The organism is Streptomyces sp. NPDC001594 (assembly GCF_042893675.1).
Lineage (GTDB): Bacteria > Actinomycetota > Actinomycetes > Streptomycetales > Streptomycetaceae > Streptomyces.
Map to the genome: position 1 here is coordinate 241447 of NZ_JBIAVB010000006.1, position 57671 is coordinate 299117.

45 protein-coding genes, 2 tRNA genes and 1 pseudogene (1 of these 48 running past the window's edge) are annotated in these 57671 nt (G+C 71.5%); 15 read left to right on the forward strand and 33 right to left on the reverse strand.

The window, feature by feature from the left end; all coding sequences use genetic code 11:
- The 13 genes and pseudogenes from ACFY0O_RS14970 to ACFY0O_RS15030 form a co-directional block, all read right to left on the reverse strand.
- A pseudogene (locus tag ACFY0O_RS14970) lies at nt 1-505 on the reverse strand (ribonuclease E/G); the annotation flags it as partial.
- 234 nt (nt 506-739) lie between these two features.
- On the reverse strand, nt 740-1519 hold the full coding sequence (locus tag ACFY0O_RS14975; protein WP_388947271.1) for a TIGR03936 family radical SAM-associated protein: 780 nt from the start codon (nt 1517-1519) through the stop codon (nt 740-742).
- A 224-nt stretch (nt 1520-1743) separates the two neighbouring features.
- Nucleotides 1744-2598, reverse strand: a complete 855-nt coding sequence (locus tag ACFY0O_RS14980; protein WP_388947036.1) for a hypothetical protein — start codon at nt 2596-2598, stop codon at nt 1744-1746.
- Between the two features lie 131 nt (nt 2599-2729).
- Nucleotides 2730-4652: a TIGR03960 family B12-binding radical SAM protein gene (locus ACFY0O_RS14985; protein WP_388947038.1), complete on the reverse strand. Its 1923-nt coding sequence runs from the start codon at nt 4650-4652 to the stop codon at nt 2730-2732.
- A 75-nt stretch (nt 4653-4727) separates the two neighbouring features.
- Nucleotides 4728-6317: a CHAD domain-containing protein gene (locus tag ACFY0O_RS14990; protein ID WP_388947040.1), complete on the reverse strand. Its 1590-nt coding sequence runs from the start codon at nt 6315-6317 to the stop codon at nt 4728-4730.
- Nucleotides 6318-6396: 79 nt separating this feature from the next.
- Complete coding sequence (gene rodA, locus ACFY0O_RS14995; RefSeq protein ID WP_388947042.1) at nt 6397-7596, reverse strand: rod shape-determining protein RodA; 1200 nt, start codon at nt 7594-7596, stop codon at nt 6397-6399.
- A gap of 6 nt (nt 7597-7602) precedes the next feature.
- Nucleotides 7603-9777, reverse strand: a complete 2175-nt coding sequence (gene mrdA / locus ACFY0O_RS15000; protein WP_388947043.1) for a penicillin-binding protein 2 — start codon at nt 9775-9777, stop codon at nt 7603-7605.
- Nucleotides 9778-9790: 13 nt separating this feature from the next.
- Nucleotides 9791-10504 carry a rod shape-determining protein MreD gene (gene mreD / locus ACFY0O_RS15005; RefSeq protein WP_388947044.1) on the reverse strand — a complete coding sequence of 238 codons (714 nt, stop codon included), beginning with the start codon at nt 10502-10504 and terminating at the stop codon, nt 9791-9793.
- 12 nt (nt 10505-10516) lie between these two features.
- Nucleotides 10517-11464, reverse strand: coding sequence for a rod shape-determining protein MreC (gene mreC / locus ACFY0O_RS15010; protein WP_358892925.1), 948 nt, complete (start codon nt 11462-11464; stop codon nt 10517-10519).
- 165 nt (nt 11465-11629) lie between these two features.
- Nucleotides 11630-12649 (reverse strand): rod shape-determining protein, encoded by a 1020-nt coding sequence (locus ACFY0O_RS15015; protein ID WP_008738981.1) that lies wholly within the window; start codon nt 12647-12649, stop codon nt 11630-11632.
- A gap of 306 nt (nt 12650-12955) precedes the next feature.
- Nucleotides 12956-13366, reverse strand: a complete 411-nt coding sequence (gene ndk / locus ACFY0O_RS15020) for a nucleoside-diphosphate kinase (protein ID WP_042812770.1) — start codon at nt 13364-13366, stop codon at nt 12956-12958.
- Between the two features lie 64 nt (nt 13367-13430).
- The gene (locus ACFY0O_RS15025) at nt 13431-13781 is read right to left on the reverse strand and encodes a DUF4233 domain-containing protein (RefSeq protein WP_042812769.1); all 351 of its coding nucleotides are present in this window, start codon (nt 13779-13781) and stop codon (nt 13431-13433) included.
- A 7-nt stretch (nt 13782-13788) separates the two neighbouring features.
- The gene (locus ACFY0O_RS15030) at nt 13789-15315 is read right to left on the reverse strand and encodes a bifunctional folylpolyglutamate synthase/dihydrofolate synthase (protein WP_388947046.1); all 1527 of its coding nucleotides are present in this window, start codon (nt 15313-15315) and stop codon (nt 13789-13791) included.
- 118 nt (nt 15316-15433) lie between these two features.
- Between ACFY0O_RS15030 and ACFY0O_RS15035 the strand changes: the two genes are divergently transcribed.
- Nucleotides 15434-16483, forward strand: a complete 1050-nt coding sequence (locus tag ACFY0O_RS15035) for a rod shape-determining protein (protein WP_388947048.1) — start codon at nt 15434-15436, stop codon at nt 16481-16483.
- 17 nt (nt 16484-16500) lie between these two features.
- Here the strand turns inward: ACFY0O_RS15035 and ACFY0O_RS15040 are convergent, their stop codons facing one another.
- Entirely contained in the window at nt 16501-17649 is a 1149-nt protein-coding gene (locus ACFY0O_RS15040; protein WP_388947049.1) for a sensor histidine kinase, read from the reverse strand.
- Between the two features lie 154 nt (nt 17650-17803).
- Nucleotides 17804-20425, reverse strand: a complete 2622-nt coding sequence (locus tag ACFY0O_RS15045; RefSeq protein WP_388947051.1) for a valine--tRNA ligase — start codon at nt 20423-20425, stop codon at nt 17804-17806.
- 98 nt (nt 20426-20523) lie between these two features.
- On the opposite strand from ACFY0O_RS15045, the gene ACFY0O_RS15050 reads away from it, so the two are divergent.
- Nucleotides 20524-21150 carry a hypothetical protein gene (locus ACFY0O_RS15050; RefSeq protein WP_388947053.1) on the forward strand — a complete coding sequence of 209 codons (627 nt, stop codon included), beginning with the start codon at nt 20524-20526 and terminating at the stop codon, nt 21148-21150.
- Nucleotides 21151-21242: 92 nt separating this feature from the next.
- Entirely contained in the window at nt 21243-22193 is a 951-nt protein-coding gene (locus ACFY0O_RS15055) for a hypothetical protein (RefSeq protein WP_388947055.1), read from the forward strand.
- Between the two features lie 72 nt (nt 22194-22265).
- Here ACFY0O_RS15055 and clpX read toward each other — a convergent pair whose 3' ends face one another.
- The 5 genes from clpX to ACFY0O_RS15080 all read right to left on the reverse strand — a co-directional run bounded on the left by clpX (nt 22266) and on the right by ACFY0O_RS15080 (nt 26985).
- The gene (gene clpX, locus ACFY0O_RS15060; protein ID WP_358892917.1) at nt 22266-23552 is read right to left on the reverse strand and encodes an ATP-dependent Clp protease ATP-binding subunit ClpX; all 1287 of its coding nucleotides are present in this window, start codon (nt 23550-23552) and stop codon (nt 22266-22268) included.
- 152 nt (nt 23553-23704) lie between these two features.
- The gene (locus ACFY0O_RS15065; RefSeq protein ID WP_358892916.1) at nt 23705-24373 is read right to left on the reverse strand and encodes an ATP-dependent Clp protease proteolytic subunit; all 669 of its coding nucleotides are present in this window, start codon (nt 24371-24373) and stop codon (nt 23705-23707) included.
- A gap of 81 nt (nt 24374-24454) precedes the next feature.
- On the reverse strand, nt 24455-25072 hold the full coding sequence (locus tag ACFY0O_RS15070; RefSeq protein WP_045947940.1) for an ATP-dependent Clp protease proteolytic subunit: 618 nt from the start codon (nt 25070-25072) through the stop codon (nt 24455-24457).
- A gap of 276 nt (nt 25073-25348) precedes the next feature.
- Nucleotides 25349-26743: a trigger factor gene (gene tig / locus ACFY0O_RS15075; protein WP_388947057.1), complete on the reverse strand. Its 1395-nt coding sequence runs from the start codon at nt 26741-26743 to the stop codon at nt 25349-25351.
- A gap of 165 nt (nt 26744-26908) precedes the next feature.
- Nucleotides 26909-26985 (reverse strand) — tRNA-Pro (locus tag ACFY0O_RS15080).
- A gap of 180 nt (nt 26986-27165) precedes the next feature.
- Here ACFY0O_RS15080 and ACFY0O_RS15085 point away from each other — a divergent pair.
- Nucleotides 27166-27236, forward strand: a tRNA-Gly gene (locus ACFY0O_RS15085).
- Nucleotides 27237-27328: 92 nt separating this feature from the next.
- On the opposite strand, the gene ACFY0O_RS15090 is transcribed toward ACFY0O_RS15085, so the two are convergent.
- The 4 genes from ACFY0O_RS15090 to ACFY0O_RS15105 all read right to left on the reverse strand — a co-directional run bounded on the left by ACFY0O_RS15090 (nt 27329) and on the right by ACFY0O_RS15105 (nt 31005).
- Nucleotides 27329-27523 (reverse strand): hypothetical protein, encoded by a 195-nt coding sequence (locus tag ACFY0O_RS15090; RefSeq protein WP_388947059.1) that lies wholly within the window; start codon nt 27521-27523, stop codon nt 27329-27331.
- Between the two features lie 188 nt (nt 27524-27711).
- Nucleotides 27712-28167 carry an HD domain-containing protein gene (locus ACFY0O_RS15095; RefSeq protein ID WP_388947060.1) on the reverse strand — a complete coding sequence of 152 codons (456 nt, stop codon included), beginning with the start codon at nt 28165-28167 and terminating at the stop codon, nt 27712-27714.
- Nucleotides 28164-29552 (reverse strand): pyridoxal phosphate-dependent decarboxylase family protein, encoded by a 1389-nt coding sequence (locus tag ACFY0O_RS15100; protein ID WP_388947062.1) that lies wholly within the window; start codon nt 29550-29552, stop codon nt 28164-28166. Before ACFY0O_RS15100 ends, ACFY0O_RS15095 begins: the two co-directional genes overlap by 4 nt.
- A gap of 307 nt (nt 29553-29859) precedes the next feature.
- Nucleotides 29860-31005, reverse strand: coding sequence for a PP2C family protein-serine/threonine phosphatase (locus ACFY0O_RS15105; RefSeq protein ID WP_388947064.1), 1146 nt, complete (start codon nt 31003-31005; stop codon nt 29860-29862).
- A gap of 117 nt (nt 31006-31122) precedes the next feature.
- Between ACFY0O_RS15105 and ACFY0O_RS15110 the strand changes: the two genes are divergently transcribed.
- Nucleotides 31123-32361, forward strand: coding sequence for a GNAT family N-acetyltransferase (locus tag ACFY0O_RS15110; RefSeq protein ID WP_388947065.1), 1239 nt, complete (start codon nt 31123-31125; stop codon nt 32359-32361).
- Nucleotides 32362-32373: 12 nt separating this feature from the next.
- On the opposite strand, the gene ACFY0O_RS15115 is transcribed toward ACFY0O_RS15110, so the two are convergent.
- The gene (locus ACFY0O_RS15115; RefSeq protein ID WP_388947067.1) at nt 32374-33180 is read right to left on the reverse strand and encodes an Fpg/Nei family DNA glycosylase; all 807 of its coding nucleotides are present in this window, start codon (nt 33178-33180) and stop codon (nt 32374-32376) included.
- 67 nt (nt 33181-33247) lie between these two features.
- Entirely contained in the window at nt 33248-33736 is a 489-nt protein-coding gene (locus ACFY0O_RS15120; protein WP_358896066.1) for a ribose-5-phosphate isomerase, read from the reverse strand.
- Nucleotides 33737-33955: 219 nt separating this feature from the next.
- Here ACFY0O_RS15120 and ACFY0O_RS15125 point away from each other — a divergent pair, with 219 nt between their 5' ends.
- Nucleotides 33956-35422 carry an amino acid permease gene (locus tag ACFY0O_RS15125; protein WP_388947069.1) on the forward strand — a complete coding sequence of 489 codons (1467 nt, stop codon included), beginning with the start codon at nt 33956-33958 and terminating at the stop codon, nt 35420-35422.
- A gap of 87 nt (nt 35423-35509) precedes the next feature.
- On the opposite strand, the gene ACFY0O_RS15130 is transcribed toward ACFY0O_RS15125, so the two are convergent.
- The gene (locus ACFY0O_RS15130; RefSeq protein ID WP_388947071.1) at nt 35510-36094 is read right to left on the reverse strand and encodes a biotin transporter BioY; all 585 of its coding nucleotides are present in this window, start codon (nt 36092-36094) and stop codon (nt 35510-35512) included.
- A gap of 286 nt (nt 36095-36380) precedes the next feature.
- Between ACFY0O_RS15130 and ACFY0O_RS15135 the strand changes: the two genes are divergently transcribed.
- From ACFY0O_RS15135 to ACFY0O_RS15145, 3 genes are all read left to right on the forward strand, one after another.
- Nucleotides 36381-37778 (forward strand): amino acid permease, encoded by a 1398-nt coding sequence (locus ACFY0O_RS15135; protein WP_388947073.1) that lies wholly within the window; start codon nt 36381-36383, stop codon nt 37776-37778.
- Between the two features lie 155 nt (nt 37779-37933).
- Nucleotides 37934-39334 (forward strand): amino acid permease, encoded by a 1401-nt coding sequence (locus tag ACFY0O_RS15140; RefSeq protein ID WP_388947075.1) that lies wholly within the window; start codon nt 37934-37936, stop codon nt 39332-39334.
- Between the two features lie 172 nt (nt 39335-39506).
- Entirely contained in the window at nt 39507-40163 is a 657-nt protein-coding gene (locus ACFY0O_RS15145; RefSeq protein ID WP_358896061.1) for a superoxide dismutase, read from the forward strand.
- Between the two features lie 121 nt (nt 40164-40284).
- On the opposite strand, the gene ACFY0O_RS15150 is transcribed toward ACFY0O_RS15145, so the two are convergent.
- Nucleotides 40285-40932, reverse strand: a complete 648-nt coding sequence (locus tag ACFY0O_RS15150; RefSeq protein ID WP_388947078.1) for a DsbA family protein — start codon at nt 40930-40932, stop codon at nt 40285-40287.
- Nucleotides 40933-41083: 151 nt separating this feature from the next.
- Between ACFY0O_RS15150 and pepN (ACFY0O_RS15155) the strand changes: the two genes are divergently transcribed.
- Together pepN (ACFY0O_RS15155) and ACFY0O_RS15160 are read left to right on the forward strand one after the other, a co-directional pair.
- Entirely contained in the window at nt 41084-43630 is a 2547-nt protein-coding gene (gene pepN / locus ACFY0O_RS15155) for an aminopeptidase N (RefSeq protein ID WP_388947080.1), read from the forward strand.
- Between the two features lie 168 nt (nt 43631-43798).
- Nucleotides 43799-44761, forward strand: a complete 963-nt coding sequence (locus ACFY0O_RS15160; RefSeq protein WP_388947082.1) for a hypothetical protein — start codon at nt 43799-43801, stop codon at nt 44759-44761.
- Here ACFY0O_RS15160 and ACFY0O_RS15165 read toward each other — a convergent pair.
- Both ACFY0O_RS15165 and ACFY0O_RS15170 read right to left on the reverse strand, forming a co-directional pair.
- The gene (locus tag ACFY0O_RS15165; protein ID WP_388947084.1) at nt 44737-45666 is read right to left on the reverse strand and encodes a pyridoxamine 5'-phosphate oxidase family protein; all 930 of its coding nucleotides are present in this window, start codon (nt 45664-45666) and stop codon (nt 44737-44739) included. The genes ACFY0O_RS15160 and ACFY0O_RS15165 overlap by 25 nt on opposite strands.
- 23 nt (nt 45667-45689) lie before the next feature.
- Nucleotides 45690-46148 carry a VOC family protein gene (locus ACFY0O_RS15170; protein ID WP_388947086.1) on the reverse strand — a complete coding sequence of 153 codons (459 nt, stop codon included), beginning with the start codon at nt 46146-46148 and terminating at the stop codon, nt 45690-45692.
- 132 nt (nt 46149-46280) lie between these two features.
- On the opposite strand from ACFY0O_RS15170, the gene ACFY0O_RS15175 reads away from it, so the two are divergent.
- Together ACFY0O_RS15175 and ACFY0O_RS15180 are read left to right on the forward strand one after the other, a co-directional pair.
- Nucleotides 46281-46850: a CGNR zinc finger domain-containing protein gene (locus ACFY0O_RS15175; protein WP_388947087.1), complete on the forward strand. Its 570-nt coding sequence runs from the start codon at nt 46281-46283 to the stop codon at nt 46848-46850.
- Between the two features lie 272 nt (nt 46851-47122).
- Entirely contained in the window at nt 47123-50455 is a 3333-nt protein-coding gene (locus ACFY0O_RS15180; protein ID WP_388947089.1) for a S8 family serine peptidase, read from the forward strand.
- Between the two features lie 80 nt (nt 50456-50535).
- Here ACFY0O_RS15180 and ACFY0O_RS15185 read toward each other — a convergent pair whose 3' ends face one another.
- Entirely contained in the window at nt 50536-52017 is a 1482-nt protein-coding gene (locus ACFY0O_RS15185; protein WP_388947091.1) for a M28 family metallopeptidase, read from the reverse strand.
- Nucleotides 52018-52279: 262 nt separating this feature from the next.
- Here ACFY0O_RS15185 and ACFY0O_RS15190 point away from each other — a divergent pair, with 262 nt between their 5' ends.
- Both ACFY0O_RS15190 and pepN (ACFY0O_RS15195) read left to right on the forward strand, forming a co-directional pair.
- On the forward strand, nt 52280-53308 hold the full coding sequence (locus ACFY0O_RS15190; RefSeq protein ID WP_358896052.1) for an aspartate-semialdehyde dehydrogenase: 1029 nt from the start codon (nt 52280-52282) through the stop codon (nt 53306-53308).
- Between the two features lie 156 nt (nt 53309-53464).
- Nucleotides 53465-56053 carry an aminopeptidase N gene (pepN, locus tag ACFY0O_RS15195; RefSeq protein WP_388947093.1) on the forward strand — a complete coding sequence of 863 codons (2589 nt, stop codon included), beginning with the start codon at nt 53465-53467 and terminating at the stop codon, nt 56051-56053.
- A 102-nt stretch (nt 56054-56155) separates the two neighbouring features.
- Here pepN (ACFY0O_RS15195) and ACFY0O_RS15200 read toward each other — a convergent pair whose 3' ends face one another.
- Nucleotides 56156-57061, reverse strand: coding sequence for a LysR family transcriptional regulator (locus ACFY0O_RS15200; protein WP_388947095.1), 906 nt, complete (start codon nt 57059-57061; stop codon nt 56156-56158).
- A gap of 10 nt (nt 57062-57071) precedes the next feature.
- Nucleotides 57072-57671, reverse strand: partial view of a DMT family transporter gene (locus ACFY0O_RS15205; RefSeq protein ID WP_388947097.1) — the 3' portion only. The gene runs 345 nt beyond the window's last position; only the last 600 of its 945 coding nucleotides appear in the window; the start codon falls outside the window, past its right edge; its stop codon occupies nt 57072-57074.

Sequence of the window (57671 nt, forward strand, 5' to 3'; positions counted from 1 at the left end):
CGGGCTCGGCCTCCACGACCGGCTCGGCGGCACCGGCCGGAGCCGTCACGGCGCGGGTGGCACGACGACGGGCACGCGGGGCGGGAGCGGCCGGAGCCTCCTCCGCCACGACGGGCTCGGGAGCGGCCGCGGTCTCGGCGGCGGGCGCCTCGGGGGCGGTGACGGCACGGGTGGCGCGGCGGCGGGTGCGCGGCGCGGGAGCGGCCGGGGCCTCCTCGGCGGCGGTCTCCACGGGCGACTCGGCCGGCTCGGCGGCGAGGGCGGCCGGAGCGGCCACGGCGCGGGTGGCGCGGCGGCGGGCACGCGGGGCGGGAGCGGCCGGGGCCTCCTCCGCCACGGCGGGCTGGGGGGCGGCCTCGGTCTCGGCGGCGGGCGCCTCGGCGGCGGCACCGCCGGGGGGACCGGCCGGCCGGGAAGCCGCGCGGCGACGCCTGCGCGGGGGCAGGTTGTCGCTGGGGCTGCCGGTCTCGGCGGCGGGGGTGTTCTCGTTCTCGTTCTCGAGCATGCGGGCGGTTCTCCCGTCACGCTCCCGGGCGCCGCGGCTGACGTCCGGTCCGGCACGGCTCCGCGCGAAGTACGCGGAGCCGGCCTCCGGGGCGCGTTCGCCACACGGGAGCTGTAGTCCATGGCCGCCGGTTCCGTACGTCTTGTCCGTACGGCCTGGCGGAAGTCTTCAGGTCTGTGCGCTGCCCGACCCAGGTGGCTCCCGAGTTCCAGGGCGGCGCGACGACGACGATCCCTACGCGGCGGGACCTTCCGGCGCCTTCGCGTCGGCGTTCACGGCGGCCGTGGGTGGGGCGGCCGTGTCGGCCTCGCGGTCGGGCGCGAGCGGGTCGGTCACCGTGCCGGACTCCTCGTCGAAGAGCCCCTGCGCCAGCCTGGTCACCGCAGCGGGGACCGGCGGCGCCAGGTCGGCCACAGCGTGAAGACCGGACAGGACGTCGTCGGGTCGCACGGCAGGTGTCAAATGCCGAACAACCAGCCGCAGTATCGCACAGGCATTGTCCAGAGGCCTATCAACCTGGGCAGGAAGCGCCTCAAGGCTCACGACCGCGGCGCGGGTGTCGAAGGTGCGCATCCCGTTCTTGGTGCGGCGCTGCACCTCGACCGTCTCGGCGGCGAGGAACGCCTCCACCGCGCGCTGCGCGTCGGCGGGCTCGACGCCCTCCAGGCGCAGCTCCCAGATCGAGGCCGTCAGCCGGTCCGCGAGCCCGGAGGTGCGGGCCTCGACGGCGTCGACGATGTCGAGGCCGAGCGGCATCGACTCGTCGAGCAGCTCGCGCAGCGTCTCGGGGTCGCGGGGCGCGGCGAGGGCGATCTCCAGGTACTCCGCCTCGCTGCCGGTGCCGGTCGGAGCGGCGTTCGCGTACGAGACGCGGGGGTGCGGGGTGAAGCCGGCCGAGTACGCCATGGGTACCTCGGCGCGGCGCAGGGCGCGCTCGAAGGCGCGCTGGAAGTCTCGGTGGCTGGTGAACCGGAGGCGGCCACGCTTGGTGTAGCGCAGTCGGATGCGCTGCACCACCGGTGCGGGGGGCGGGCCTTCGGGCTGTCGCTTGCCCAGTGGTTCTTCTCCTTGTGCGGGGCGTCGCGCTCGCGCGCCGCCCTGAGGTCTGTCGACCCGTCCGGCTCAGCCCCGCCGGCGGGGGCGGGGAGGTCTCGGCAGCGGGTGCCGCGTCGGCGGCTGTCGTACTACCCAGAGTACGCGCCCGTGACCTCGCCGGTTCCCGGGCGGGCCTTCCCCGGCTACCGGGTCGGGGCGCCCGTGCCGAAGATCGCCCGCCGTACCTCGGCCCGGGCCTCCCCCATCGCGGTGCGCGCGGCCCGCCACACCTGGCGCAGGGCGTGTCCGACGGGGGTGGCCACGTGGCGGCGGACCCAGGCGAGCGGGCGGGCGACGCAGCCGCGCCACAGCCACCGCAGTCCGCGCCCGAGGGCCCGGGTGACCCGGCCGGCGAGGTGCCAGGCGGGCGCGAGGACCTCGCGGACGAGGAAGACCAGGGGCGGCACGATCCCGTGGACCGCCACCCAGGCCGTCCCGCGCCCGAGCGGCAGGACGGCGTAGCGCCACAGCCCCGTCCAGGGCCAGACGAACACCAGCAGGCAGACCCCCCGCACCAGCCACCGCACCCCGTGCCCGAGGGGGGTGAGCACCTGCCGGTAGAGCCAGGTCAGCGGCGGGGCGACGAGGTCCCGCAGCACCCATCCGAGGCCGGCGCCCACGGGTGCGAGCACGTACCGCCCGAACGCCAGCAGCGCCCAGGCGGCCGCCAGCCCGACGGGCCGCAGCAGGTACCGGTACACCGCGCTCCCGACGGGCACGGCGACGTACCGCCACAGGCCCACCCAGGGCCAGTAGAAGACCGTCAGCGCGAGCGGCCTGAGGAGGTACCGCCAGAGCCGCACGAGCCCCCACCCGAGGGCGTTGCCCAGCGGGGCGAGCACATGCCGTCCGGCCGCCCGCGCGCAGAACACGAGCAGGTCCCACACCATCCGCACGGGCAGCACCACCAGCACGGCCACGACCTTCACGGGCACCCTGACGGCCCCGGCCAGACACCCGTCCCCACCCTGCGCGGCCTGCGGCCTCTCGATCTCCATGCCGCTAAGGACAGCAGAACGCGTCGCTCCGTTGCGCGGGGCCCCGCAGATTCAGCCGATCGATCCCGGCCGGCCCTCGAACGAACATGCCCCCCACGTTTCCGGTGGGGGGCGTGTCGGGGCGGCTCAGGTCACTTCACGACCGACAGCGGCAGCAGCTTCTTGCCGGTGGGGCCGATCTGGATCTCCGTCTGCATCTGCGGGCACACGCCGCAGTCGAAGCACGGGGTCCAGCGGCAGTCCTCGACCTCGGTCTCGTCGAGGGCGTCCTGCCAGTCCTCCCACAGCCAGTCCTTGTCGAGGCCGGAGTCGAGGTGGTCCCAGGGGAGCACCTCCTCGTACGTGCGCTCGCGGGTGGTGTACCAGGCCACGTCCACGCCGTACGCCGGCAGGGTCTTCTCCGCCGCCTGCATCCAGCGGTCGTACGAGAAGTGCTCGCGCCAGCCGTCGAAGCGGCCGCCGTCCTCGTAGACCGCGCGGATCACGTCGCCGATGCGGCGGTCGCCGCGCGAGAGCAGGCCCTCGACGATGCCCGGCTTGCCGTCGTGGTAGCGGAAGCCGATGGAGCGGCCGTACTTCTTGTCACCGCGGATCTTGTCGCGGAGCTTCGCCAGGCGGGCGTCGGTCTCCTCGGCGGAGAGCTGCGGGGCCCACTGGAACGGGGTGTGCGGCTTCGGCACGAAACCGCCGATCGACACCGTGCAGCGGATGTCGTTCTGCCCCGAGACCTCGCGGCCCTTGGCGATGACGTTGATCGCCATGTCGGCGATCTGCAGGACGTCCTCGTCGGTCTCCGTCGGCAGGCCGCACATGAAGTACAGCTTCACCTGGCGCCAGCCGTTGCCGTAGGCGGTGGCGACCGTACGGATCAGGTCCTCTTCCGAGACCATCTTGTTGATGACCTTGCGCATGCGCTCGGAGCCGCCCTCGGGGGCGAAGGTCAGACCGGAGCGGCGCCCGTTGCGGGTCAGCTCGTTGGCGAGGTCCACGTTGAACGCGTCCACGCGGGTCGACGGCAGCGAGAGGCCGATCTTGTCGTCCGTGTAGCGGTCGGCGAGGCCCTTGGCGATGTCCGCGATCTCGGTGTGGTCCGCGGAGGAGAGGGAGAGCAGGCCGACCTCTTCGAAGCCGGTGGCCTTCAGGCCCTTCTCGACCATCTCGCCGATGCCGGTGATGCTTCGCTCCCGCACGGGGCGCGTGATCATGCCGGCCTGGCAGAAACGGCAGCCGCGGGTGCAGCCGCGGAAGATCTCGACGGACATCCGCTCGTGGACCGTCTCGGCGAGCGGGACCAGCGGCTGCTTGGGGTAGGGCCACTCGTCGAGGTCCATGACGGTGTGCTTGGAGACGCGCCACGGAACGCCGGAGCGGTTCGGCACGACCCGGCCGATGCGGCCGTCCTCCAGGTACTCCACGTCGTAGAAGCCCGGGATGTAGACGCTGCCCGTCTTCGCGAGGCGCAGGAGGACCTCCTCGCGGCCACCCGGACGGCCCTCGGCCTTCCAGGTGCGGATGATCTCGGTCATGTCGAGGACGGCCTGCTCGCCGTCGCCGATGATCGCCGCGTCGATGAACTCCGCGATCGGCTCGGGGTTGAAGGCCGCGTGCCCGCCCGCGAGGACGATGGGGTGGTCGACCGTGCGGTCCTTCGCCTCCAGCGGGATGCCCGCGAGGTCCAGGGCCGTGAGCATGTTCGTGTAGCCCAGCTCCGTGGAGAAGGACAGGCCGAACACGTCGAAGGCCGAGACCGGGCGGTGGCTGTCGACGGTGAACTGCGGCACCTGGTGCTCGCGCATCAGGGCTTCCAGGTCGGGCCACACCGAGTAGGTGCGCTCGGCCAGGACGCCCTCGCGCTCGTTCAGTACCTCGTAGAGGATCATGACGCCCTGGTTGGGCAGACCCACCTCGTACGCGTCCGGGTACATGAGCGCCCAGCGGACGTCACACGCGTCCCAGTCCTTGACGGTGGAGTTCAGTTCACCGCCGACGTACTGGATGGGCTTCTGCACATGCGGGAGCAGAGCTTCGAGCTGTGGGAAGACCGACTCGGACATCACGCGACTTTCGTGAAGCGGGCAGGGGGCGACTCTCAAGCGTACCTTGAGGCCCGCCCGCACTTCTCCACGTGATCATTTCAGGGCGGTCTTCGACCTCCGGCGGACGGCCTTGGCCCAGATGGCCGGAAGCCGGCGCTCCAGACGGGCGGACCGGCCTTCCTCGCGGCCGTGGAGCAGCCCCCAGGTGAACGCGGACTCCCCCGCGTCGGCGGCCTGGGAGCCGAGGCCGAGCAGGGCCTCGCGGGCCACGACCCCGTCCCGGTGGTCGCCGAGCAGGCTCTGCACCGACTTGGCGGCCTTGGCCAGCTTGCGGGCGGGCCTGCCCAGGGCGGGTGCGGCCGCCTCGGCGGCGTAGCGGGCGCGCTTGGCGGCCTTGCGGGCCTCGTGGAGGGCGCGGTCCCGCTCCTCGCCCGGGTCGAGGGCGAGGGCGGCGGCGACGCGGTCGGCGAGGCGGTCCCAGTCGTGGAGGACGGCCTTGGGCAGCTGCCGGGTCGCGGGGCGGGAGGCGGCGGGGCGCAGGGGCGGGTCGGCGAGGAGGGCGTCGACGGAGTCCAGGAGGGCCAGGTAGCGGTCGCTGTCGAGGGCGGCGACCGCGCGGCGGCGGGTGCGCTTGCGGCGCAGGGTGTTCCAGGCGCGCAGCCGGTCGCGGACGGGGCCCAGGCGCAGACCGGGCGGCAGTTCCCCGAGCCGGGCGCGCAGCAGTTCGAGGAGGACTTCGCGGTCGCGGTCGGCGCCGAGTTCGGCGCCGAGCCAGCGCAGTTCGTCGCGCACGGGGTCGGTGACGGCGCGGTCGAGGATCTTGCGGTGGGTGGCGAGGGTGCTGCGCAGCCGGCGGGTGGCGACGCGCATCTGGTGGACGGAGTCGGGCAGGTCGCGGCGGACGGCGGGGTCCTGGGCGACGAGGGCGTCGCGCTGCCGGCGCACGTACGCCAGGACGTGCGCGCCCGCCGTCCGGTCGGCGGGGTCGTGTCCGGGGCGGACGGGGGGCGGGGCGCCGGTGGCGGTGAGGGCGCGGGCGAGCTTGGAGGGGGCGTCGCTGACGCGCAGGCCGGCCTCGGCGAAGCGGTCCGTGACGGCGTCGAGGAGGGCGGGGTCGGCGCCGTCGGCGAGTTCCACCTCGACCTCGGTCCAGGCGGCGGCGGCCTTGCCGCGTTCGGCGCGGACGGTGTCGGTGCACAGCTGGGCGAGGAGGGTGCCGTCGGCGGCGAGGAGGTCGCGGGTGTGGCGTTCGGAGCTGAGGCGGACCTGGGGTTCGAGGTCGGAGCGGCGGGTGCGGGAGCGGGCGAGGGCGGCGAGGTCCGGGGGGAGGGTGTCGGAGAGCGGGGCGTGGACCTCGTCGCGGGTGCCGGGGGCGACGGGGAGTTTGAGGTGCCAGCCGGCGTCCTCACCGCCGGTGCGGCGGCGCAGGGTGAGGCCGTCGGCGGCGAGGGCCAGGCCGGGGGTGTCGTAGTAGACGGCGTCGAGGCGGGCGGTGCCCCGGTCGCGGACGGAGGCGATCCCGGCGGTCCCGGTCAGGTCCGGCAGCCGCGGCCGGGCGTCCCCGGCCCCGGCCTTCTTCCCGCCCTGCTTCGCCCGTTTGCCCTGGCCGCCGGTACCGCCGCCGCCCCCCTGGCCCCCGGTGAACTCGAATTTCCGCTCGATCTCGCGCTGGGTGTCCGCCATGGATCGAATCTAGTCCCGTTCCGGTGCGGCGGCAGGGCGCTGCGCACTGCGGCGTGAAGCGTCCGGCGCACCGCCCGGATCAGGCCGACATCGGGCGTTGCACCCTTATCGACTGGAGCAGCCCGACGGCCACCCAGACGGCGAACATCGAGGAGCCCCCGTAGGAGACGAAGGGCAGCGGCAGGCCGGCGACGGGCATGATGCCGAGGGTCATGCCGATGTTCTCGAAGGCCTGGAACGCGAACCAGGCGATGATCCCGGCGCAGACGATGGTCCCGTACAGCTCGGTGGTCTCGCGGGCGATCACGCAGGCCCGCCAGAGGATGACGCCGAGCAGGACCAGGATCAGTCCGGCGCCGACGAAGCCCAGCTCCTCGCCCGCGACGGTGAAGACGAAGTCGGTCTGCTGTTCGGGGACGAACTGGCCGGTGGTCTGGGAGCCCTTGAAGAGGCCGGAGCCGAGCGCGCCGCCGGAACCGATGGCGATGCGCGCCTGGTTGGTGTTGTAGCCGACGCCGGCGGGGTCGAGCTCGGGGTTGGCGAAGGCGGCGAAGCGGTTGATCTGGTACTCGTCGAGGACGCCGAGCTGCCAGATCAGGATGGCTCCGGCGGCGCCGGAGGCGAGCAGGCCGACGACCCAGCGGTTGGAGGCGCCGGAGGCGAGCAGGACGCCGAGCACGATGACGACCATGACCATGACGGAGCCGAGGTCGGGCATCAGCATGACGATGCCCATGGGGGCGGCGGCCAGGCACAGGGCCTTGACCACGGTGCGGTGGTCGGGGTGTTCGAGGTCGCCGGCGTCCACCCGGGCGGCGAGCAGCATGGCCATGCCCAGGATGATGGTGATCTTGACGAACTCGCCCGGCTGGAGGGAGAAGCCGCCGCCGATGACGATCCAGGCGTGGGCGCCGTTGATGGTCGAGCCGAGCGGGGTGAGCACGGCCAGGACGAGCACCAGGGAGATCCCGTAGAGGATCGGCACGGCTCCGCGCAGGGTGCGGTGGCCCAGCCAGATCGTGCCGATCATCAGCACGAGGCCGATGCCGGTGTTCATGGCGTGCCGGGTCAGGAAGTAGTACGGGTCGCCCTGGTTGAGGGTGGTGCGGTTGCGGGTGGCCGACCACACCAGCAGCGCGCCGAGGAAGGACAGGGCGAGCGCGGACAGCAGTATCGGCCAGTCGAGCCGGCGCAGGACGGAGTCCCGTGCGGTCAGCTTGGCCACGGCGCCGCGCTCCGGCGCGTACCGGGAGACGGAGAACTTGTTGGCGGTCTGCATCGGGCCTCAGTCCTGCTTGTGCGCGGGCGGGGCCGGCGGGCCGGCGAGGGCGGGCGGTACGTCCTCGGGGGACGGCGGCACGTACGGCCGGATCTGGGGGGCGTCGATGGAGCCGTCCGGCTGGATGGCGGGCAGGTTGGCCTCGGGCTTGGGGAGCAGGGCCTTGGAGAGGTCCTGCTTGCCGGACATGTCGAGGCCGTAGATGGCGTTGTAGATGTTGCGCACGGCGGGGCCGGAGGCGCCGGAGCCGGTGCCGCCCTGGGAGATGGTCATGACGATGGTGTAGTCGTCGGTGTAGGTGGCGAACCAGGAGGTGGTCTGCTTGCCGTAGACCTCGGCGGTGCCGGTCTTGGCGTGCATGGGGATCTGCTTCTGCGGCCAGCCGCCGAAGCGCCAGGCGGCGGTGCCGCGGGTGGCGACGCCCTCCAGTGCTTCGCTTATCTGCTGCCGGGTCTTCTCGTCCATGGGCAGCTTGCCGTGGGCCTGCGGCTTGATCTCCTCGACCTTCTTGCCGTCGGCGCTGATGACCGCCTTGCCGATGGTCGGGTTCCACAGGGTGCCGCCGTTGGAGATGGCGGCGTAGATGGTGGCCATCTGGATGGGGGTGACGAGGGTGTCGCCCTGGCCGATGGAGTAGTTGACGGCGTCACCGGCGCGCATGAGGTTGCCTTCGAGGCAGTTCTCGTAGGAGAGCAGCTCGACGTAGGTGCCGCCCTTCTTGCCGGTCTTGCACCACTGGTCCTTGTTGGCCTCCCAGAACCGCTGCTTCCAGGCGCGGTCGGGGACGCGGCCCTTCTCCTCGCCGGGGAGGTCGACGTGGGTCTCGGCGCCCAGGCCGAACTGGTGGGCGGTCTTGTAGAAGATCTCTGCCGGGTTCTTGACCGGGTGGAGGCCGCCGTCCTTGAGCCACTGCTGGTGGCCGAGGGCGTAGAAGACGGTGTCGCAGGAGACCTCGAGGGCCTGGCCGAGGGTGATGTTGCCGTGGCCCTGGGACTCGAAGTTCTTGAAGACCTGGCCGCCGATGGAGTACGAGCTGGGGCAGGGGTAGCTGCCGTCGAAGGGGTATCCGGCGTTGACGGCGGCGGTGGTGGGGATGACCTTGAAGATGGAGCCGGGGGCGGCCTGGCCCTGGATCGCCCGGTTCATCAGCGGGACGTTGGACTCCTTGGCGGTGAGCTTGGCGTAGTCCTTGGCGGAGATCCCGCCCACCCAGACGTTGGGGTCGTAGGTGGGGTTGGAGGCCATGGCGACGACCCGGCCGGTCTTGGATTCGAGGACGACGACGGCACCCGCGTCGGCCTTGTAGGGGACGCCGGTGTTGCGGTCGATCTGCTTGCGGGCCTCCACCATGGCGGCGTTGAGCTCGTACTCGGCGACGCCCTGGACGCGGGCGTCGATGCTGGTGACCAGGTTGGCGCCGGGGACGGCGGGGTCGTTCTCGGCCTGGCCGATGACGCGGCCGAGGTTGTCGACCTCGTAGCGGGTGACGCCGGACTTGCCGCGCAGCTGCTTGTCGTAGGTGCGTTCGATGCCGAAGCGGCCGACCTGGTCGGAGCGCAGGAACGGCGAGTTGGTGTTCTTGGCCTTGACGATCTCGTCGTCGGTGACCGGGGAGAGGTAGCCGAGGACCTGGCCGGTGTTGGCGCCGCCGGGGGCCGGGTAGCGGCGGACGGCGGTGGGCTCGGCGGTGATGCCGGGGAAGTCCTCGGGGCGTTCGCGGATCTGCAGGGCCTGCTGGGTGGTGGCTTCGAGGGTGACGGGGATCGGCTGGTAGGGGGATCCGTTCCAGCAGGGCTGGGGGGTCTTGGAGTCGCAGAGCCGGACCTTGTCCATGACGTCCTGCGGCTTCATGTCCAGCACCCCGGCGAGGCGGGTCAGTACGCCCTTGCCCTTGTCCTTTATCTTCATCAGCTCGGTGCGGCTGGCGGAGACGACGAGGCGGGTCTCGTTGTCGGCGAGCGGGATGCCCCGGGCGTCGAGGACGGAACCGCGCACGGCGGGCTGGACGACCTGCTGGACGTGGTTGTTCTTGGCCTCGTCGGCGTACTCCGCGCCGTTGCGGATCTGCAGGTACCACAGCCGCCCGAAGAGGGTGAGCAGCAGCGAGAAGACGAGCACCTGGAGGATGACGAGCCGGATCTGCACCCGGGGGGTGCGGCCGGTCTCCGGAATGTTGGTCACTGGTGCTCCCCCGTCACAGCTTCCTGACGCTCTTCACGCCCTTGACACCTTTGACGCCCTTGACGCCCTTTATGCGGCCGGCCCGGTTGGCGCGGCCGCGCGCGGTCATCATCCGCAGGCCGCCGCGCTGGCTGCCGATGCGCAGGCCGGTGCCGCCGGCCAGCCAGCCGGAGGCGACGTCCTTGCCCTGCGGGGGCCCTCCGTTGGCCTCGACGGCCATCGGGTCGTTCTCGGCCTTGCGGGCCAGGGCCATGATGAACGGCACCGTGAACGGGGCGAGCAGCAGGTCGTAGAGGGTCGCGGTGAACAGCAGTCCGACCAGGCCCACGTGGCGGGCGGCGGTGTCGCCGACGAGGGCGCCGACCCCCGCGTAGAGGAGGGTGGAGCCGATCGCGGCGGCCACGACGGTGAGCATCGGCCCCCAGGCGGAGCGGAAGCGGCCGTTGTCGGGGCGGACGAGGCCCACGAGGTAGCCGACGAGGCACAGGACGAGGGCGTACCGTCCGGCGGCGTGGTCGGCGGGCGGGGCGAGGTCGGTGAGCAGGCCGGCGGTGAAGCCGATGAGGGCTCCGCTGACGTGTCCGTAGACCAGGGCGAGGGCGACGACGGTCAGCAGGACCAGGTCGGGGACGGCTCCGGGCAGCTGGAGCCGGCCGAGGACGGTGACCTGGATGACGAGGGCGACGGAGACGAGCGAGCCCGCGAGCAGGATCCGGTTGATGCGCATGGCGGTCAGCTCCTACTCGTCGGCCGGCTTGCCGGAAACGCTGGCGGAGGGGGACGGGGCGACCGTGACGGTGACCGTCGGGGTGGGCTTGGGCGGCTCGGGCTTGGGCGGCAGGACGGAGTCGCGTGGGTCCTCGCGCGGGGGCATCACGACGACGCCGACGATGTCGAGCCGGGAGAAGCCGACGAAGGGGCGGACCCAGACGGTGCGGGTCAGGTCGCCGCGCGAGGGGTCGACCTTGACGACCTCGCCGATCGGGACCCCCGGGACGAAGGGCTTGTTGGCGCGGGAGCCGAAGGTGACGAGCCGGTCGCCGGGGTTGATCTTGGCGCGGCCGTTGAGCATCTGGACGGAGAGGGCGCGGTCGCCCTGGCCGGTGGCGAAGCCCAGTTCGCCGGTCTTCTCCAGTCGGGTGCCGACGGTGAAGCGGGGGTCGTTGGCGAGGACGACGGTGGCGGTGTCGGGGCCGACGGTGGCGACGCGTCCGACGAGTCCGTCCCCGTTGAGGACGGTCATGTCGCGTTCGATGCCGTCCTTGCTGCCGGCGTCGATGGTGACGGTCCAGGAGAAGCCCTGGGCCGCTCCTATCCCGATGACCTCGGCGCCCTTGATGCCGTACTGCCCGGCGCCGGCCCGCTTGAGCATCTCGTCCAGCTCGTGGGCGCGGCTGCGGGTCCGGTCGTCACTGCCCAGCTTGAGCTTCAGGGCGGTGTTCTCGCGCTCCAGGTCCGTGATCCGGTTGTGGCGCTTGTCGGAGTCGCGGACGGCCCCTATGGCGTTGGCGACCGGGTCCACGGCGGTCGCGACGCCCTCCTCGACGGGGCCGAAGACGGCCGCGGCGGCCCGCCGGGCGCCGTCGACCGGCGAAGCCTCTCCCGCTCTGATGTCCACCGTGATCAGCGCGAACGCGATGGCGATCAGCAGTACCAGGAGCAGCCGGCTCTCTCGTGTGTCCCTCACGTGCGGCGGCCGTGCCTTCCTCGTAGAAACTCGTGCGGCGGAACCGTTCCGGCGGGGCCGGGGCGGCACCGGACTGTGCCTGTATATCAACGATCCGCCGCACGGGCGCGGCAGCACCCGTACGGCGGATCCTTGTGTTCCGCATGCCCCGTTACGGGGGTTTGATCACCGCCGGGGCTGGGCGTCCAGGACCTGCTGGAGGGCCTCGAACTCCTCGACGCACTTGCCGGAGCCGAGGGCCACGGAGTCGAGGGGGTCCTCGGCGATGTGGATCGGCATGCCCGTCTCGCGGCGCAGCCGCTCGTCGAGGCCGCGCAGCAGGGCGCCGCCGCCGGTGAGCACGATGCCGCGGTCCATGATGTCGCCGGAGAGCTCCGGCGGGCACTTGTCGAGGGTGGTCTTGACGGCGTCGACGATGGCGTTGACGGGCTCCTCGATGGCCTTGCGCACCTCGGCCGCGGAGATGACCACGGTCTTGGGCAGGCCCGAGACCAGGTCGCGGCCGCGGATCTCGGTGTGCTCGTCCTTGTCGAGGTCGTACGCCGACCCGATGGTGATCTTGATCTGTTCGGCGGTGCGCTCGCCGAGGAGGAGCGAGTACTCCTTCTTGATGTGCTGGATGATCGCGTTGTCCAGCTCGTCGCCGGCCACCCGGATGGACTGCGCCGTGACGATTCCGCCGAGGGAGATGACGGCGACCTCGGTGGTGCCGCCGCCGATGTCCACGACCATGTTGCCGGTGGCCTCGTGGACGGGCAGGCCCGAGCCGATGGCGGCGGCCATGGGCTCCTCGATGATGTGCACCTGGCGGGCGCCGGCCTGCGTGGACGCCTCGATGACGGCGCGGCGCTCCACTCCGGTGATGCCGGAGGGCACGCAGACCACCACGCGCGGGCGCGCCAGGTAGCGACGCTTGTGGATCTTGAGGATGAAGTACCGGAGCATCCGCTCGGTGATCTCGAAGTCGGCGATCACGCCGTCCTTGAGGGGGCGTACGGCGACGATGTTGCCGGGCGTGCGCCCGATCATCTTCTTCGCCTCGGAGCCGACCGCCAGGATGCCGCCGGTGTTCGTGTTGATGGCGACCACGGACGGCTCGTTCAGAACGATTCCCCGGCCCCTCACGTACACCAGCGTGTTGGCGGTCCCGAGGTCGATCGCCATGTCACGGCCGATGAACGACATGTTGTTCCCCTTGTTCCCCATGAGGAGCGTCTGGCCTTCCAGTTGATAGCGGCTGCTGTCAGGTCGGCGAGGTGGGTGTGTGGGTGGAGGCCCCATCGTAGTGCCGCAGGTACGGACATCGCGCGACGGGACTCCGGCAATCCCGCCGGAACGGATACCCGCCCCCTTAGTGGTGACGTCGTGTCCTGTCCATGCGTTCCCGGACCGCGCCCGCAATACCGAAGGGCGACCGAAATTACTTCGGTCGCCCCAGGTCATGAGCGCTATTTGGCTGATGTCACGTCAGAAAGGAGTGGCCGCGACAAGTCAGAGAGCGGGGAAGAACAGCTTCAGCTCGCGCTCCGCGGACTCCTCGGAATCCGAGGCGTGGATCAGGTTCTCCCGGGTGATGGACCCGAAGTCGCCCCGGATGGAGCCGGGCGCCGCGGCGATCGGGTCGGTGGGTCCGGCCAACTGGCGGACACCCTCGATCACGCGTTCCCCTTCGACCACGAGGACGACGACCGGGCCGCTCGACATGAAGCCCATGAGGGGCTCGTAGAAGGGCTTGCCCTTGTGCTCGCCGTAGTGGGTCTCCAGGGTCTCCTGGTCCAGCGTGCGCAGCTCCAGCGCCGGGATGGTCCAGCCGGCCTTCCGCTCGATCCGGCCGATGATCTCGCCGATCAGGCCACGGCGGACGGCGTCCGGCTTGAGGATGACGAGCGTGCGCTGGGTCATGTTCCAACTCCTTGCGGCATACGGGTGCGGTAGGGCGAATCTACAGGGCCGGTACGGTGACCCGTCACGCAGCGTCAGCCTCGGCCTGGCGGGCGGCCCAGCTCGCCTTGATCGCGTCGATCCGCCGGCCGTAGTGCACCGAGCACCACCACAGGCCCGCGAAGACCGCGCCCAGGAAGAACATCATCGGGACCACGAAACCGCTCGCGATCAGGCCGATCTGCAGCGCCCAGCCGAGCTCCACCGCGCCCCGGCGCGAGAGCATCCCGCACAGCAGCACCGACAGCAGCATCGTCACGCCGCAGACCGTCCACACCTGGGCCTGGGTCAGGTCCGGGTTCTTCATGGCCACCAGGCCCGCGAAGCCGACGACGAAGAATTCACCGATCAGCGTGCTCGCGCAGAGCGTGCGCATCGATCCCTCAGCCCCTCTTGAACAGCAGGCGGGCCTCGCCCACCGTGATCACGGAACCGGTCACCAGGACCCCGGCCCCTCCGTATTCGGCCTCTTCCTCCGCCAGCGTGACGGCCGCCTCCAGGGCGTCGTCCAGCCGCGGCTCCACCTGCACCCGGTCGGGGCCGAAGACCTCGACGGCGATGGCGGCCAGCTCGTCCGCGCCCATGGCCCGGTGGCTGGTGTTCTCCGTGACCACGACCTCCGCGAAGATCGGCTCGAAGGCCTCGAAGACGCCCTTGACGTCCTTGCCCTCGCTCGCCGCCACCACACCGATCAGCCGGCTGAAGCCGAAGGCCTCGGTCACGGCCTCCGCGGTGACCTGCGCGCCCGCCGGGTTGTGCGCGGCGTCAAGGATCACCGTCGGGCTGCGGCGCACGACCTCCATGCGGCCCGGCGAGGTCACCGAGGCGAAGGCCTGCCGCACCGTGTCGGCGTCCAGCTCGCGCGCCTGCTGCCCGCCGACACCGAAGAAGGCCTCGACGGCGGCCAGCGCGACCGCCGCGTTGTGCGCCATGTGGGCGCCGTACAGCGGCAGGAAGATGTTGTCGTACTCGCCGCCCATCCCGCGCAGGGTGAGCATCTGGCCGCCGACCGCCACCTCGCGGGAGACCACGCCGAACTCCATGCCCTCGCGGGCCACGGTCGCGTCGACCTCGACGGCCCGCTTGAGCAGCACCTGCGCGGCGTCCACCGGCTGCTGCGCGAGGATCACGGTGGCGCCCTGCTTGATGACGCCGCCCTTCTCCCCCGCGATCTCGCCGGGCGTGGAGCCCAGCCGGTCGGTGTGGTCCAGGCTGATCGGGGTGATCACGGCGACCGAGGCGTCGATGACGTTGGTGGCGTCCCAGGTGCCGCCCATGCCGACCTCGATCACGGCCGCGTCCACGGGCGCGTCCGCGAAGGCCGCGTACGCCATGCCGGTGAGCACCTCGAAGAAGGACAGCCGGAAGTCCTCGGCGGCGTCGACCATCTCCACGTACGGCTTGATGTCGTGGTAGGTCTCGATGAACCGCTCGGCGCTGATCGGCGCCCCGTCCAGGCTGATCCGCTCCGTGACGGACTGGACGTGCGGGCTGGTGTAGCGGCCGGTGCGCAGCTCGAAGGCGTTCAGCAGGGCCTCGATCATGCGGGCCGTGCTGGTCTTGCCGTTCGTCCCGGTGACGTGGATGGTCGGGTAGGCGCGCTGGGGCTGGCCCAGGACGTCCATCAGCGCCTCGATGCGGCTGACGGACGGGTCCAGCTTGGTCTCGCCCCAGCGGGTGGAGAGCTCCTGCTCCACCTCCAGCAGCGCCTTGGCCACCTCGGGGTCCTCCGGGCGGGCGGGCACGGGGTCGCCCGTGGGCGGGCCGGCCTGGGCGCGCAGGGTGCGGCTCCCGGCCTCGATCACCGCCAGGTCGGGGTCTCGGTCGGCTTCTTCCGCCACTATCTGGTCGAACTCGTCGAACGTGCCGTCGCGGTCGCGGTCCTGGCCCTCGGGCTGCTGCTCACTCACAGCCCCCAGTCTACGGACGCGGGCCCCGGGGACTTTCGGCCCGGCCGTTTCGGGACCTTCGGCGGCGAAAGCGACCGGATCGTTATGCAAGCCTTGCGGACGGGAGATTGGGGAACAAATGCCGCAGGCCAGTACCGACAAGACCGCCTCCAGCCGGGACATAGGCATAGACCTGGGGACCGCGAACACCCTGGTCTACGCCCGCGGACACGGGATCGTGCTCAATGAGCCGTCCGTGGTCGCGGTCAAGGCGGGCACCACCACCGCGCTCGCCGTCGGAACGGAGGCCAAGGAGACCATCGGCCGCACCCCGGGCTCCATCACCGCGATCCGCCCCCTCAAGGACGGGGTGATCTGCGACTACGAGGCGGCCGAGGAGATGATCCGGCACTTCGTCCGCAAGGCGGTCCCGGGCCGGCGCCCCCGCACCCGGATGGTGATCTGCGTGCCGTCCGGGGTCACCCCGGTCGAACGGCGGGCCATCGTCCACGCCTCCACCCGGGCGGGCGCCCGCTCCGTCCACCTGATCGAGGAGCCGATGGCGGCCGCGATCGGCGCCGGCCTGCCGGTGGCCGAGGCGCGCGGCTCGATGGTCGTGGACATCGGCGGCGGCACCTCGGAGGTGGCCGTCATCTCCCTGGGCGGGATCGTCACCTCGCAGTCCCTGCGGATCGGCGGGGACCGGCTCGACGCCGCGATCGCGGACCACGTGCGCAAGGAGCACTCGCTGCTCATCGGCGAGCGCACCGCCGAGGACGTGAAGGTCGCCATCGGCTCGGCCTGGCCGGTGCCCGAGCGGCCGGAGCTGGAGACCCGCACCTTCACCGTGCGCGGGCGCGAGCGGGTCGGCGGCATGCCCAAGACCCTGGAGCTGACCGCGGCCGACGTACGGGCCGCGCTGGACGAGCCGGTCGAGGCGATCATCGCCGCCGTCCGCGCCACCCTGGAGGAGTGCCCGCCCGAGCTGTCCGGGGACGTCATGGAGCACGGCATCGTCCTCACCGGCGGCGGGGCGCTGCTGCCCGGGCTGGACCTGCGGATGGCCTCCGCGACCGGCATCCCGGTGTTCGTCGCCGACGCGCCCCTGGACTGCGTGGCCCTGGGGTCGGGGCGCTGCGTGGAGGACCTGGACACCCTGGGGTCGCTGCTGTCCCCCGCCAAGGCCTGACGGGTCCGCCGGAGGGGTCAGCCGCGCGGCAGGGTCGCGACGACCTCGTAGGTGTCCTCGCCCCGCCGGGCCGTCAGGTTCCCCCCGAGGCTGCGGACGCGCTCGGCCATGCTGGCGGTGCCCGAGCCGGCCGAGACCGGCGCCCGGCCCGGGGTGCGGGCCGGCAGGCCGTTGCTGACGGCGATCCTCAGGTGCGGGCCGTCCGCGCTGACCGACACCTCGATGGTCTCGCCCTGCGCGTGCTTGGCCGCGTTCGTCAGGCACTCCTGGACCACCCGGTAGACCGCCGCCTGCCGCAGCGGCGACAGCGCGTGCGCCTGGGGGTCGATCGTCAGCCGGACCGGCGAGCCGGCCCGGCCGCTCTCCTCCGCCAGCGCCGCCAGCCCCTCCACGCCCGGGGTCGCGGCCCGCTCGCCCCGCTGCACGATGATCTCGTTCAGCACCAGGTGGGCCCGGCGGGCGGTGTCGGACAGCTCCTCGAAGTCCTTCGCGTACGGGGTCTCCCGCGCCCGCATCGACAGCACCTCGGAGCGGACCGTCAGCAGGGTCAGCTCGCGCCCGACGAAGTCGTGGACGTCGCGGGCGACGGAGTTCCGTTCCTGCTGGACGGCGTGCAGGACGGCCGCCTCGGCCCGCCGGGCCTCCAGCTCGCGCACCAGGTCGTGCCGGTAGGCGGCGATGCCGACGGCGGAGGCGAGCACCCCGATGGGCACGACCAGGCTGAGGAAGGAGCTGAGGGTGGCCGCCTTGGGCTCGGGCCAGCCGGGCAGGCAGAACACGGCGAGCGCGAAGGCCACGTAGCCGGTGGTGGCCAGGACGGCGGCCCGCCGGCCCCGGTTGCGGCCGACGGAGTACAGGGCGAACTGGATCAGCGTCAGCTCGTGCAGCCAGCCGATGAACAGCAGGGCGGTGAGGTACGGCGCCCATGGCAGCCGGCGCCGCACCAGCAGGGTCGTACAGCCGGCCGTCAGCACCAGGGCCGCCTGCCAGCCGTTGAGGGAGTTGTCGGCGGCGGCCAGGCCCGGCAGGTCCAGGGCCATCAGGCCCAGGCAGCTCAGCGCCGCGAGGGCGTCCTGCGCCCGGGGCGAGGCGCCCCAGCTTTCGGCGAGCCGGCGCCCGGAGGCCACGGCCCGGCGGAGTACCGGGACGGAGGACTTCAGGTGCATGCCCCCATCATGCGTGGTCCGCGCCCGGGATCGGCTCAGCCATTCGGACATATCACGTGATGAACGGCACTCGTGGCAGGGCCGTACGTTCCCGCACGGGCAGACGAAAGGCCCCCACCGGCCGGTGGGGGCCCTTCGCTCACTCACTCGCCGGCTAGGCGGCGGGCAGGGCGTCCAGCTGGGCCTGGATCCGGGCGATGTCCGCCTCGGCCTTGGCCAGCCGGCCCTTGATCTTGTCCACGACGTTGTCGGGGGCCTTGGCCAGGAAGGCCTCGTTCCCGAGCTTCGCCTCGGCCTGCTGCTTCTCCTTCTCGGCGGCGCCGAGGTCCTTGGAGAGGCGCTTGCGCTCGGCGGCCACGTCGATCGTGCCGGACAGGTCGAGGGCGACCGTGGCACCGGCGACCGGCAGGGTGGCGGTGGCGCTGAAGCCCTCGCCCTCCGGCTGGAGGCGCAGCAGCTGACGGATGGCGCCCTCGTGCGCGGCGAGCGGCGTGCCGGCCAGGTCCAGGCGGGCCGGGACCTTCTGGCCCGGCTGCAGCCCCTGGTCGGCGCGGAACCGGCGGACCTCGGTGACGACGGCCTGGAGGTTCTCGATCTCCGCCTCGGCGGCCTCGTCGCGGAAGCCACTGTCCTTGGGCCAGTCGGCGACCACGAGGGACTCACCGCCGGTGAGGGTGGTCCACAGCGTCTCGGTGACGAACGGGACGACCGGGTGCAGCAGGCGCAGCATGGTGTCCAGCACCTCGCCGAGGACCCGGCCGGAGACCTGCGCGCCCTCGCCGCCCGCGAAGAAGGTCGTCTTCGACAGCTCGACGTACCAGTCGAAGACCTCGTCCCACGCGAAGTGGTACAGGGCCTCGCTCAGCTTCGAGAACTGGAAGTCCTCGTAGTACGCGTCCACCTGCGCGACGGTCTTGTTCAGGCGCGACAGGATCCAGCGGTCGGTCGCCGACATCTTCTCGACCGGCGGCAGCTCGCCCTCGATCGTCGCGCCGTTCATCAGCGCGAAGCGCGTGGCGTTCCAGATCTTGTTGGCGAAGTTGCGGGAGGCCTGGACCCAGTCTTCGCCGATCGGCACGTCGGTGCCCGGGTTGGCGCCCTTGGCCAGGGTGAAGCGGACGGCGTCGGAGCCGTACTTGTCCATCCAGTCCAGCGGGTCGACGACGTTGCCGAAGGACTTCGACATCTTCTTGCCGCGCTCGTCGCGGACCAGGCCGGTCAGGGCGATGGTCTTGAACGGGACCTCGCCGTCCATCGCGTACAGGCCGAACATCATCATCCGGGCGACCCAGAAGAAGATGATGTCGTGGCCGGTCAGCAGGACGTCGGTGGAGTAGAACTTCGCCAGGTCCGGGGTCTTCTCCGGCCAGCCCAGGGTGGAGAAGGGCCACAGGCCTGAGGAGAACCAGGTGTCCAGGACGTCGGTGTCCTGGGTCCAGCCCTCGCCCGTCGGCGGCTGCTCGTCGGGACCGACGCAGACGACCTCGCCGTCCGGGCCGTACCAGACGGGGATGCGGTGGCCCCACCACAGCTGGCGGGAGATGCACCAGTCGTTGAGGTTGTCGACCCAGTCGAAGTAGCGCCGCTCCATCTCCTGCGGGTGGATCTTGACCCGGCCGTCGCGGACCGCGTCACCGGCGTTCTTCGCGAGGGTCTCGACCTTGACCCACCACTGGAGGGACAGGCGGGGCTCGATGGTCGTGCTGCAGCGCGAGCAGTGCCCGACGGAGTGCAGGTAAGGACGCTTCTCGGCGACGATCCGGCCCTGCTCGCGCAGGGCGCCGACGACCGCGGACCGGGCCTCGAACCGGTCCAGGCCGAGGAAGGGGCCGTGGACGGTGATGACACCGTGCTCGTCCATGATCGTCATGTTCGGCAGGCCGTGGCGCTGGCCGATGGCGAAGTCGTTCGGGTCGTGCGCCGGGGTCACCTTGACGCAGCCCGTGCCGAACTCGGGGTCGACGTGCGCGTCCGCGACGACCGGGATCGAACGGTCGGTGAGCGGCAGCTTGATGAGCTTGCCGACCAGGTGCTTGTAGCGCTCGTCGTCCGGGTGGACGGCGATGGCCGTGTCACCGAGCATCGTCTCGGCGCGGGTGGTGGCGACGACGAGGGTGTCCTCGCCCTCCCCGTACGTGATGGAGACGAGCTCGCCGGCGTCCTCCTGGTACTCCACCTCGATGTCGGAGATGGCCGTGAGGCAGCGGGGGCACCAGTTGATGATGCGCTCGGCGCGGTAGATCAGCTCGTCGTCGTAGAGCTTCTTGAAGATGGTCTGGACGGCCTTGGACAGGCCCTCGTCCATGGTGAAGCGCTCGCGCGACCAGTCGACGCCGTCGCCGAGGCGGCGCATCTGGCCGAGGATCTTGCCGCCGTACTCTTCCTTCCACTGCCAGACGCGCTCGACGAACTCCTCGCGGCCCAGGTCGTGGCGGGACTTGCCCTCCTCGGCGAGCTGCTGCTCGACCTTGTTCTGGGTGGCGATGCCGGCGTGGTCCATGCCGGGCAGCCACAGCGACTCGTAGCCCTGCATCCGCTTGCGGCGGGTCAGGGCGTCCATGAGCGTGTGCTGGAAGGCGTGGCCCAGGTGGAGCGAGCCGGTGACGTTCGGCGGCGGGATGACAATGGTGTACGCGGGCTTCTCGCTCGCGGCGTCGGCCGTGAAGTAGCCACGCTCTACCCAGCGCTCGTAGAGCTTCCCCTCTACCTCGGCCGGCGCGTACTGGGTCGGCAGTTCGGAGTTGGGGGCACTGGGTGTCTGCGTGTTCTCGGTCACGGGGCACAGGATACGGCGGGTGCCGCCCGCGTCACGAATCGATACCGCAGGGCGGTCCCCCGTTGACCGCGGCCGGTCCGCGGACGTCTCATGCGCCCATGAACGAGAGCACCCCGGCCGCCTTCCCCTACCAGCCCGTATCCCCTGCGCAACGCAAGCGGAAGCGGACCCTCAGCACGGTCGGAACCGTACTGGGCCTCGCCGCGGGGGCGTTCCTCGGCCGGTGGGCCGTGCACGCGGCCCTCGCCGGTCCCGAGGACGCGGGCCGCTACAAGCTGCTCCCGCCCGCGTCCTTCCAGGGGCTGGCCCTCCAGGAGTCCGGGCCGCGGGTGGACGCGATCAAGCAGGGGCAGGGCACGCCGAAGGAGGGGACGGATCCGCTGGCCGTGGTCTACGCGGACCAGGCGGGCACCGCCCAGCTGGTGGTGAGCGGCGCCGCCGGGACCTTCACGGACGACGACCCCGGGGCCGTGCTCACCCGCGGCCTGCACGACATGGGCGTCAACGGGGCCGTCACCCAGGACTCCGGCACCCCGGCGGGCGGCGCGATGCGCTGCGGCACCGTGCCGGTGGGGGCGGAGCAGCTGACGATGTGTATGTGGGCCGACCACAGCTCCCTGGTGACGGTCACCGTCCCGGTGGAGAACAAGCCGGTCGCGCTCGACGCCCTGGCCGCGCGGACGCGGGCGCTGCGGGCGGCGATGGAAGTACCGGCCGGGTCGTAGTTCGGTAACGGCCCGGACCCCGATGCCCCGGTCGAACAGGCCTTCCGCCAGGATGTGTGAAACGGATAAGGAACCTCACAGGGGGACTCGGGATGAGTTACAACCAGCCAGGGCCGTACGGCCAGCAGCCGCAGCAGCCGGGCCCCTACGGCCAGCAGCCCCCGCCGCCGCCGGGCCCGTACGGCCAGCAGGCCCCGCAGCCGGGCTACGGCTACCCCCAGCAGGCCCCGCCCCCGCCCCCGCCGGCCTACCCCCAGCAGGGCGGCTACCCGCCCCCGCCCCCGCCGCAGCCCGCGTACGGCTACCAGCAGCCCCCGCAGCAGCAGCCCCCGCAGCAGCAGCCCTACATGCCGCCGCCGGCACCGCCGAAGAAGTCGAAGGCGCTCCCGATCATCGCGGTCGTCGCGGCCGTGGCCGTCATCGGCGGCGCCGGCTGGTGGTTCCTGGGCGGCGGCTCGGGCAGCGTCTCCGACGCCACCAAGGGCTACAAGCTGGTCGCGCCGGAGGCCGTCGGAGAGTTCCAGAAGGACCCGAAGTACAAGGCGAAGGAGTTCAGCCCGGAGGAAAAGCAGCAGGTCGAGGCCGCCGGCATCAAGAACCCCACCCAGGTGGGCATGGACTACGCGTCCGGTGACCAGAAGAACCCGCTCACGCTCAAGGGCATCACCTTCAGCGGTGTCTACGGCGACATCGCCGACCCCGAGAAGACCGTCGACGGGCAGTTCGCCGCAGCCAAGCTGAAGTTCTCCAAGGACGGCAAGTCGGACGTGCAGCTCATCGGCAGCCCGAAGAAGATGACCCCCGCAGGGTTCAAGGGCGCCGTCATGAAGTGCCAGGAGATCAAGGCCACTTCGAAGGACCCCTCCACCAAGGGGCCCAAGGAGATGACGGTCCCGCTCTGCATCTGGGCCGACTACAGCACCGCAGCCACGGTCATCTCCACCGACGTGGCCTCCCTCCTCACCGGCAAGCCGGGCTACACCCTGGAGCAGAACGCGGACTTCACCGCGAAGCTCTACAACACCGCCCGTGTGAAGAAGTAACCCCCCGGAACGCAAACGGAAGGGGCGCCCCGGACATCCGGGGCGCCCCTTCCGCGTGCAACGACCAGGCGGCTACGCCGACTTCTCGTGCGGGCCCTGGTCCTTCGGGACGATGCGGGGGACCAGGGTCGGGTTGACGTTCGAGCGGACCACGTCCGCCGTGATGACCACGCGGGCCACGTCCTTGCGGGACGGGACCTCGTACATCACCGACATCAGGACCTCTTCCATGATGGCGCGCAGGCCGCGCGCGCCGGTCTGGCGGAGGATGGCCTGGTCGGCGATGGCCTCCAGGGCCTCGCGCTCGAAGTCCAGTTCCACGCCGTCGAGTTCGAACAGGCGCTGGTACTGCTTCACCAGGGCGTTGCGCGGCTCTACCAGGATCTGGAGGAGGGCTTCCCGGTCCAGGTTGTGGACCGAGGTGATGACGGGCAGACGGCCGATGAACTCCGGGATCATCCCGAACTTCACCAGGTCCTCCGGCATGACCTCCTGGAACTGGTCGCTCGCCTCGATCTCCCGCTTCGAGCGGATCGTCGCCCCGAAGCCGATGCCCTTGGCGCCCGCGCGCGACTCGATGATCTTCTCCAGGCCGGCGAAGGCGCCGCCCACGATGAAGAGCACGTTCGTCGTGTCGATCTGGATGAACTCCTGGTGCGGGTGCTTGCGTCCGCCCTGCGGCGGGACGGAGGCGGTGGTGCCCTCCAGGATCTTCAGGAGGGCCTGCTGCACGCCCTCGCCCGAGACGTCGCGCGTGATCGACGGGTTCTCGCTCTTGCGGGCGACCTTGTCGATCTCGTCGATGTAGATGATCCCGGTCTCGGCCTTCTTGACGTCGTAGTCGGCCGCCTGGATCAGCTTGAGGAGGATGTTCTCCACGTCCTCGCCCACGTAGCCGGCCTCCGTCAGCGCGGTGGCGTCGGCGATGGCGAACGGGACGTTCAGCATGCGGGCCAGCGTCTGGGCCAGCAGGGTCTTGCCCGAGCCCGTGGGGCCCAGCAGCAGGATGTTGGACTTCGCGAGCTCGATCGCGTCGTCACGGCCCGCCCCGCCGCCGTTCTCGCCGGCCTGGACGCGCTTGTAGTGGTTGTAGACCGCTACCGAGAGCGCCTTCTTCGCCGGCTCCTGGCCGACGACGTAGCTCTCCAGGAACTCGTAGATCTCACGGGGCTTGGGGAGTTCCTCCCACCGGACCTCGGAGGTCTCCGCGAGTTCCTCTTCGATGATCTCGTTGCAGAGGTCGATGCACTCGTCGCAGATGTACACACCGGGTCCTGCGATGAGCTTCTTCACCTGCTTCTGGCTCTTCCCGCAGAACGAGCACTTGAGCAGATCGCCGCCGTCACCGATGCGTGCCACGAGGTGCTTCCCCTTCGCCTGGGAGACGCTTGGTTCAGCGCTCCTGGTGCCTCATATCCGACGGTACCTTGCCGGGGGCCCCGGACGGGGCCCCCTTGACGCGGTTCACATCGCGGAATCCGCGGTGCGTCCGCGCCAACTGGCGGCAAGGATCAGACCGCGTTCATCTTGCGGGTCGAGACGATCTGGTCGATCAGACCGTAGGCCAGCGCGTCCTCGGCCGTGAGGATCTTGTCGCGCTCGATGTCGTCGCGGATCTTCTCGATCGGCGTGGTCGAGTGCTTGGCCAGCATGGACTCCAGCTGGTCGCGCATGCGCAGGATCTCGTTGGCCGCGATCTCCAGGTCGGAGAGCTGCTCGCGGCCCGTGCCGCCGGACGGCTGGTGGATCAGCACGCGGGCGTTCGGGAGGGCCATGCGCTTGCCCGGGGTGCCGGCGGCGAGCAGGACCGCGGCGGCGGAGGCCGCCTGGCCCATGCAGACCGTCTGGATGTCGGGCTTCACGAACTGCATCGTGTCGTAGATGGCCGTCAGCGCCGTGAAGGAGCCGCCCGGGCTGTTGATGTAGATCGAGATGTCGCGGTCCGGGTCCATCGACTCCAGGCACAGCAGCTGCGCCATGACGTCGTTGGCGGAGGCGTCGTCGATCTGCACGCCGAGGAAGATCACGCGCTCTTCGAAGAGCTTCGCGTACGGGTCGTACTCGCGCACGCCCTGCGAGGTGCGCTCGACGAAGCGGGGGACGACGTAGCGGTTGTCCACCTGCGGGCCGGAGTAGAGGCCGCTCGCGGAGAAGTTGTTCTGCATCTGGGTGTTCACCATCCTGGTGGCGTTCTGCGGGCTGGGGTTGCCTGGAGCGGGCCTGCGGGGCGTACGGACTTCCGTACGCCGGGCCCGGGGCGGTCAGGCCCCGGTGCCGCCGCCGCCCGGGACCAGGGACGCGGCGGAGATGATCTCGTCGATGAGGCCGTACTCCTTGGCCTCCTCCGCCGTGAACCAGCGGTCGCGGTCGCCGTCGCGGATGATGGCCTCCACGGTCTGGCCCGAGTGGTGCGCGGTGATCTCGGCCATGCGCTGCTTGGTGCGCAGCAGGTACTGGGCCTGGATCTTGATGTCCGACGCGGTGCCGCCGATGCCGGCGGAGCCCTGGTGCATCAGGATGTCGGTGTTCGGGAGCGCGAAGCGCTTGCCCGGGGTGCCGCCGGTCAGCAGGAACTGGCCCATGGAGGCGGCCATGCCCATGCCGATGGTGATGACGTCGTTCGGGATGTACTGCATGGTGTCGTAGATCGCCATGCCGGCCGTCACGGAGCCGCCGGGGCTGTTGATGTACAGGTAGATGTCCTTGTCCGGGTCCGCGGCCAGGAGGAGGAGCTGCGCCGTGATCTTGTTGGCGATCTCGTCGTCGACCTGCTGGCCGAGGAAGATGATGCGCTCGCCGAGCAGCCGGTTGTAGACATGGTCGCCGAGGCCGCCACCGATGGACGGCTCACCCGCGGCGTAAGGCTTCAGATTCGTCACGTATCCACCTGCTCGTCTCCGACGGCCACATGCCGTCTCAGCGTCTCGTTCTGGGGCGCGGACCGGTCGGTGGTGCGATGCCCCGCCGACTCCGGGTAGTCCCGTGCCCTCGTATTCATGGACCCTAACGCGCAGGTCGGACAACGCCATCCCGCTTCCCGAACTGTTCGCTCGGAGCGCAAGGTCCCGGGCGCCTGCCGAGGGGGCGCGGAAGGGCCCGTACGCGGCTGCGTACGGGCCCTTCACGGCACTGCTCAGCGGGCTGCGCCCGAGGTGTTACTTGGCCTCGTCGGCCTGGGCCTCGTCGTCACCCTCGACGGCGGCCTCGACGACCTCGGCGGCCGCCTCGACCTCGTCCTCGTCGTCGGAGAGGTCGACGACCTCACCCTTGGTGTCGACGACCTTGGCGGCCTCGACGACGACCGCGAGGGCCTTGCCGCGGGCGACCTCGCCGACCAGCATCGGGACCTGGCCGCCCTCGACGACGGCCTGGGCGAACTGGTCGGGGGACATGCCCGAGGACTGCGCGCGGCGCATGAGGTGCTCGGTGAGCTCCTCCTGGTTGACGCCCAGCTTCTCCTTGTTGACCAGGGCGTCCAGCAGGAACTGGGTCTTGATGCCCTTGACGGCCTGCTCGCGGGTCTCGGCGTCGAACTCCTCGACCGTCTTGCCCTGGATCTCGAGGAACTTCTCGAGGTTCAGGCCCATCTGGCCGAGCTGGTGGTGCTCCAGGTTGTGCTTGCGGGTCTGGACCTCGTCCGCGAGCAGCTTCTCCGGGACCGGGATCTCGGCGAGCTCGAGGAACTTCTCCAGCACGCGCTCCTGGGCCTGGGTGGCCTGGTCGTACTGCTTCATGTTCTCGAGGCGCTTGCGGCTGTCGGCCTTCAGCTCGTCGAGGGTGTCGAACTCGCTCGCCATCTGGGCGAACTCGTCGTCCAGCTCCGGCAGCTCGCGGGCGGAGACCTTGGTGACCTTGACGGTGACCTCGGCGTCCTTGCCCTCGGCGGAGCCGCCCTTCAGCTGCGAGGTGAAGGTGGCCTCGCCGCCGGCCTCGAGGCCCTTGACGGCCTCGTCGATGCCGTCGAGGAGCTCGCCCGAGCCGATGGTGTAGGAGACGTCGGTGGCGACGCCGTCCGCGAGGACCTCGCCGTCGACCTTGGCTTCGAGGTCGATGGTGACGACGTCACCCTCGGCGGCGGCGCGCTCGACGTCCTTGGTGGACGCGAAGCGGCCGCGCAGCTGCTCGACGGACTTCTCGACGTCCTCGTCCGAGACCTCGACCGCGTCGACCTCGACCTCGATGCCGGAGTAGTCCGGGATCTCGATCTCGGGGCGGACGTCCACCTCGGCGGTGAAGGCCAGCAGCTCGCCGTCCTTCAGCTCGGTGATGTCGACCTCGGGCTGGCCCAGCGGGTTCAGGTCCGCCTCGTTGACGGCCTCGGTGTAGAACTTCGGGAGGGCGTCGTTGACGGCCTCCTCCAGCACCGCACCGCGGCCGAAGCGCTGGTCGATGACGCGGGCCGGGATCTTGCCCTTGCGGAAGCCCTTCACCGTGACCTGCTGGTTGATCTTCTTGTACGCCGCGTCGAGGCTGTCCTTGAGCTCCTCGAAGGGCACCTCGACAGTGAGCCGAACCCGAGTCGGGTTCAGGGTCTCCACGGCGCTCTTCACGGTTCGGTCTCCTTGTGGCTGACTGCTGGGGGTTCTACCGGAACGCTGTGATTCAGCGGCCTCGGCGGATTCGGCCCGGTACATCAGACACACGGGCACGCAGCTTGCATAGTAACCGCAAGCGGCAATCAGCCCACAACGCGATCTTCGTGGGGACACTGCTGGTGGTCGGGGTGGCCGGATTCGAACCGACGACCTTCCGCTCCCAAAGCGGACGCGCTACCAAGCTGCGCCACACCCCGTCGGTGCGACACGTAGGGTACATGCCCGAAGACGCTCCGGCGCCCCCGGTTTTCCCGTCGGGCGTACGCGCGCGCGGCGCCCGCCGGGACACGGCGCTCGAAAGCGGTGTGCACTCCCCCTGCGCGACCCGCTAGGATGCTGTCCGTGCCGCGGTCCCACGGACCTGCGGCGCGCGTACTGCGGGTGTAGCTCAATGGTAGAGCCCTAGTCTTCCAAACTAGCTACGCGGGTTCGATTCCCGTCACCCGCTCTGAACGGCTCAGGGCCGGGTCGAGGACCTCCTCGACCCGGCCCTGACGCGTTGCTGCGGCGCTCTCGGAAGTCTCGGAGTTCCCGGAAGTCTCAGAGCTTGATGCCGGCGATGGTGTCCGCGAGGGAGTTCAGGAACCGATTGACGTCCGGGGCGATGGAGCTGGACGCCAGGAAGAAGCCGAAGAGGACGGCGATGATCGCCGGCCCCGCCTTCATGTGCTTGCCGCGGATCAGGATCACCAGGATGATCGCCAACAGAACCACCACTGACAGCGAAATGGCCACTTCTGATCACACCTTCGGTCGTCCCCTGGCCGGCCCGGGGGTCACGCCCGTGCACACCCCCACATGGACCATCCTCCCACCAACCGGCCCCTCCTATCCGCCCCGTGACGAAACGACAACAGGGCATTCCCGCCAAGCGGAGCCCAATCGGGCACATTTCGGGCGTGAGGGGAGCGCCGGGCGGGGGGTCAGGGGGCGGTGATGCCGAGGAGGGAGCGGACGCGGGCGTACTTGGCGGTCAGCCGGTCGCGGGTGGGCGCGTCCAGCACGGAGAGGCGTACGGGGTCCGCGTTGTGCGCGAGGTCGGCCTCCTTGACGAGGAGGGCCCCGGGGGTGGCGAGGATGCGGGCCGTGTACTCCTCGACCGGTTCTCCAGGGCGCTTGGTGAGCGCCACGACCATGTCCTTGACCTCCTGCGGGAGGGCGGCCGCCGCGAGCCGGTCGGCGCTGAGCGCGTCGTCCTCGACGGAGTCGTGCAGCCAGGCGGCCGCCTGCTGGGCGGCACTCCCGCCGCGCAGCCGGACGCCCTCGGCCACCGCCGCGAGGTGCTCGGCGTAGGGACGGCCGGCCTTGTCGGTCTGGCCCTCGTGCGCGGAGCGGGCCAGGGCCTCGACCTCGGCGAGGGTGAGGGAGCGGTCGGTCATGCGATCTCCTTCGCTGCCGCACGGAGGGCTTCGGCGGCCCGGCGCACGTCGGCGGGTGTCGTACGCCAGTTGGAGAACGCGGCGCGCAGGCCGGGGGTTCCCCCGAGGACGGTGGGGGTCACGAAGACCTCGGCGGCCACGGCCTCGCGGAGGGCGGCCAGGCGGTCGGGGGTGGGGTCGGCGGCGAGGGTGAAGCAGACCACGTTGAGGCGGACCGGGGCGAGCAGCCGCAGGGCCGGGTCCCGGCCGAGGAGCTCGCCGAGGGCGCGGGCGCAGGCGGTGTCCCGTTCGACGATCTCGCGGTGGCCCTCGCGGCCGTAGGCGCGCAGGGTGAACCAGGCGGCCAGGGCCCGCAGCCGGTGGGAGTTCTCCGGGGTGAGGTGGACCAGGTCGGGGTCGGCGCCCAGGGGGCCGAGGTAGGCGGCGGCGTTGGCGAACACGCGGGCCTGGAGGTCGCGGCGGCGGGTGAACTGGACGGCGCTGTCGTAGGGGACGTTGAGCCACTTGTGCAGGTCGACGCAGACGGAGTCGGCGGCGTCGAGGCCCTCGGTGAGATGGGCGTGCTCCGGGGAGAGGGCGGCGAAGGCGCCGAAGGCGGCGTCGGTGTGCAGCCAGAAGTCGTGGCGGTCCTTGAGGGCGGCGACGGCGCGGAGGTCGTCGAAGTCGACGGTGTTGACGGTGCCGGCGTTGGCGACGACGACGGCCGGGCCCGGCGTGTCGGCGAGGGCGCGGTCCAGTGCGGCGGGGTCGACGGCCTCGCGGCCGGGCAGGGTGGGCACGGGGACGAGGGCGGCGCGGCCGAGGCCGAGGACGGAGAGGGCCTTGGCGATCGAGGAGTGCGGGGCGCCGGAGAGGACGCGGACGGCGCCGAGCGCGGCGACGCCGTCCTGGGCCGGGGAGACCCCGAGGCGCTCGCCGAGCCACTCGCGGGCGATGGCGAGGCCGACGGTGTTGGACATGGTGGCGCCGCTGACGAAGGTGCCGGTGTGGGCGGGGGTCAGCCCGAAGAGCTCGCGCAGCCAGGAGACGGTTTCGCGTTCGAGGTGCTGGCCGGCGCCGTCCATGGCGGAGTTGGAGTTCTGGTCGTGGACGGCGGTCAGCCAGTCCCCCGCGAGGGCGGCGGGGGTGGCGCCGCCGGTGACGAAGCCGAGGTAGCGGGGGCCGGCGGAGGCGGAGAGGCGGGGCTCCCAGCGGGTGCGGAAGTCCTTCAGGGCGGCCTCGGTCCCGGTGCCGTGCGCGGGGAGCGGGCGGGGGTCGGGCAGCCCGTCCCCCGGGGGCACGACGGGCCGCGCGTCCAGCCCCGCGAGGGCCTCGACGGAGGCGTCCCGTGCGGCGTCGAGGAGGGCGGGGAGACGGGCGAGGTCGGCGGCGAGGGTGGCGTCCATGCCCGGACGCTAACCCTGCCGAAGCCGACCCGACCGGGCCAATCCCCTCCGAGTGGCCCACCCGGCCGCCCCGGCCCCGGCGCGGTGGGCCGGGGCGTTCGTGCCACTGCGCGGAGCCTCTCCTCGCCCCGCGCAGCCGACCACCGCCCGCGGACGACGTTCCGGCCTCAGCCAGGGGCACCGGCCCGCGCCCGAGGGCCGACCCCCGCCGGGGCCGACGGCCCGCGCCGCCGCCGGCGGACGGAGTCCGCCGCAGCGGCGCGAAGCCGGGGAGGCGCCCCGGCGCCGAGCCGTGCGAGCGGCGCGTCTAAAAAGGTGCGCGGCGGATCAGGAGGAGGGCTCGGTCGTCGTTGACGTCCTTCGCCACCTTTTCGATCAGGTGCCACGCCGCCCCCTCCCAGCCCGCCGCGACGTACCGGTCGGCCTCGCCCGTCAGCCGGTCGATGCCCTCGCTGATCTCGCGGTCCGCGGTCTCGACCAGGCCGTCGGTGAAGAGCATCAGGACGTCGCCCGGCCGCAGGTTGCCCCGCGCCGGTTCGAACTCCGCGCCGTCGTAGACGCCGAGGAGCGGGCCCTCGCCGGACTTCTCCTGCCAGCGGCCGGTGCCGGCGGAGAGCTGGAGGGCGGGGAGGTGGCCGGCGGAGAGGAGTTCGTAGTCGCCGGTCTCCAGGTCCAGGACGAGGTGGATGGAGGTGGCGAAGCCCTCGTCCCAGTCCTGGCGCAGGAGGTAGCCGTTGGCGGCGGGCAGGAAGTCCTGGGGCGGGAGGGCGCCGAGGAGTCCGCCGAAGGCGCCGGAGAGGAGGAGGGCCCGGGAGCCGGCTTCCATGCCCTTGCCGGAGACGTCGGTGAGGACGACCTCCAGGGTGCGTCCGCCGTTGGTGCGGGCGGCGACGACGAAGTCGCCGGAGAAGGACTGGCCGCCGGCCGGCCGCAGGGCCATCTCGCGGTGCCAGGACGGCGGCAGGGCGGGCAGTTTGCTCTGCACCCGGATGCGTTCGCGGAGGTCGAACAGCATCGTGCCGCCGCGCCGCCACGGCACCCCGACGCGGCTGCGGAACTGGGCGATGATCAGACCGAAGAAGCCGCAGGCGGCGACGACCAGGACCGTTCCCGGGGTGACCCGGGCGGGCCCCTCGGTGTACGGGCCGAGGACGAGGGCCTCGACGATCAGCGCGGTCGCGGAGGCGGCGTAGAGCCCGAGCAGGCTGGCGGGCCGCAGCAGCAGCCCGCCCGCCACGATGGGCAGGACGAGCGCCGACGGCGAGAACCAGACGGGCAGCAGCAGGGTGCCGCAGGCGATGGCGGGCACGGTCAGCAGCAGGCCCGCGAAGGCCAGCCAGTCGCTCGCGTCCCCGCGGAAGTAGTCGACGGCGGATTTGCGCAGGGCTGTGCGCGCCCGGTGCGACAGCATGCGCGCCCGGGCCCTGAGCGTCTCCACGCGTGCTCCGGCCATTGCACCGGGACCCTATCCATCATGGCTGGGCGCGCGCAGGGGTACCCCCGTACCGCGGGCCGGCGGATGCCCGAAAACAGTTCGACCGGGCCGTATTGCCCTGGTAGGGATGGCTCTATGGCTCTTGATACGCGCGTATTGCAGGCTGATGAGTGGGATGTCTGGTACGACCATCTGGAACTGGCGTTCGGCGGGGTGCCGGAATCCCCCGAGGAGCGCTCGCTCTACCGGTCGCTGACGGAGCTCGACCGTTCGCTGGGGGTCTGGGACGGCGGAACCTGCGTCGGTTCGGCCGGGGCGTTCAGCTTCCGGCTGTCGGTGCCGGGCGGGGCGGTGGTCCCGGCGGCGGGGGTGACGATGGTCGGGGTGGCGCCGACGCACCGCAGGCGGGGCGTGCTGACCTCGATGATGCGCCGCCAGCTGGACGACGTCCGGGCGGCGGGCGAGCCGGTCGCGGTGCTGACGGCCTCGGAACCGGAGATCTACGGGCGCTTCGGCTACGGCACGGCGACGTACGACCTGGTCGTGGACGTCGACACGACCCGCGTACGGCTGAACGTGCCGCCGGGGACGGACGCGGTGCGGCTGCGGCTCGTGGACCCGGTGAAGGCGCTGGACGACTGCGAGCGGGTGTACGCGGCGCTGGTCGCGGGCCGGCCGGGGATGCCGGCCCGGCAGCCCGGGTGGGAGCGGCAGGGGCTGCTGGACCCGGAGTCGCGGCGGGAGGGGGCGTCGCCGCTGAAGTGCGTGGTGGCGGAGGACGTGGCCGGGGCCGTGGTCGGGTACGCGCGGTACCGGGTGCGGCCGGACTGGGAGCCGGCCGGGTCGGACGGCAAGGTGCTGGTCGGCGAGGTGGACGCGGTGGATCCCGCGGCGTACGCGGCGCTGTGGCGGTACCTGTTCGAGATCGACCTGACCTGGCACGTGCGGGCCTACCGGCGGCCGGTGGACGATCCGCTGCTGCACCTGGTCAACGACGTCCGGCGGGTCCGGGCGTGGCAGCGGGACGCGCTGTACCTCCGGGTGGTGGACCTTCCGGGGGCGCTGGAGGCGCGGGGGTACGGGGGCGCGGTGGACGTGGTGCTGGAGGTCGAGGACGCGTTCTGTCCGTGGAACGCGGGGCGGTGGCGGCTGACCGCCGGTGCGGACGGCTCCGGGGCGCGGTGCGTGCGCAGCGAGGACGCCGCCGAGCTGGCGCTGTCCGCGCGGGAGCTGGGTGCCGCCTACCTGGGCGGGGTGACGCTGACCTCGCTGGCGGCGGCCGGCCGCGTGCGGGAGCTCCGGCCGGGCGCCCTGCGGGGGGCTTCGCGGGCCTTCACGGGGGATGTCGCCCCGTGGCTCCCGCACAACTTCTAGGCCGCGTCTCCGCTAGCGGGTCTGGCAGGAGGGGCACCAGAAGAGGTTGCGGGTGGCGAGGTCGGCCGTGCGGATCTCGGAGGCGCAGATGTGGCACGGGAGGGTCGCGCGGCGGTAGACGTACACCTCGCCGCCATGGTCGTCGACGCGCGGGGGGCGGCCCATGGCCTCCGGGAGGTGTTCGTCGCGGACGGTGTCGATGCGGTTGCGGCGGACGCCCTCGCGCATGAGCTCCGCCAGGTCGGCCCACATCGCGTCCCATTCGGCGCGGGTCAGGTCCCTGCCCTGGCGGTAGGGGTCGATGCCGTGCCGGAAGAGGACCTCGGCACGGTAGACGTTGCCGACGCCCGCGATGACCTTCTGGTCCATCAGCAGGGCGGCGATGGTGGTGCGGCTGCGGGAGATGCGGGACCAGGCGCGCCCGGGGTCGTCGGCCGGGCGCAGCGGGTCGGGGCCGAGCCGGTCGTGTATCGCCTGCTTCTCGGCCGCGGTGACCAGGGCGCAGGCCGTGGGGCCGCGCAGGTCCGCGTAGTGGTCCTCGTTCAGCAGGCGCAGCCGCACGGTGTCGGTGGCCGGCGGGGCCGGGGCGGGGCCGAAGCCGAGTTTGCCGAAGAGGCCGAGGTGGATGTGGATCCAGGCGTCGCCGAGTTCCAGGAAGAGGTGCTTGCCGTGGGCCTCCGCGCTCTCCAGCTCGCGCCCGTCGAGGAGGGCCGCGCTCTCGGCGAAGCGTCCCTGGGGGCTGCTGACCCGGACCGTGCGGGCGGCGAAGCGCTCGGTGTGGTCCTGGGCGAGGCGGTGGATCGTATGACCCTCGGGCACGCCGTGCTCCTGCTTCCTTCGTTCTGCGGGCCGCCGGACGGGGCGCGTCCGGCGGCCCGCGGGGGGACTACTGGTCCTGCGGGTGGTGGGCCGGGATCGGGGGGAGCTCGCCGGTCCGCTCGTAGGCCGAGAGCATGTCGATGCGGCGGGTGTGGCGCTCCTCGTCCGAGTACGGGGTCGCGAGGAAGGCCTCGATGAAGCTGGTGGCCTCGTCCTGGGTGTGCATGCGGCCGCCGACGGAGATCACGTTGGCGTTGTTGTGCTCGCGGCCGAGCTTGGCGGTCTCCACGCTCCAGGCGAGGATGGCGCGGACGCCCTTGACCTTGTTGGCGGCGATCTGCTCGCCGTTGCCGGAGCCGCCGATCACGATGCCGAGGCTGTCGGCGTCCGCGGCGGTCTTCTCCGCGGCGCGCAGGCAGAACGGCGGGTAGTCGTCCACCGCGTCGTAGATGTGGGGCCCGCAGTCGACGGGCTCGTGGCCGTTGTTCTTGAGCCAGTCCACGAGGTGGTTCTTGAGCTCAAAGCCGGCATGGTCGGATCCGAGATACACGCGCATGGGTCGAGTGTGGCATGCGTGACCTCAAGGGAGGGCGGAGGGGTGTCGCATAAATCACGTCTAAACCTCAAGTAAACCCAAAGAACGCAGACAGGAGGGGTCGGGACCTTGGTCCCGGGATGGGGGCCTTGGGTAACCATCGGAAGAAGGTCTTCCGTCTTGGCCGGAAATCGGGTTTGAATGCCGGAACTCTCCACCCGAGAACCAAAGGATTCGTCCATGAGCACGACGACGACCCTTCAGAAGGCAGGCGACCCGACCGGCGAACCCGGTTCCGCCCAGCCCTCCGACGGTCTCAAGGCCGGTCTCAAGAACCGCCACCTTTCCATGATCGCCATCGGCGGCGTCATCGGCGCCGGCCTGTTCGTCGGCTCCGGCGGCGGTATCGCCAAGGCCGGCCCCGCCATCCTGATCTCGTACCTGCTCGTCGGTGCGATGGTCGTCTTCGTGATGCGGATGCTCGGCGAGATGGCCGCCGCCAGCCCGAACTCGGGCTCCTTCTCCGCGTACGCCGACCGGGCGCTCGGCCGCTGGGCCGGCTTCTCCATCGGCTGGCTCTACTGGTTCTTCTGGGTCGTCGTGCTCGCCGTCGAGGCGACCGCCGGCGCGAAGATCCTCGAGGGCTGGGTCCCGGCCGTCCCGCAGTGGGCCTGGGCCCTGATCGTGATGGTGGTCCTGACCGCCACGAACCTCGGCTCCGTCGCCTCCTACGGCGAGTTCGAGTTCTGGTTCGCGGGCATCAAGGTCGTCGCCATCGGCGCCTTCGTGATCGTCGGCATGCTCGCCGTCTTCGGCGTGCTGCCGGGCTCGGACAACCCGGGCGCGGGCTTCGCCCACCTCACCGACACCGGCGGCTTCATGCCCGGCGGCTGGGGCTCGGTCCTCACCGGTGTGCTGATGGTCGTCTTCTCCTTCATGGGCAGCGAGATCGTCACCCTGGCGGCCGGCGAGTCCGAGGACCCGCGCCGCGCGGTCACCAAGGCCACCAACTCGGTGATCTGGCGCATCGGCGTCTTCTACCTGGGTTCGATCTTCGTCGTCCTGACCCTGCTGCCGTGGAACGACAAGTCGATCGTCGAGAAGGGCTCGTACGTCGCCGCCCTGGACTCGATCGGCATCGCGCACGCCGGCCAGATCATGAACGTGATCGTCCTGACGGCCGTGCTGTCCTGCCTGAACTCGGGCCTCTACACCGCTTCGCGCATGGCGTTCTCGCTGGGCGAGCGCGGTGACGCGCCCAAGGCCTTCGCCAAGACCAGCAAGAACGGCGTGCCCGCCATCGCCATCCTCGGCTCGGTGGTCTTCGGCTTCATCGCCGTCTACTTCAACTACACGTCCCCGGACACGGTGTTCAACTTCCTGCTGAACTCCTCGGGTGCCATCGCCCTCTTCGTGTGGCTGGTCATCTGCCTGACCCAGCTGCGGATGCGCGGGATCCTGATGCGCGAGGCGCCGGAGAAGGTCACCGTCAAGATGTGGCTCTTCCCCTACCTGACGTGGGCCACCGCCGCGATGATCACCTTCGTCCTCGGCTACATGGTCTACGACAAGGACAACCGCGAGACGGTGCTGTACTCGCTGCTCGTCGCGGCCGTCGTGATCGCCATCGGTGTGGTGCGCAACGCCCGCCGCAAGGGCGAGCTCGCGGCCGAGGCCGCGGCCGACGCCGTGGTCGACGCGGTCTGACCGGACCCCCGCAGACGCCAGCAGCCCCGGACCGCCCGCTCGCGGTCCGGGGCTGCTGCGCAGGCGCCGGCGGGAAAGCCGTACGGGTCAGCCGCGGCGGCCGGCCAGCTTCCAGGCGGCCGGCAGGGCGCCCACGGCCAGCGCGGCCTTGAGGGCGTCACCGATCAGGAACGGGGTCAGGCCCGCCGCGAGGGCCGCGCCGAAGGACATCCCGGTGGCGGCCATCAGGTAGGGCACGCCCACCGCGTAGATCACGGCCGAGCCCAGCACCATCGTGCCCGCCGTGCGCGGCACCGAGCGGTCGGCGCCGCGCCGCGCGAGGGCGCCGACGACGGTGGCGGCGAGCAGCATGCCGAGGACGTAGCCGAAGGAGGCGCCGCCGGCGCCGGAGGTGCCGCCCGCGAACCAGGGCAGGCCGGCCACGCCGAGCGCGGCGTACAGGCCGAGCGCCAGGAAGCCGCGGCGGGCGCCGAAGGCGGTGCCCACGAGCAGGGCGGCGAAGGTCTGGCCGGTGACCGGGACCGGAGAGCCGGGAACGGGCACGGAGACCTGGGCGGCCAGACCGGTGAGCGCGGCTCCGCCGACGACGAGGGCGATGTCGCGGACGCGGCTCGCGGGCAGCAGGTCGGCGAGGACGGCGCCGGGCCGGAAGGAGACGGAAGCAGTGCTCATGAGGGGGCTCCGCGGGATGGTGATCGACAGGACACCGTGACGCTAGTGCGCGCCGTCGCGCCGCCCCACCGTCGACCGGGACAAAGGCATACTGTCCGGTTTGGTGGGGACCACACAAAGCCCACGCCTTACACCCGACCTGAAGTGATCCCTGTCACGGGGAACATCCGGCGACACATCCTTTTTGCTCCCACGGGCGCCCTCCGGCAAGACTGTAGGGTCCCGCCAATCCCTTGCGCAGCCCCCATCGCCGCTTGGCCGACCGAGAGAGTACGAGCATCTCCTCATGCGCGACTCATTGCCCGAACCGTCCGTCACCGAGGGCGGCCTGCCCCCGGAACCCCTGAGCCACAGTCTCAAGCAGCGCCACCTGACCATGCTGGGCCTCGGCGGCGTCATCGGCGCCGGCCTCTTCGTCGGCTCCGGCGCCGGCATCTCCATCGCGGGCCCCGCGATCATCTGCTCGTACCTGCTCGCGGGCGCGCTCGCGATGCTGGTGATGCGGGCCCTCGGCGAGATGTCGGCGGCGATGCCCGCCTCCGGCTCCTTCTCGGTCTACGCGGAGAAGGCCCTGGGGCGCTGGGCCGGCTTCTCGGCGGGCTGGCTGTACTGGTTCCTGCTGGTGGTGGTGCTCGCGGTGGAGGCGACCGGTGCCGCGAAGATCGCCCACGGCTGGCTGCCGTCGGTGGACCAGTGGGTGTGGGTGCTGCTGTTCATGGTGGTCTTCACCCTCACCAACCTGGCCGCCGTGCGGAACTTCGGCGAGTTCGAGTTCTGGTTCGCCGCGCTGAAGGTCGGCGCGATCGTGCTGTTCCTGGTCCTGGGCACGCTCGCGGTCTTCGGCCTGCTGCCGGACACCGAGCCGGTGGGGCTGGCCAACCTCAGCGGGCAGGGCGGCTTCTTCCCCAAGGGGATGGGCGGGGTGGTCGCGGGCATGCTCGCGGTCGTCTTCGCCTTCGGCGGCCTGGAGGTCGTCACCATCGCGGCCGCCGAGTCCGACGACCCGGCCCGGTCGGTCTCGCGGGCGGTGCGCAGCGCGGTGTGGCGCATCCTCTTCTTCTACGTCGGCTCGATGCTCGTGATCGTGACCCTGCTGCCTTGGGATTCGCTCAAGCCCGGCGAGAGCCCGTACGTGGCCGTGCTCGACTCGATCGGGATCCCTGCGGCCGGGCAGATCATGAACATCGTGGTGTTCGTGGCGCTGCTGTCGGCGCTGAACGCGAACCTGTACGGCTCCTCCCGGATGATCTTCTCGCTGGCCGAGCGCGGCGAGGCGCCCAAGGGGCTGCTGAAGGTCTCGGGCGGCGGGGTGCCGCGGCGGGCGGTGCTGGCGTCGGTGGTCTTCGGGTTCGCGTCGGTGGTGCTGAACCTGCTGTGGCCGGACACGGTCTTCCTCTACATGCTCAACGCGGTCGGCGCGGTGCTGCTGTTCGTGTGGGCGCTGATCGCGGTCTCGCAGCTGCGGCTGCGGCCCCGGCTGGAGCGGGAGATGCCGGAGCGGCTGACGCTGCCGATGTGGCTGTTCCCGTACCTGACGTGGGCGGCGCTGCTGGGGATGGCGGCGGTGCTGGTGCTGATGCTGTTCGACGACTCGGCGCGGCCGCAGCTGCTGTGGTCCTCGGGTGCGGCGGCGGCGGTGCTGCTGGTGGCCGCGTACCGGGAGGTGCGGGCGCGCCGGGGCTGAGGCCCCGTCAGTGACGTGCGGACGCCGAGCGGTCCGGGACTTTCGTCCCGGGCCGCTCTCCTTTCTGCGCGCGGGCGCGGTCACGGCGCGTGAGCCGAGTGTCCGGATGCTGAACAGTGAATGTCCGATAAACGGACGCTCGGCAGACTGGGCCCATGAGTCAGAGCACCATCACGCCCCCCGAACTGCGGCCCTCCGCGCCCGGATCCCCCCTCGGCACCGGCCTCAAGCAGCGCCACCTCTCGATGATCGCCCTCGGCGGGGTCATCGGCGCCGGCCTCTTCGTCGGCTCCGGCGCCGGCATCGCGGCCGCGGGGCCCTCGATCGTGCTCGCGTACGCGGTGTCCGGCCTGCTGGTGATGTTCGTGATGCGGATGCTCGGCGAGATGTCGGCGGCCAACCCCGCGTCGGGCTCCTTCTCGGTGCACGCCGAGCGGGCGATCGGCCCCTGGGCCGGGTTCACGGCGGGCTGGATGTTCTGGACCCTGCTGTGCGTGGGCGTGGCCATCGAGGCCATCGGCGCGGCGCACATCATGACGGGCTGGTTCCCGGGCACCCCGTCGTGGCTGTGGGTGCTGGTGTTCATGGCGCTGTTCTGCGGCAGCAACCTGGGCGCGGTGCGCAACTTCGGCGAGTTCGAGTTCTGGTTCGCCGCCCTGAAGATCGGTGCGATCGGGCTGTTCCTGGGCCTGGGCGTGTTGGCCGTCCTGGGCCTGCTGCCCGGGACCTCCTCCCCCGGCGCCGCGAACCTGGCGCATACCGGCGGGTTCCTGCCCCACGGGGTCGACGGGCTGCTCGTCGGCGTGCTGGCCTCGGTCGTCGCGTACGGCGGCCTGGAGACGGTGACCATCGCGGCGGCGGAGTCGGACGACCCGGTGCGGGGCGTGGCCAGGGCGGTGCGGACCACCATGTGGCGGATCGCGATCGTCTACGTCGGCTCGATGCTGGTGATCGTCACCCTGCTGCCCTGGAACGACCCGGCGGTCACCGAACACGGCCCGTACGCCGCGACCCTGGACCACCTGGGCATCCCAGCGGCCGGCCAGATCATGAACGTGGTCATCCTGATCGCCCTGCTGTCCGCGATGAACGCCAACATCTACGGCTCCTCGCGCATGGCCCACTCGCTGGTCTCCCGGGGCCAGGGGCCGAGGGCGCTGGGCAAGGTCTCGGGCGGGGTGCCGCGCCGGGCGGTGCTGGCCTCCTCCGGGTTCGGGTTCGTCACGGTGCTGCTGTCGTACTGGTACCCGGACACCCTGTTCGCCTGGCTGCTGAACATGGTCGGCGGGGTCATCCTCATCGTCTGGGGCTTCATCGCCGTCTCGCAGTTCGTGCTGCGCCGGCGGCTGGAGCGGGAGGCGCCCGAGAAGCTGACCGTGCGGATGTGGGGCTTCCCGTACCTGACGTGGGTGGCGCTGGCCGGGGTGGCCGGGGTGCTGGTGCTGATGGCCGTCGGCGAGGACACCCGCACGCAGGTGCTGTTCACCGGCGGGCTCGCGGCGGCCCTGGCGGCGACCGGGTACGTGATGCAGCGCCGGGCGGCGGCCCGGACCTGACGGCCCGACGGCTCCCCGGCCCCCTGTGAGGCGGATCCCGTGTGCGACACGGGATCCGCCTCTCTTCGTACCCAGGTGACCCTTACGTGTGAGTCGGAATAGATACTGCTAGCGTGCAGTTGCGCATTAATTGCAATAAGCGATTGGCACGCTGAGGGGACCGGATACACGCATGGCCATCTACACGCTTCCTGAGCTTCCTTACGACTACGCGGCGCTCGAGCCGGTGATCAACCCGCAGATCATCGAGCTGCACCACGACAAGCACCACGCGGCCTACGTCACGGGCGCCAACACCACGCTGGAGCAGCTGGCGGAGGCCCGCGAGAAGGAGAACTGGGGCGCGCTCAACGGGCTCGAGAAGAACCTGGCGTTCCATCTCTCCGGGCACATCCTGCACAGCATCTACTGGCACAACATGGCCAGCCCCAAGACCGGCGAGGGCGGCGGCGAGCCGACCGCGGCCGACGGGGTGGGCGACCTCGCGGACGCGATCACCGAGTCCTTCGGCTCCTTCGAGAAGTTCAAGAAGCAGCTGACCTTCGCGTCCTCCGCGACCCAGGGCTCCGGCTGGGGCGTGCTGGCGTACGAGCCCGTCAGCGGCCGCCTGGTCGTCGAGCAGGTCTACGACCACCAGGGCAACGTGGGCGTCGCGAGCACCCCGATCCTGGTCTTCGACGCCTGGGAGCACGCCTTCTACCTGCAGTACAAGAACCAGAAGGTGGACTTCATCGAGGCCATGTGGAACGTCGTCAACTGGCAGGACGTGGCCAAGCGCTACGCCGACGCCAAGGCGAACACCCCGCTGCTGATCCCCGTCAAGGGCTGACCGGCACCCGCGGACCGCCCGCCTCGTGATCGTCTTCTCAACCTTCGCGTGCGGGCGTGCAGAGCGGAAGACCCCCGTGAGGACATGACTCACGGGGGTCTTCTGTGTGCGGGGGCGCGGACTACTCGAAGGACGGGCCCTGCGTACGGGTGCGCTTGATCTCGTAGAAGCCGGGGATGGAGGCGACCAGCAGGGTGCCGTCCCACAGGCGGGCGGCGGCCTCGCCGCGCGGGGCCGGGGTGACGACGGGGCCGAAGAAGGCCACCTCCTCGCCGTCGGCGCCGGGCACGGAGATCACCGGGGTGCCGACCTCCTGGCCGACGCGGTCGATGCCGTCGTTGTGGGAGTCGCGCAGCACCTCGTCGTACTCGTCGGAGTCGGCGTAGGCGAGCAGCTCGGCCGGCAGGCCGACCTCCTCCAGGGCGTCGGCGATGACCTCGCGGGTCGCGCCGCGGTCCTCGTTGTGGATCTTCGTGCCGAGGGCCGTGTACAGCTTGCCGGTGATCTCCTCGCCGAACTTCTGCTGGGCGGCGACCACCACGCGCACCGGGGCCCAGCCCTTGGGGCCGAGGAGCTCGCGGTAGCGCTCGGGGAGCTCGTCGAGCTTGTTCTCGTTGAGCACGGCCAGGCTCATCACGTGCCAGCGGACCTCGACGTCACGGACCTTCTCGACCTCCAGCATCCAGCGGGAGGTCATCCAGGCCCAGGGGCAGAGCGGGTCGAACCAGAAGTCGACCGGGGTCTTCTCGCGCACCTGGGTGTCGGTCATGTCTCTCCTCGCATCGCATCGCGGTCACATCGGGCGTCTCGGGGCGTGTTCCTTCTGGCCAACCGGGCCGGAACCGCACGCATTCCCTCCGTGGGAGGATTCGACCGAAGAAGCGATCACGCACGAAGAGATCCGCACGAAGGAGTGCCACGTGCCCGGTGAGAATCTGTCCCGTGACGAAGCCCGCGCGCGGGCCGAGCTGCTGTCCGTCGACGGGTACGAGGTGGTCCTCGACCTGAGGTCCGCGGTGGACGAGGCCGAACCGGCCGAGGGCCCCCGGACGTTCCGCTCGGTGACGACCGTGCGCTTCCGTGCCGCGGTCCCGGGCGCCTCCTCGTTCGCCGACCTGATCGCCCCCTCCGTGAACGCGGTCACCCTCAACGGCCGCGCCCTGGACCCGTCCGCCGTCTTCGACGGGGCGCGGATCGCCCTGGACGGCCTGGCCGCCGAGAACGTCCTGGTCGTCGACGCGAACTGCGCCTACAGCCGCACCGGCGAGGGCATGCACCGCTTCGTCGACCCGGAGGACGGCGAGGTCTACCTCTACACCCAGTACGAGCCGGCCGACGCCCGGCGGGTGTACGCGAACTTCGAGCAGCCCGACCTCAAGGCGCCCTACCGCTTCGAGGTGGCAGCCCCCGAGGGCTGGACGGTGTGGAGCAACGGCGCGGAGGAGTCCCGTGAGGGCGGGGTGTGGCGCTTCGCCGAGACCGCGCCGATCTCCACGTACATCACCTGCGTGGTGGCCGGCCCCTACCACTACGTCACGGACACCTACACGCGCGGGGACCTGACGATCCCGCTGGGCGCGATGTGCCGCAAGGGGCTGGCGAGGCACTTCGACGCGGACGACGTCTTCCTCGTCACCAAGCAGGGCTTCGACCTCTTCCACGAGATCTTCGACTACCCCTACCCCTTCGGGAAGTACGACCAGGCCTTCGTCCCCGAGTACAACCTGGGCGCCATGGAGAACCCGGGCATGGTGACCTTCCGCGAGGAGTACATCTTCCGCGGCAAGGTGACGCAGGCCTCCTACGAGCGGCGCGCCAACGTCATCCTGCACGAGATGGCGCACATGTGGTTCGGCGACCTGGTCACCATGAAGTGGTGGGACGACCTGTGGCTGAAGGAGTCCTTCGCGGACTTCATGGGCTCCTTCGGGCTGGTCGAGGCCACCCGCTTCGACCAGGCCTGGGTCACCTTCGCCAACAACCGCAAGGCGTGGGCCTACCGGGCCGACCAGCTGCCGTCCACCCACCCGATCACGGCCGACATCCGCGACCTGGAGGACGCCAAGCTGAACTTCGACGGGATCACCTACGCCAAGGGCGCGGCCGTGCTCAAGCAGCTCGTCGCGTACGTGGGCCGGGAGGCGTTCCTGGACGGCGCGCGGCGCTACTTCAAGGCGCACGCGTACGGGAACACCACCCTGGACGACCTCCTGTCGGTGCTCGGCGAGGTCTCCGGGCGGGACATGGCCGAGTGGTCGCGGGCCTGGCTCCAGACCGCCGGCGTCAACGCGCTGACCCCGCAGGTCACCACGGACGCGGCCGGCCGGCTGACCGAGCTGGCCGTGGTCCAGGAAGGTGACGAGCTGCGCCCGCACCGGGTCGCGGTGGGCCTGTACCGGCTGGAGGCCGACGGTTCGCTGGTGCGCTACGCGCGCGCCGAGGCCGACGTGGCGGGCGTGCGCACGGTGGTCGGGGAGCTTGCCGGGCTGGAACGGCCCGACCTGGTGCTGGTCAACGACGACGACCTCACGTACTGCAAGATCCGCTTCGACGAGGCCTCGCTGGCCACCCTCCGCGGCCACCTGGGCGACCTCACCGACCCGCTGGCCCGCGCGCTGTGCTGGTCGGCGCTGTGGAACCTGACGCGGGACGCGCTGATGCCGGCCCGGGACTTCCTCTCGCTGGTGCTGGCCCACGCGGGTCGCGAGAGCGACGTCGGCGTGCTCCAGCAGCTGCACGCGCAGGCCCTGAGCGCCGTCACCCACTACGCGGCGCCCGGGTGGCGCGAGCAGGGCGGCCGGGAGCTCGCGGCGGGCGCGCTGCACGAGCTGCGGCTGGCCGAGCCGGGGTCCGAGCACCAGCTGACCTGGGCCCGCTTCTTCGCGGCGAGCGCGGCCAGCGAGGGCGACTTCCAGCTGCTGCTGGGGCTGCTGAAGGGTTCGGCCCGGATCGACGGGCTGGAGGTGGACCAGGAGCTGCGCTGGGACTTCCTGCTGCCGCTGGCCGCGCACGGCGTGGTCGACGAGGCCGTGCTCGCGGCCGAGCTGGTCCGCGACGACACCGCCTCGGGCAAGCGGCACCAGGTGCGCTGCCTGGCCGCGCGGCCGTCGGCGGCCGTCAAGGACCAGGCGTGGGCGGTGGTGGTCGAGTCGGACGCGCTGTCGAACGCGCTGGTCGAGGCGACCATCAGCGGGATGCAGCAGTCCTCGCAGCGGGAGTTGCTCGCGCCGTACGCGGAGCGGTACTTCGAGGTGATCGAGCGGGTCTGGGCGGAGCGCTCGATCCAGATCGGGATGGACGTGGTGAAGGGGCTGTACCCGATGCTCCAGGACTCGGCGGCCACCGTCGAGGCGACGGACGCGTGGCTGACGGCCCGTCCGGACGCGGCCCCGGCGCTGCGCCGCCTGGTCCTGGAGTCCCGCGACGACCTGGCCCGAGCCCTCCGGGCCCAGTCCCGCGACGCGTAGCCCTGGAGGCCGCCGCTGCGCGGGGCTACTCCCCGCGCAGCGGCGCACCCGGAACCGGCGGAGTCATCGGCAGTCGAACGCCCGTACTTTAGCCCCGTCTTGTCCGGATTTGTCGACGAACGTGTAACAGGCGTTAGCAAGGCCATGGCCTGAGGGAATCACCGCGTCATGAACCAGAACGCACCCCTCCCCCTCGCCCACCTCACCGCCAGCCGCCCCCGCGTGCTGACCCTCGCCCAGCTGCGCGAGCACGGCGTCAGTGCCGCCGAGGCCGCCGGGCGGCCGTGGCAGCAGGTGCTGCCCGGGGTGTTCCTGCTGCACGCCGGCCCCGCGACGAGCGAGGAGCGCCTGCACGCCGCCCTCCTGTACGCGGGCAAGCGCGGCAACGGCGAGGCCATGATCACCGGGCTGGCCGCGCTCGCGCTCTACCGGTTCTCCTCCACCCCCGCCCTGCTCTCCCTCTCGCACATCGACGTCCTGGTCCCGAACACCCGCCGGCTGCGCTCCACCGGCGACGTGCGCATCGTGCGCGCCCACACGCCGCCCCGGCCGCTGGAGGTGACCGGGGTGCCCGTGGCGCCGGTGGCGCGGGCCGTCGCCGACGCCGTCGCCCAGCTGGACGACGCCGCCGCGGTGCGCCGCATCCTCAGCGAGGCCGTCCGCGCCGGACACTGCGAACCGGCCGCCGTCGTACGGGAGCTGACGGTGGCCCGGCTGCTGAACCGGCCGCACGTGATCGACGCCGTGGAGTCCCTGCTGGCCGAGGGCCGGGCCATCGCCGAGGACCGGCTGTACCAGCTCGTACGGGGCTACGAGCTCCCCGAGCCCGTCTGGAACGTGGACCTGCGGCTGCCCGGCGGCCCGCACCTGGGCGGGGTGGACGCCTACTGGCCCGAACAGGCGGTGGCGATCGAGATCGACACCCGCGCCCCGCGCCAGGGGGAGGACGAGGACTTCGCCGAGGCCGTCCGCAAGCGGGAGACCCTGGAGCGGCTCGGCGTGACCGTCCTCTACCTGACCCCGCGCAAGCTGCGCGACTGGCCCGAGCAGCAGGCCGCGGTCGTCCGGACCGCCCTGACGGCGTCCTGCGACCGCGAGCCCGCCGCCTACCTGGTCGTACTCCCCCGGTGAGGGGTACCCGGGACGGGCGGGGCGGGCGGGACGGGCGGGTTCGCCGGGGAGTACTCCGGGGCGCTCCAGCGCAGCCGCCCCGGATGCAGGCTCTGCACCACCGCCTCCACCCGGAACCGGACCTCGCGGCCCCCGTCGGCGCCGAACTCGGTCCGGGCCCGCCCGCTCAGCTGGAGCAGCCCGCCGCCCTCCCAGTCGGGGAAGAGGAGCCCGGCCCGCTCGTCGAGGGCGAGGTTGCCCAGGGTCAGGAACATCGCGTTGCCCGGGTAGTCAGGCCAGCGCAGCTCGGTGGGCGAGAGCACCTCCACGAAGCCCGGCATGCCGCCCCGGTGGCTCGCGTCGGCCCCGCCCGCCCCCGCCGTGGTGGCGATGAAGAAGGTGTCGGCGGCGCGGACGGCCCGCTCCTGGTCCGGGGCGAGCGCCGCGGAGCGCCGTACGGTGCCGGGGCCCTCGGCCACCAGCTCCAGCGGCTCCCGCTTCTGCAGGTACTTCGGGCAGTTGGAGAAGACCTCCTCGGCCGCCACCGCGAAGCCGCCGGGCGTCACGGCGAGGGTGCCGTTGAGCCGCATCCGGCGCCGGGTGCGCGGGTCGAGGGCGATGGTGGCGACCCGGGTGCCGTCGGCGGCGAGCGCCCCGGCGAGCGGGTCCCCGTCCGGCAGGCCGCCGCGGACCGCGATCCGGTCCGGTCCGGTGGCCCGGACGAAGCCCGGCGGGCCGGTGAGCAGCGAGGCCCACAGCCGTCCCGCGCCGTCGGCGGCGCCGACGACGAGGTGGGGCTGGAGCGCGAGGAAGGCGGCCGCCACGTCCCGGATGCCGGCTCCGATGGAGCGGCCGACGTGCTCGGCGAGCTCGCGCACGCCGACCCGTTCCTGGATGGCCAGGGAGCCCTGGTGGTACCGGTCCATGACGGCCCTCACTTCCTGAACTTTTAGAAGAAACCGCAGGTGGGAGCGGATTCGACCGGGGCGGGAGCACCCTCGGCGCCGGTCGGCACGGAGATCTCCAGACGGGTGCCGTCCGGGTCGTGGAAGAAGATCCCGCCGGAGGCCGCGCCCTCGCGGTGGGCGACGACGCCCTCGTAGGCGAAGTCGACGCCCAGGCCGCGCAGCCGCTCCTCGTACGCCCGGACCTCCTCGATCGCCCCGGCCGAGAAGGCGAGGTGGTGCAGTCCGGCCGCCCGCGGGGCGTACGGGCCGTCCGCCTGCTGCCAGAGGGTGAGGACGAGCTCGCCGTCCCGGCCCAGGAAGGCGAAGCGGCGCCCGTCCTCCTTGCCCTCGCCGAGCAGGCCGAAGCCCAGGGCGTCGCGGTAGAACGCGAGCGAGCGCTCCATGTCGGTGACGTTGAGGCCCACGTGCCCGGTGCGCAGGGTGCCGACGGTGGTGGTCATGAGGGTTCCTTCCCCGAGGAATGCCGGCCCGTCCGGCGTTCTAACCTTCTAAACTGAGATTAATAGTTAGAGGTCCACCCGTCAACCGGCCACGTACCCTTGAGGGGTTAGCGGTGCGAGGAGGAGGCGGACATGACGGAAGTACCGACGACGGACCCCCGTCCGCTCACCGGGGAGCCGCTCGCCCTCGACCTGGTGAACACGCGCTGGAGGCCGCAGGGCGTACCCACCGACCTCTTCGCCGGGGCCTTCGGCCTGAGCCGGCTGGAGGGGCTGGCCCTCTGGCTGGAGAGCACGGGGCTGGACGACCGCTTCCGCGCCGACAAGTCGACCCTGGTCCACCTGCTGACCGCGCGCGAGGCCCTCGCCCGCGCCATCGCGGACCCGGCCGACGCCGGCGCCCGCGAGCTGGTCGACGCCGTGCTGGAGCACGGCCGCATCCGGGCCACCCTCACCGAGGAGGGCCCCGGCGAACGGGCCGAGTTCGACGACCCTTCCTGGGGTCCCGCCTGGATGGCGGCGCGCAACTACCTGGAACTGCTGGGGTCGGCGGCCGGCCGGATCCGCAAGTGCGCCTCGGAGACGTGCATCCTGCACTTCCACGACACCTCGCGCAACGGCACCCGGCGCTGGTGCTCGATGGCCGTGTGCGGCAACCGCGCCAAGGCCTCACGGCACTACGCGCGCACGCGCGAGCGCTGAACGGACGGAATCTGTCACACCCGGGGTGAGAACAGACCCTGACACACCCCCGTCACAAGGCCTGTAAGTCGATAAATCCACTCCCTGCCGCGACCAGTCGCCCCGGCTTGCCCCGGCATGTTCCCGATGGCGGAAACCCCACCCTGGCGGGTGTCCGCCATGTCAGGTCTCGGTCAATGACAACCTTCCCCAAACAGCTGTCACTTGCGCAAAGCTGACCGGTCATCCGGCACCGAAATCCGGACCGTATCGATCTCTAGCCAGGGATGCTGATGACCCTCGAATCCCCCAGCACCACCGGGGCCATACCCGGCGCCCGGCGCGCGGCCCGCGTCGCGGCGGCCGCGGGCCTGGTGGCCGCGCTCTGCGCCACCGGCGCCGTTCCCGCCTTCGCGGCGGCCGGCGACAACCCGTCGGCCCCGGCGCCGGCCAAGTCGGCCGACCAGAAGCTCGGTTCGGCGGACGCCGAACTGCTCCAGGAGGCCAAGGCCAAGGGTGACGCCACCGTCACCGTCATGGTCGCGACCGCCCCGGGCCAGACCAAGCAGGTCGCCGACCAGCTCGACGCCGTCCAGGGCGCTTCGGTGGGCCAGACGTACGACAAGCTCGGCTACGTCCGCGCCACCCTCCCCACCGACAAGGCGGAGGCGGCGCTGAAGGCGGCCGCCAAGCTGGAGTCGGTGCACGGCATGGACCTCAAGCAGGAGATCCAGCTGCCGGACCCGCGCCCGGACTCGGGCAAGGACGGCTCGGGGAAGAAGACCGCGGCCGAGACCTACCCCGGTCCGGACAAGAACACCCCGGCGAAGAACCCGTACAACCCGTCCTTCGAGACCGGTGCGGTGGACTTCGTCCAGAAGAACCCGCAGGCCGACGGCCGCGGCGTCACCATCGGCATCCTGGACTCGGGCGTCGACATCGCCCACCCGGCGCTGCAGAAGACCACCACCGGCGAGCGCAAGATCGTCGACTGGGTCACCGCGACCGACCCGATCCTGGACAACGACGCCACCTGGCGCCCCCAGGTCACCCCGGTCACCTCCACGGGCGGCACCTTCACCGCGGGCGGCCAGAGCTGGAAGGCCCCCGAGGGCACCTTCCAGTGGAGCCGCTTCAGCGAGTCGATCACCGCCAACGGTGACATGAAGGGCGACGTCAACCGGGACGGCGACACCACCGACAAGTTCGGCATGCTGTACGACCCGGTGGCCGGCACCGTCCGCGTGGACACCGACCAGGACGGCGACTTCACCAACAACGAGCCGATGAAGCCGTACAAGGACGGCTACCAGATCGGCTACTTCGGCACGGACAACCCGGCGACCGACGTCGCCGAGCGGATCCCCTTCGTGATCCAGATCCGCAAGGACGTCCCGATGGACCCCTTCGGCGGGGACTGGGTCGGCAAGAAGGCCGACTTCGTCAACATCGGCATCATCGAGTCCGAGCACGGCACGCACGTCGCGGGCATCACCGCCGCCAACAGCCTCTTCGGCGGCAAGATGAACGGCGAGGCGCCGGGCGCGAAGATCGTCTCCTCGCGCGCCTGCTCCTGGTCCGGCGGCTGCACCAACATCGCGCTGACCGAGGGCATGATCGACCTCGTCGTCAACCGCGGCGTCGACATCGTCAACATGTCGATCGGTGGTCTCCCGGCGCTGAACGACGGCAACAACGCCCGTTCCGAGCTGTACAAGAACCTCATCGACACCTACGGCGTCCAGCTCGTCATCTCGGCGGGCAACGAGGGCCCCGGCGTCAACACCATCGGCGACCCCGGCCTGGCCGACAAGGTCGTCTCGGTCGGTGCCGCGGTCTCCAAGGAGACCTGGGCCGCCAACTACGGCTCCGGCGTGACCACGAAGTACAACATGTTCCCCTTCTCCTCGCGCGGTCCGCGTGAGGACGGCGGGTTCACGCCGACCATCACCGCCCCCGGCGCGGCCATCAACACCACCCAGACCTGGCTGCCCGGCAGCCCGGTCAAGGAGGCGGGCTACAGCCTGCCGGCCGGCTACTCGATGCTCCAGGGCACCTCGATGTCCTCGCCGCAGGCGACGGGCGCCAGCGCCCTGCTGATCTCGGCCGCCAAGCAGGCCAAGATCACCCTGCCCCCGGCCAACCTGCGGGTGGCGCTGACCAGCACCGCGAAGAAGATCGACGGCGTCCCGGCGCACGCCCAGGGCGCGGGCCTCATCGACGTCAACAAGGCGTGGGAGTCCATCCAGCGCGGCGCCAAGGCCAACGAGTTCACGGTCAAGGCCCCCGTCGACACCGCGCTCGACCAGTTCCTGAAGACCCCGGGCTTCGGCACCGGCCTCTACGACCGCGAGGGCGGCCTGAAGGTCGGCCAGAAGAAGGTCTACGACGTCGTCGTCACCCGCACCACCGGCCCGAAGTACGGCACCCGCCACGACCTGAGCTGGCGCAACAACGACGGCACCTTCAAGGTCGTCGGCGGTGGCGGCTACGACTACGTCACCCTGCCGCTGAACAAGCCCGTCACCATCAAGGTGGAGGCCAACGTCAAGTCGGCCGGCGTCCACAGCGGCATCCTGCAGCTCGACGACCCGACCACCGAGGGCATCGACAAGCAGATCCTGGCCACGGTCGTCGCCTCCACCCCGCTGGCGCAGCCGTCGTTCTCGCTCTCGGACACCTCCTCCGTGCAGCGCAACAGCCACAAGTCGTACTTCGTGACCGTCCCGCAGGGCGCCAAGACCCTTGAGGTCGCCCTCGGCGGACTCGCGGCGGACAGCCAGACGCGCTTCATCTCGATCCACCCGTACGGCACGGGCGTCGAGGACAGCGCCACCACCCAGTGCTACCCGAACTACAACAACCCGGCCAACAAGTGCCGCCCCGACCTGCGTTCCTACGACAACCCGCAGCCGGGCGTCTGGGAGATCGAGGTCGAGTCGCGCCGTACGTCGCCGCTGCTGGACAACCCGTTCAAGCTGGACGTCTCCGTCCTCGGCGCGGGCTTCGACCCGGCGGTCAAGGTCCTGCCCGAGGTCAAGCAGGGCACCCCGGCCCCGGTCCAGTGGACCGTGAAGAACACCGGCGCGGCCATCACCGGCGGCAAGCTCCAGGGCGGCCCGCTCGGCTCCGCGAAGGTCGACAAGCCGACCATCGCCGCCGGCGAGACCAAGACCACCGAGGTCACCGTCGGTGAGGGCGTCTCCCGTCTGGACGTGGGCATCAACCACACCTCCGACGCCGCCGCCGACCTCGACCTCGAGGTCTACAAGGACGGCGTGAAGGTCGCCTCCTCGGCCGACGGCGACTCGGACGAGTCCGTGAGCATCGACAAGCCCGCCGCCGGCACCTACACCATCAAGGTGATCGGCTACGCGGTCCCGTCCGGCTCCACCACGTACGACTACCGCGACGTCTACTTCTCGTCCGCCCTGGGCACCGTCCAGGTCGACGAGGCCGCCGCGGTCAACCTCGCCAACGGCGCCTCCGCGCAGGTCTCGGCGAACGTCCTGGTCTCCGCCGCGGCCCCCGAGGGCCGTCAGTTCTTCGGCCAGGTCCAGCTGCTCAACGGCCGCGGCACCGCCGCGGGCACCGGCAGCGTGCAGATCGACAAGGTCACCCCGTAAGGGTCTGACCCGGTAACACCGAGGGGGCGGTGCTCGTACGAGCACCGCCCCCTCGGGCGTTCCCCCCTCGGGCCCCGCCCCTACCTGCCGAGCGAGCCCAGCGACTCGGCGTACGTGCCCACCGCGTACGCGATCACGTCGAGGTTGGTGTCGAACGCCTTGAGGTCCAGGTTCTTCAGGGTGTCCCCCGCCCCGTGGTAGTTCGGGTCGTACGGGGCCCCGGCGGTGCCGCCGTAGCGCTTGGCCTGCTCGGCCGTCTTGACCCCCTCGGCCCCGGTGAAGGTGCCGCCCGCCGGGATGCCGTTCTCGATGAAGGGGCCGTAGTCGGAGCGGCCGTCGAAGTCGCTGCCCTCGTGCGGCTTGCCCTTCTTGTCCAGGAAGCCGTTGATCAGCGACTCGATCTGCGCCGAGCCGGCCGGGCCGGCGCCCGCGCCCGTCTTGTCGGAGTCGTCTCCGTCGTAGACGAACTGCACCGGGTTCGGCGAGGCGATCATGTCGAAGTTCAGGTAGAGGGCGATGTCCTTCTTCTGCTTCGGCGACAGCTGCGCCACGTAGTGCTCCGAGCCCAGCAGGCCCAGCTCCTCCGCCGACCACCAGGCGAAGCGGACCTTGTTGGCGGGCCCCTTGCCCTTCTTGTTGGCGCCCTCGTCGGCGAGCTTGAGGGCGACCTCCAGGAGGCCGGCCGAGCCGGAGCCGTTGTCGTTGATGCCGGGGCCCTCGGGGACGGAGTCCAGGTGCGAGCCGACCGTGACCACGCGGTCGGCGCGGCCCCCCTTGGTCTCGGCGATCACGTTGCGGGTGGTCTTCTTGACGTGCTCCTGGTCCAGGTCCAGGCGGACCTCCACCTCGCCCTTCGCGGCGGCCGCGGCCAGCGCCTCCCCGTCGGCCAGGGTGAGGCCCGCGCTCGGGATGATGCCGTCGGAGGGGGAGGAGAACCCGCCGCGGACGGGCGTGGTGCCGCTGTGGTTGTAGACGATCACGCCGACCGCACCGGCCGCCGCGGCGGCCCGCTGCTTCTCCACGAACGTGCACGCACCCCGCTTGACCAGGGCGATCTTCCCGGTGAAGGCGCCGGCCGGGTAGTCGTCGGCGGTGCAGCCCGGGGTCTCGTCGACCCGGGCCAGGGCCAGCGGGGCGGTCAGGCCGCCGGCCGGGGTGGACTTGGTGAAGGTGAAGGCGGCGGTGGCCAGCTCGCGCGGCTGGTCACCGAGGACGGTGGTCTTCTCCGTCTTCGTGTGCGCCTCGTAGATGTCGAAGTCCTGGTAGGAGACCTCGTAGCCGGCCTTCTTCAGCGTGTCGTGGACGTAGGCCGCCGAGGCGGCGTGGCCCGGCGTGCCCGCGGCCCGGTTGCCGCCGTTGGCGTCGGCGATCTGCTGGAACTTCGCCAGGTGGCGGTAGGCCCCGCGCGCGGTGACCTCCTCGACCAGCTCCCTGGCGAGCTTCCCCTCCCGGGGATGGGCCGCCGCCGGGGTGGCGGTCAGCAGGACGGGCGCGGCGACGGCGGCGGCCGCGAGGGCGGCGAGGGCCGGTATGGACCGGCGGTGGTGGCGGGTGGTCCGCATGGTGGTCTTTCCCCCCGGGGTGACGGTTTCGGATTCTGGTGCGCCGCGTCCGGATAACGATCACGGCTGAACGGAAACTAACCGGACCCGACCAGGCAAAACGGACTTTCGGGGGCCCTGAAACACGCCCGTCACGGACTCGTCGCGGAGGTTCACGAGCCCGCCACTGTCCGCGCCTCGGACAATGGATTGGACAACCCTCGTGGGGTCGAACGCATGATGGCCTCACGCGCCCGCGTCGTACGCACCAGAAGGAGTCACCGTGAGGGTCGGAATCGTCGGAGCCACCGGACAGGTCGGCGGAGTCATGCGCAGCATCCTCGCCGAGCGGAAGTTCCCGGTCGACGAGCTGCGGCTCTTCGCCTCGGCCCGCTCCGCCGGCTCGACCCTGGAGTGGCAGGGCCAGGAGATCACCATCGAGGACGCCTCCACGGCCGACTACTCCGGCCTGGACATCGTGCTCTTCTCCGCGGGCGGCGCCACCTCCAGGGCCCTCGCCGAGAAGGTCGCCTCCCAGGGCGCCGTCGTGATCGACAACTCCTCCGCCTGGCGCGGCCACCCCGAGGTCCCCCTCGTGGTCTCCGAGGTCAACCCGCACGCGATCAAGAACCGCCCCAAGGGCATCATCGCGAACCCGAACTGCACCACCATGGCCGCGATGCCCGTGCTGCGCCCCCTCCACGACGAGGCCGGCCTGACCGCGCTGATCGCCACCACCTACCAGGCCGTCTCCGGTTCCGGCCTGGCCGGCGTGGCCGAGCTCAAGGGCCAGGCCTGCGCGGTCTCCGAGGCCGCCGACCAGCTGACCTTCGACGGCGGCGCGGTGGACTTCCCCGAGCCGGCCGTCTACAAGCGCCCCATCGCCTACAACGTGGTCCCGCTCGCGGGCAACCTGGTCGACGACGGCAGCTTCGAGACGGACGAGGAGCAGAAGCTCCGCAACGAGTCCCGCAAGATCCTGGAGATCCCGGCGCTCAAGGTCTCCGGCACCTGCGTGCGCGTCCCCGTCTTCTCGGGCCACTCCCTCCAGGTCAACGCCCGCTTCGAGCGCCCGATCAGCGTCGAGCGCGCCTACGAGCTGCTGAAGGACGCCCCGGGCGTCGAGCTGTCCGAGATCCCGACCCCCCTCCAGGCGGCCGGCCGCGACGCCTCGTACGTGGGCCGCATCCGGGTGGACGAGACGGTCGACAACGGCCTCGCGCTGTTCCTCTCCAACGACAACCTCCGCAAGGGCGCGGCGCTGAACGCGGTGCAGATCGCGGAGCTCGTGGCCGAGGAGCTGCGCGGCTGACGCCCGCGGCGCGGCAGGGGGCGGCGGCGGTGACGGCGCCGCCCCTTTCGCATGCGAAAGGGGGGCGTCCTGTTCGCCCCTGGATTACTCCTGCGCGGTGGCGGCCCCTGCATGGAAGGATGACGGGGCAACGTCACCATCAAAGGAGATGAACGCGTGCCTGGCACGAATCTCACCCGTGAAGAGGCTCAGCAGCGGGCGAAGCTGCTCACCGTCGACTCGTACGAGATCGACCTCGATCTCAGCGGCGCGCAGGAGGGCGGCACCTTCCGGTCCGCGACCACCGTGCGCTTCCAGTCGGCCGAGGCGGGGGCCGGCACCTTCATCGACCTGATCGCGCCGGCCGTGCACGAGGTCGTGCTGAACGGCAAGGCCCTGGACGTGGCCGCCGTCTTCCGCGACTCGCGCATCGCCCTGGACCACCTCGCCGCCGGGGCCAACGAGCTCCTCGTCGTCGCGGACTGCGCCTACACCAACACCGGCGAGGGCCTGCACCGCTTCGTCGACCCGGTCGACCAGCAGGCGTACCTCTTCACCCAGTTCGAGGTGCCGGACTCGCGGCGGGTCTTCGCCAGCTTCGAGCAGCCCGACCTCAAGGCGACGTTCCGGTTCACCGTGACGGCCCCCGAGGGCTGGACGGTCGTCTCGAACTCCCCACGGGACATTTCCGACGGGGCGGATCCGAAGGACCGCGTGTGGGCCTTCGAGCCGACCCCGCGCATCTCCACGTACATCACCGCGCTGATCGTGGGCCCGTACCACGCGGTGCACAGCTCCTACGAGGGCAAGGACGGGCAGGTCGTCCCGCTCGGCGTCTACTGCCGTCCGTCGCTCGCCGAGTTCCTCGACGCCGATGCGATCTTCGACGTGACCCGGCAGGGCTTCGACTGGTTCCAGGAGAAGTTCGCGTACGACTACCCGTTCGCGAAGTACGACCAGCTCTTCGTGCCGGAGTTCAACGCGGGCGCGATGGAGAACGCCGGTGCGGTCACCATCCGCGACCAGTACGTCTTCCGGTCGAAGGTGACGGACGCGGCGTACGAGCTGCGTGCCGAGACCCTCCTGCACGAACTCGCGCACATGTGGTTCGGCGACCTCGTCACCATGGAGTGGTGGAACGACCTGTGGCTGAACGAGTCGTTCGCCACCTACACCTCGATCGCCTGCCAGGCCTACGCCGAGGGCTCGAAGTGGCCGCACGCCTGGACCACGTTCGCGAACTCCATGAAGACCTGGGCGTACCGTCAGGACCAGCTGCCGTCCACGCACCCGATCATGGCCGACATCCGTGACGTGGACGACGTCCGGGTCAACTTCGACGGCATCACCTACGCCAAGGGCGCCTCGGTGCTCAAGCAGCTCGTCGCGTACGTCGGCATGGACGCCTTCTTCAAGGGCGTGCAGGCGTACTTCAAGGCGCACGCGTTCGGCAACACGCGCCTGTCGGACCTGCTGGACGCCCTGGAGGAGACCTCGGGCCGCGACCTGACCGCCTGGTCGAAGGCGTGGCTGGAGACGGCCGGCATCAACGTGCTGCGGCCGGAGATCGAGACGGACGGGGAGGGTCTCGTCACTTCGTTCGCCGTCCGCCAGGAGGCCCCGGCGCTGCCCGCGGGCGCCCAGGGCGAGCCGGTGCTGCGCCCGCACCGCATCGCGATCGGCCTGTACGACCTGGACGGCGGCAAGCTGGTCCGCACCGACCGGATCGAGCTGGACATCGACGGCGAGCTGACGGCGGTGCCGGAGCTGGCCGGCCGGGCCCGTCCGGCGGTCGTGCTGCTCAACGACGACGACCTCTCGTACGCCAAGGTCCGCCTGGACGAGGTCTCGCTGGCCAACGTCACCGCGCACCTGGGCGACTTCACCGAGTCGCTGCCGCGGGCGCTGTGCTGGGCGTCGGCGTGGGACATGACCCGTGACGGCGAACTGGCGACCCGCGACTACCTGGCGCTGGTGCTGTCCGGCATCGCCAAGGAGTCGGACATCGGTGTGGTGCAGTCGCTGCACCGCCAGGTGAAGCTGGCCATCGACGTGTACGCCGACCCGGCGTGGCGCGAGCAGGGCCTGGCCGCCTGGACGCAGGCCACGCTGGAGCACCTGCGCGCGGCCGAGCCGGGCAGCGACCACCAGCTGGCGTGGGCGCGCGCCTTCGCCGCGACGGCGCGCACCGGGGAGCAGCTGGACCTGCTGGGCGCGCTGCTGGCCGGTACGGAGACGGTCGAGGGCCTGGTCGTGGACACCGAGCTGCGGTGGGCGTTCCTGGAGCGGCTGGCCGCGACGGGGCGCGCCGACGAGGCGGAGATCGCGGCGGAGCTGGAGCGCGACGCCACGGCGGCGGGCGAGCGCCACGCGGAGACCGCGCGCGCCGCGCGTCCGACGGCGGAGGCCAAGGCGCAGGCCTGGGCCGCGGTCGTGGAGTCGGGCGGCCTGCCGAACGCGGTGCAGGAGGCCGTGATCGGCGGCTTCGTCCAGAGCGACCAGCGGGAGCTGCTCGCGCCGTACGCGGCGAAGTACTTCGCGGTGGTCAAGGACATCTGGGAGAGCCGCAGCCACGAGATCGCGCAGCAGATCGCGGTCGGGCTGTACCCGTCCCTCCAGGTCTCCGCGGAGACCCTGGCGGCCACGGACGCCTGGCTGGCCTCGGCCGGGCCGAACGCCGCCCTGCGGCGCCTGGTGTCGGAGTCCCGCTCGGGCATCGAGCGCGCCCTGAAGGCCCAGGCGGCGGACGCGGCCGCCGGCGCCTGACGGTACCTGCGCCGGTGCCCCGGCCCGCTTCGGCGGGCCGGGGCACCGGTGTGAGGTCACAGGGCGGTGTACTTCATCCGGCCCCCGCAGAGCTTCGTCATGTCAGGCCGTTCGACGCGCGGCCGCCTCCCCCAGCGCCCGCACCACCGCGGCCAGCGCCGGGGCGGCCTCGGCGCCGCGGCGGGTGGCGGCGAAGACGTGCCGGGTGGGGCGGTCGTGGGCGAGGACCCGGACGACGACGCCGGACGCCCGGCTCGACACCATGCGGGGGACCAGCGCGACCCCCATGCCCGCCTCCACCATGGCCAGGATCGCCGTCCAGCCGGAGGCCGAGTGGGCCTGTCGGGGCAGGAAGCCCGCCGCCTCGCACGCGCTGCGGGTGATCTCCGACCAGGGGCCGCTGCCCCCGTAGATCCAGCGTTCGGCGGAGAGGTCGGCCAGGCGGACGAGGGGGGTCCGGGCGAGGGGGTGCTCCGGGGGGAGGGCCACGTCCAGGGGGTCTTCCAGGAGGGTGAACCTGGTGAAGCGGGCGTCGGTGGGGCCCGGGGTGTGGGCGGCCAGGGAGAGGGCCAGGTCGACGGCTCCGGTGGAGAGCAGGTCGTACGATTCCGCCGCGTCGGTCTCACGGATGTGGACCGCGACGCCCGGGTGGTCCCGCTCCAGCGCGGCCACGGCCGGGACGACCAAGGAGGGGATGGCGGTGGAGAACGCGCCCACGCGGACCTCGCCCACCTCCCCCGCGAGGTAGCCGGCCAGTTCGGCGTCGGCGCGTTCGAGTTGGGCGAAGACCGCTTCGGTGTGGCGCAGGACCAGGTGGGCGGCGTCGGTGAGGCGGACGCCCCGGCCCTGGGCCTCCAGGAGGACGACGCCCAGTTGGCGGGCGAGGTTGGTCAGCTGCTGCGAGACGGCCGAGGGCGTCATGTGCAGCGCCTCGGCCGTCGCGGTCACGGTGCCCCGGTCGGCCAGGGTCCGCAGGATCCGCAGCTTCTTGATGTCCCAGTCGGTCACGTGGGTGAAGTTACCGGCGGGCCGCGCTGGCCAGGGCCACCCCGCCCAGGATCAGGCCCATGCACAGGAGCTGGGCGGGGCCGGTCCGCTCGCCCAGGAGCAGGAGGCCGAGGCCGGCGACGCACACCGGCTGGAGGTAGTAGACGACGCCCGCGCGGGCCGCGCCGATCAGCGAGACGGCCTTGTTCCAGGAGAAGAAGGCGACGGCGGAGGAGAAGACGCCCACGTACAGGAGCGGGCCGACCGTACCCGGCGTGGCCGCGAAGCCGCCCTGGACGTTAAGGGATATGGCGTACGCCGGGGCCAGCATCAGGGCGCCGAGGACGAAGGTGGTGATCAGGAAGGCGAGGCCGCCGATCTCGGCGGGCTTGCGCTTGAGCAGGGCGCTGTAGGTGGCGAAGGAGAAGGCCGCCGCGAACATCCAGAGGTCGCCCGCTCCGAAGTCGAGGCTCAACGAGCCGCCGCCGACCAGGAGGAGGACGCCGAAGGCGGCCAGCAGCATGCCGAAGACGCGCCGGGCGCCGAGCCGTTCGCCGCCGAGGCGGGCGTAGAGGGCCATGATGACCGGCGAAGCGGCCATGATCGTGCCCATGTTGGAGGCGGAGGTGGT

Bases quoted from the DNA above. Each gene is read 5' to 3' on its own strand.
- ACFY0O_RS15185 (WP_388947091.1), bottom strand. From the start codon at position 52,017: ATGCGGACCACCCGCCACCACCGCCGGTCCATACCGGCCCTCGCCGCC.
- ACFY0O_RS15035 (WP_388947048.1), top strand. From the start codon at position 15,434: ATGCCGCAGGCCAGTACCGACAAGACCGCCTCCAGCCGGGACATAGGC.
- ACFY0O_RS15065 (WP_358892916.1), bottom strand. From the start codon at position 24,373: ATGGTGAACACCCAGATGCAGAACAACTTCTCCGCGAGCGGCCTCTAC.
- ACFY0O_RS15120 (WP_358896066.1), bottom strand. From the start codon at position 33,736: ATGCGCGTGTATCTCGGATCCGACCATGCCGGCTTTGAGCTCAAGAAC.
- ACFY0O_RS15130 (WP_388947071.1), bottom strand. From the start codon at position 36,094: ATGAGCACTGCTTCCGTCTCCTTCCGGCCCGGCGCCGTCCTCGCCGAC.
- ACFY0O_RS15025 (WP_042812769.1), bottom strand. From the start codon at position 13,781: ATGCGCACGCTCTGCGCGAGCACGCTGATCGGTGAATTCTTCGTCGTC.
- ACFY0O_RS15040 (WP_388947049.1), bottom strand. From the start codon at position 17,649: ATGCACCTGAAGTCCTCCGTCCCGGTACTCCGCCGGGCCGTGGCCTCC.
- ACFY0O_RS15180 (WP_388947089.1), top strand. From the start codon at position 47,123: ATGACCCTCGAATCCCCCAGCACCACCGGGGCCATACCCGGCGCCCGG.
- ACFY0O_RS15015 (WP_008738981.1), bottom strand. From the start codon at position 12,649: ATGTCGTTCATCGGCCGTGACATGGCGATCGACCTCGGGACCGCCAAC.
- ACFY0O_RS15140 (WP_388947075.1), top strand. From the start codon at position 37,934: ATGAGTCAGAGCACCATCACGCCCCCCGAACTGCGGCCCTCCGCGCCC.
- ACFY0O_RS15145 (WP_358896061.1), top strand. From the start codon at position 39,507: ATGGCCATCTACACGCTTCCTGAGCTTCCTTACGACTACGCGGCGCTC.
- ACFY0O_RS15165 (WP_388947084.1), bottom strand. From the start codon at position 45,666: ATGGACCGGTACCACCAGGGCTCCCTGGCCATCCAGGAACGGGTCGGC.
- ACFY0O_RS15050 (WP_388947053.1), top strand. From the start codon at position 20,524: ATGAACGAGAGCACCCCGGCCGCCTTCCCCTACCAGCCCGTATCCCCT.
- ACFY0O_RS15175 (WP_388947087.1), top strand. From the start codon at position 46,281: ATGACGGAAGTACCGACGACGGACCCCCGTCCGCTCACCGGGGAGCCG.
- ACFY0O_RS15150 (WP_388947078.1), bottom strand. From the start codon at position 40,932: ATGACCGACACCCAGGTGCGCGAGAAGACCCCGGTCGACTTCTGGTTC.
- ACFY0O_RS15110 (WP_388947065.1), top strand. From the start codon at position 31,123: ATGGCTCTTGATACGCGCGTATTGCAGGCTGATGAGTGGGATGTCTGG.
- ACFY0O_RS15170 (WP_388947086.1), bottom strand. From the start codon at position 46,148: ATGACCACCACCGTCGGCACCCTGCGCACCGGGCACGTGGGCCTCAAC.
- ACFY0O_RS14985 (WP_388947038.1), bottom strand. From the start codon at position 4,652: ATGTCCGAGTCGGTCTTCCCACAGCTCGAAGCTCTGCTCCCGCATGTG.
- ACFY0O_RS15160 (WP_388947082.1), top strand. From the start codon at position 43,799: ATGAACCAGAACGCACCCCTCCCCCTCGCCCACCTCACCGCCAGCCGC.
- mreD (WP_388947044.1), bottom strand. From the start codon at position 10,504: ATGCGCATCAACCGGATCCTGCTCGCGGGCTCGCTCGTCTCCGTCGCC.
- ACFY0O_RS14980 (WP_388947036.1), bottom strand. From the start codon at position 2,598: ATGGAGATCGAGAGGCCGCAGGCCGCGCAGGGTGGGGACGGGTGTCTG.
- ACFY0O_RS15125 (WP_388947069.1), top strand. From the start codon at position 33,956: ATGAGCACGACGACGACCCTTCAGAAGGCAGGCGACCCGACCGGCGAA.
- ACFY0O_RS15135 (WP_388947073.1), top strand. From the start codon at position 36,381: ATGCGCGACTCATTGCCCGAACCGTCCGTCACCGAGGGCGGCCTGCCC.
- ndk (WP_042812770.1), bottom strand. From the start codon at position 13,366: ATGACCCAGCGCACGCTCGTCATCCTCAAGCCGGACGCCGTCCGCCGT.
- ACFY0O_RS14990 (WP_388947040.1), bottom strand. From the start codon at position 6,317: ATGGCGGACACCCAGCGCGAGATCGAGCGGAAATTCGAGTTCACCGGG.
- ACFY0O_RS15100 (WP_388947062.1), bottom strand. From the start codon at position 29,552: ATGGACGCCACCCTCGCCGCCGACCTCGCCCGTCTCCCCGCCCTCCTC.
- ACFY0O_RS15055 (WP_388947055.1), top strand. From the start codon at position 21,243: ATGAGTTACAACCAGCCAGGGCCGTACGGCCAGCAGCCGCAGCAGCCG.
- ACFY0O_RS15095 (WP_388947060.1), bottom strand. From the start codon at position 28,167: ATGACCGACCGCTCCCTCACCCTCGCCGAGGTCGAGGCCCTGGCCCGC.
- rodA (WP_388947042.1), bottom strand. From the start codon at position 7,596: ATGCAGACCGCCAACAAGTTCTCCGTCTCCCGGTACGCGCCGGAGCGC.
- ACFY0O_RS15105 (WP_388947064.1), bottom strand. From the start codon at position 31,005: ATGGCCGGAGCACGCGTGGAGACGCTCAGGGCCCGGGCGCGCATGCTG.